The 57,671-nt window shown below is 53.3% G+C and carries 52 protein-coding genes and 1 rRNA gene (1 of these 53 running past the window's edge); 27 read left to right on the top strand and 26 right to left on the bottom strand.

Going from position 1 to position 57,671, the window contains the following annotated elements:
- The 3 genes from malM to malK all read right to left on the bottom strand — a co-directional run.
- On the bottom strand, window positions 1–143 hold the 5' portion of the coding sequence (gene malM, locus KE671_RS00265) for a maltose operon protein MalM (protein WP_206161226.1). 802 nt of this gene lie to the left of the window's left edge; the window shows 143 of its 945 coding nt (coding positions 1–143); it begins with the start codon at window positions 141–143; its stop codon lies beyond the left edge, outside the window.
- 191 nt (window positions 144–334) lie between these two features.
- Window positions 335–1,660 carry a maltoporin gene (locus tag KE671_RS00260; RefSeq protein ID WP_206161225.1) on the bottom strand — a complete coding sequence of 442 codons (1,326 nt, stop codon included), beginning with the start codon at window positions 1,658–1,660 and terminating at the stop codon, window positions 335–337.
- A gap of 73 nt (window positions 1,661–1,733) precedes the next feature.
- Window positions 1,734–2,843, bottom strand: coding sequence for a maltose/maltodextrin ABC transporter ATP-binding protein MalK (gene malK / locus KE671_RS00255; RefSeq protein ID WP_206161224.1), 1,110 nt, complete (start codon window positions 2,841–2,843; stop codon window positions 1,734–1,736).
- Between the two features lie 369 nt (window positions 2,844–3,212).
- Here malK and malE point away from each other — a divergent pair, with 369 nt between their 5' ends.
- The 3 genes from malE (at window position 3,213) to malG (ending at window position 6,985) form a co-directional block, all read left to right on the top strand.
- Window positions 3,213–4,403: a maltose/maltodextrin ABC transporter substrate-binding protein MalE gene (malE, locus tag KE671_RS00250; protein WP_206161223.1), complete on the top strand. Its 1,191-nt coding sequence runs from the start codon at window positions 3,213–3,215 to the stop codon at window positions 4,401–4,403.
- 132 nt (window positions 4,404–4,535) lie between these two features.
- Window positions 4,536–6,080, top strand: a complete 1,545-nt coding sequence (gene malF / locus KE671_RS00245; RefSeq protein WP_206161222.1) for a maltose ABC transporter permease MalF — start codon at window positions 4,536–4,538, stop codon at window positions 6,078–6,080.
- 14 nt (window positions 6,081–6,094) lie between these two features.
- Complete coding sequence (gene malG, locus KE671_RS00240) at window positions 6,095–6,985, top strand: maltose ABC transporter permease MalG (RefSeq protein WP_206161221.1); 891 nt, start codon at window positions 6,095–6,097, stop codon at window positions 6,983–6,985.
- A 216-nt stretch (window positions 6,986–7,201) separates the two neighbouring features.
- On the opposite strand, the gene psiE is transcribed toward malG, so the two are convergent.
- The 6 genes from psiE to pgi all read right to left on the bottom strand — a co-directional run bounded on the left by psiE (window position 7,202) and on the right by pgi (window position 13,656).
- Window positions 7,202–7,612 carry a phosphate-starvation-inducible protein PsiE gene (gene psiE, locus KE671_RS00235; RefSeq protein WP_206161220.1) on the bottom strand — a complete coding sequence of 137 codons (411 nt, stop codon included), beginning with the start codon at window positions 7,610–7,612 and terminating at the stop codon, window positions 7,202–7,204.
- 173 nt (window positions 7,613–7,785) lie between these two features.
- Window positions 7,786–9,882, bottom strand: coding sequence for a YjbH domain-containing protein (locus tag KE671_RS00230; RefSeq protein WP_206161219.1), 2,097 nt, complete (start codon window positions 9,880–9,882; stop codon window positions 7,786–7,788).
- On the bottom strand, window positions 9,882–10,619 hold the full coding sequence (locus KE671_RS00225) for a capsule biosynthesis GfcC family protein (RefSeq protein WP_206161218.1): 738 nt from the start codon (window positions 10,617–10,619) through the stop codon (window positions 9,882–9,884). Before KE671_RS00225 ends, KE671_RS00230 begins: the two co-directional genes overlap by 1 nt.
- Window positions 10,616–11,254, bottom strand: coding sequence for a YjbF family lipoprotein (locus tag KE671_RS00220; RefSeq protein WP_206161217.1), 639 nt, complete (start codon window positions 11,252–11,254; stop codon window positions 10,616–10,618). The genes KE671_RS00225 and KE671_RS00220 overlap by 4 nt, the downstream gene beginning before the upstream one ends.
- Before the next feature lie 63 nt (window positions 11,255–11,317).
- The gene (yjbE, locus tag KE671_RS00215; RefSeq protein WP_042321038.1) at window positions 11,318–11,560 is read right to left on the bottom strand and encodes an exopolysaccharide production protein YjbE; all 243 of its coding nucleotides are present in this window, start codon (window positions 11,558–11,560) and stop codon (window positions 11,318–11,320) included.
- Window positions 11,561–12,009: 449 nt separating this feature from the next.
- Entirely contained in the window at window positions 12,010–13,656 is a 1,647-nt protein-coding gene (gene pgi, locus KE671_RS00210) for a glucose-6-phosphate isomerase (protein WP_206161216.1), read from the bottom strand.
- Between the two features lie 293 nt (window positions 13,657–13,949).
- On the opposite strand from pgi, the gene lysC reads away from it, so the two are divergent.
- On the top strand, window positions 13,950–15,299 hold the full coding sequence (gene lysC / locus KE671_RS00205) for a lysine-sensitive aspartokinase 3 (RefSeq protein ID WP_206161215.1): 1,350 nt from the start codon (window positions 13,950–13,952) through the stop codon (window positions 15,297–15,299).
- 70 nt (window positions 15,300–15,369) lie between these two features.
- Here lysC and KE671_RS00200 read toward each other — a convergent pair whose 3' ends face one another.
- The 3 genes from KE671_RS00200 to KE671_RS00190 are packed head-to-tail and all read right to left on the bottom strand — an operon-like array spanning window position 15,370 to window position 18,521.
- Complete coding sequence (locus tag KE671_RS00200; RefSeq protein WP_206161214.1) at window positions 15,370–16,155, bottom strand: nucleotidyltransferase domain-containing protein; 786 nt, start codon at window positions 16,153–16,155, stop codon at window positions 15,370–15,372.
- Window positions 16,156–16,161: 6 nt separating this feature from the next.
- On the bottom strand, window positions 16,162–17,388 hold the full coding sequence (locus tag KE671_RS00195) for an RtcB family protein (RefSeq protein WP_206161213.1): 1,227 nt from the start codon (window positions 17,386–17,388) through the stop codon (window positions 16,162–16,164).
- 5 nt (window positions 17,389–17,393) lie between these two features.
- Window positions 17,394–18,521: a slipin family protein gene (locus tag KE671_RS00190; protein ID WP_206161212.1), complete on the bottom strand. Its 1,128-nt coding sequence runs from the start codon at window positions 18,519–18,521 to the stop codon at window positions 17,394–17,396.
- Between the two features lie 453 nt (window positions 18,522–18,974).
- Here KE671_RS00190 and rtcR point away from each other — a divergent pair, with 453 nt between their 5' ends.
- Both rtcR and panS read left to right on the top strand, forming a co-directional pair.
- Window positions 18,975–20,555 (top strand): RNA repair transcriptional activator RtcR, encoded by a 1,581-nt coding sequence (rtcR, locus tag KE671_RS00185; protein WP_206161211.1) that lies wholly within the window; start codon window positions 18,975–18,977, stop codon window positions 20,553–20,555.
- 111 nt (window positions 20,556–20,666) lie between these two features.
- The gene (panS, locus tag KE671_RS00180) at window positions 20,667–21,605 is read left to right on the top strand and encodes a ketopantoate/pantoate/pantothenate transporter PanS (RefSeq protein WP_206161210.1); all 939 of its coding nucleotides are present in this window, start codon (window positions 20,667–20,669) and stop codon (window positions 21,603–21,605) included.
- Between the two features lie 32 nt (window positions 21,606–21,637).
- Here the strand turns inward: panS and KE671_RS00175 are convergent, their stop codons facing one another.
- Both KE671_RS00175 and KE671_RS00170 read right to left on the bottom strand, forming a co-directional pair.
- Entirely contained in the window at window positions 21,638–21,976 is a 339-nt protein-coding gene (locus KE671_RS00175; RefSeq protein ID WP_206161209.1) for a helix-turn-helix domain-containing protein, read from the bottom strand.
- On the bottom strand, window positions 21,973–22,329 hold the full coding sequence (locus KE671_RS00170; protein WP_206161208.1) for a type II toxin-antitoxin system RelE/ParE family toxin: 357 nt from the start codon (window positions 22,327–22,329) through the stop codon (window positions 21,973–21,975). Before KE671_RS00170 ends, KE671_RS00175 begins: the two co-directional genes overlap by 4 nt.
- A 372-nt stretch (window positions 22,330–22,701) precedes the next feature.
- Here KE671_RS00170 and KE671_RS00165 point away from each other — a divergent pair, with 372 nt between their 5' ends.
- From KE671_RS00165 to KE671_RS00145, 5 genes are all read left to right on the top strand, one after another.
- Entirely contained in the window at window positions 22,702–24,288 is a 1,587-nt protein-coding gene (locus KE671_RS00165) for a PTS sugar transporter (protein WP_206161207.1), read from the top strand.
- A gap of 27 nt (window positions 24,289–24,315) precedes the next feature.
- Complete coding sequence (locus KE671_RS00160) at window positions 24,316–25,158, top strand: histidine biosynthesis protein (protein ID WP_102603271.1); 843 nt, start codon at window positions 24,316–24,318, stop codon at window positions 25,156–25,158.
- Between the two features lie 15 nt (window positions 25,159–25,173).
- Complete coding sequence (locus tag KE671_RS00155) at window positions 25,174–26,037, top strand: Cof-type HAD-IIB family hydrolase (RefSeq protein WP_206161206.1); 864 nt, start codon at window positions 25,174–25,176, stop codon at window positions 26,035–26,037.
- The gene (locus KE671_RS00150; RefSeq protein WP_206161205.1) at window positions 26,024–26,782 is read left to right on the top strand and encodes a DeoR/GlpR family DNA-binding transcription regulator; all 759 of its coding nucleotides are present in this window, start codon (window positions 26,024–26,026) and stop codon (window positions 26,780–26,782) included. The genes KE671_RS00155 and KE671_RS00150 overlap by 14 nt, the downstream gene beginning before the upstream one ends.
- A 63-nt stretch (window positions 26,783–26,845) precedes the next feature.
- Window positions 26,846–27,118 (top strand): DUF3811 domain-containing protein, encoded by a 273-nt coding sequence (locus KE671_RS00145; protein ID WP_042321003.1) that lies wholly within the window; start codon window positions 26,846–26,848, stop codon window positions 27,116–27,118.
- Here the strand turns inward: KE671_RS00145 and rluF are convergent.
- The gene (gene rluF, locus KE671_RS00140; protein ID WP_206161204.1) at window positions 27,115–27,993 is read right to left on the bottom strand and encodes a 23S rRNA pseudouridine(2604) synthase RluF; all 879 of its coding nucleotides are present in this window, start codon (window positions 27,991–27,993) and stop codon (window positions 27,115–27,117) included. The genes KE671_RS00145 and rluF overlap by 4 nt on opposite strands.
- A 343-nt stretch (window positions 27,994–28,336) precedes the next feature.
- On the opposite strand from rluF, the gene KE671_RS00135 reads away from it, so the two are divergent.
- From KE671_RS00135 to KE671_RS00100, 8 genes are all read left to right on the top strand, one after another.
- Window positions 28,337–29,290, top strand: coding sequence for a sugar-binding transcriptional regulator (locus KE671_RS00135; RefSeq protein ID WP_206161203.1), 954 nt, complete (start codon window positions 28,337–28,339; stop codon window positions 29,288–29,290).
- 70 nt (window positions 29,291–29,360) lie between these two features.
- Entirely contained in the window at window positions 29,361–30,167 is an 807-nt protein-coding gene (locus KE671_RS00130; RefSeq protein ID WP_206161202.1) for an SDR family oxidoreductase, read from the top strand.
- 9 nt (window positions 30,168–30,176) lie between these two features.
- Entirely contained in the window at window positions 30,177–30,584 is a 408-nt protein-coding gene (locus tag KE671_RS00125; protein WP_206161201.1) for a mannose/fructose/sorbose PTS transporter subunit IIA, read from the top strand.
- Window positions 30,584–31,078 (top strand): mannose/fructose/sorbose PTS transporter subunit IIB, encoded by a 495-nt coding sequence (locus KE671_RS00120; RefSeq protein WP_206161200.1) that lies wholly within the window; start codon window positions 30,584–30,586, stop codon window positions 31,076–31,078. Before KE671_RS00125 ends, KE671_RS00120 begins: the two co-directional genes overlap by 1 nt.
- A gap of 169 nt (window positions 31,079–31,247) precedes the next feature.
- On the top strand, window positions 31,248–32,045 hold the full coding sequence (locus tag KE671_RS00115; RefSeq protein ID WP_206161199.1) for a PTS mannose/fructose/sorbose transporter subunit IIC: 798 nt from the start codon (window positions 31,248–31,250) through the stop codon (window positions 32,043–32,045).
- A gap of 11 nt (window positions 32,046–32,056) precedes the next feature.
- On the top strand, window positions 32,057–32,881 hold the full coding sequence (locus tag KE671_RS00110; RefSeq protein ID WP_046493831.1) for a PTS system mannose/fructose/sorbose family transporter subunit IID: 825 nt from the start codon (window positions 32,057–32,059) through the stop codon (window positions 32,879–32,881).
- A 53-nt stretch (window positions 32,882–32,934) separates the two neighbouring features.
- Window positions 32,935–34,155, top strand: coding sequence for a zinc-binding dehydrogenase (sorE, locus tag KE671_RS00105; RefSeq protein ID WP_206161198.1), 1,221 nt, complete (start codon window positions 32,935–32,937; stop codon window positions 34,153–34,155).
- Between the two features lies 1 nt (window position 34,156).
- Window positions 34,157–34,969, top strand: a complete 813-nt coding sequence (locus tag KE671_RS00100) for a shikimate 5-dehydrogenase (protein ID WP_206161197.1) — start codon at window positions 34,157–34,159, stop codon at window positions 34,967–34,969.
- 79 nt (window positions 34,970–35,048) lie between these two features.
- Here KE671_RS00100 and KE671_RS00095 read toward each other — a convergent pair whose 3' ends face one another.
- Window positions 35,049–35,441: a YdeI family stress tolerance OB fold protein gene (locus tag KE671_RS00095; protein WP_206161196.1), complete on the bottom strand. Its 393-nt coding sequence runs from the start codon at window positions 35,439–35,441 to the stop codon at window positions 35,049–35,051.
- 141 nt (window positions 35,442–35,582) lie between these two features.
- Here KE671_RS00095 and KE671_RS00090 point away from each other — a divergent pair, with 141 nt between their 5' ends.
- The 3 genes from KE671_RS00090 to KE671_RS00080 are packed head-to-tail and all read left to right on the top strand — an operon-like array spanning window position 35,583 to window position 37,071.
- Complete coding sequence (locus tag KE671_RS00090; protein ID WP_206161195.1) at window positions 35,583–36,086, top strand: hypothetical protein; 504 nt, start codon at window positions 35,583–35,585, stop codon at window positions 36,084–36,086.
- Between the two features lie 9 nt (window positions 36,087–36,095).
- Window positions 36,096–36,542, top strand: coding sequence for a DUF421 domain-containing protein (locus KE671_RS00085; protein ID WP_206161194.1), 447 nt, complete (start codon window positions 36,096–36,098; stop codon window positions 36,540–36,542).
- Window positions 36,543–36,552: 10 nt separating this feature from the next.
- Complete coding sequence (locus KE671_RS00080; RefSeq protein WP_206161193.1) at window positions 36,553–37,071, top strand: 2-oxo-tetronate isomerase; 519 nt, start codon at window positions 36,553–36,555, stop codon at window positions 37,069–37,071.
- A 181-nt stretch (window positions 37,072–37,252) separates the two neighbouring features.
- Here the strand turns inward: KE671_RS00080 and KE671_RS00075 are convergent, their stop codons facing one another.
- The gene (locus KE671_RS00075; RefSeq protein WP_178825068.1) at window positions 37,253–37,438 is read right to left on the bottom strand and encodes a general stress protein; all 186 of its coding nucleotides are present in this window, start codon (window positions 37,436–37,438) and stop codon (window positions 37,253–37,255) included.
- Between the two features lie 376 nt (window positions 37,439–37,814).
- Here KE671_RS00075 and KE671_RS00070 point away from each other — a divergent pair, with 376 nt between their 5' ends.
- Both KE671_RS00070 and KE671_RS00065 read left to right on the top strand, forming a co-directional pair.
- Window positions 37,815–38,723, top strand: coding sequence for an SDR family oxidoreductase (locus KE671_RS00070; RefSeq protein WP_206161192.1), 909 nt, complete (start codon window positions 37,815–37,817; stop codon window positions 38,721–38,723).
- A gap of 108 nt (window positions 38,724–38,831) precedes the next feature.
- Window positions 38,832–39,101 carry a hypothetical protein gene (locus KE671_RS00065; RefSeq protein ID WP_206161191.1) on the top strand — a complete coding sequence of 90 codons (270 nt, stop codon included), beginning with the start codon at window positions 38,832–38,834 and terminating at the stop codon, window positions 39,099–39,101.
- Window positions 39,102–39,213: 112 nt separating this feature from the next.
- Here KE671_RS00065 and KE671_RS00060 read toward each other — a convergent pair whose 3' ends face one another.
- Window positions 39,214–42,054: an autotransporter outer membrane beta-barrel domain-containing protein gene (locus KE671_RS00060; protein ID WP_206161190.1), complete on the bottom strand. Its 2,841-nt coding sequence runs from the start codon at window positions 42,052–42,054 to the stop codon at window positions 39,214–39,216.
- A gap of 109 nt (window positions 42,055–42,163) precedes the next feature.
- On the bottom strand, window positions 42,164–42,709 hold the full coding sequence (locus tag KE671_RS00055) for a hypothetical protein (RefSeq protein WP_206161189.1): 546 nt from the start codon (window positions 42,707–42,709) through the stop codon (window positions 42,164–42,166).
- 567 nt (window positions 42,710–43,276) lie between these two features.
- Between KE671_RS00055 and pepE the strand changes: the two genes are divergently transcribed.
- Window positions 43,277–43,966, top strand: coding sequence for a dipeptidase PepE (gene pepE, locus KE671_RS00050; RefSeq protein WP_206161188.1), 690 nt, complete (start codon window positions 43,277–43,279; stop codon window positions 43,964–43,966).
- An 82-nt stretch (window positions 43,967–44,048) separates the two neighbouring features.
- Here pepE and KE671_RS00045 read toward each other — a convergent pair whose 3' ends face one another.
- Window positions 44,049–45,677, bottom strand: coding sequence for a Na/Pi cotransporter family protein (locus KE671_RS00045; RefSeq protein WP_206161187.1), 1,629 nt, complete (start codon window positions 45,675–45,677; stop codon window positions 44,049–44,051).
- Between the two features lie 241 nt (window positions 45,678–45,918).
- Window positions 45,919–49,602 (bottom strand): methionine synthase, encoded by a 3,684-nt coding sequence (metH, locus tag KE671_RS00040; protein WP_206161186.1) that lies wholly within the window; start codon window positions 49,600–49,602, stop codon window positions 45,919–45,921.
- A 195-nt stretch (window positions 49,603–49,797) separates the two neighbouring features.
- On the opposite strand from metH, the gene iclR reads away from it, so the two are divergent.
- Window positions 49,798–50,622: a glyoxylate bypass operon transcriptional repressor IclR gene (iclR, locus tag KE671_RS00035; protein WP_206161185.1), complete on the top strand. Its 825-nt coding sequence runs from the start codon at window positions 49,798–49,800 to the stop codon at window positions 50,620–50,622.
- 20 nt (window positions 50,623–50,642) lie between these two features.
- Here the strand turns inward: iclR and aceK are convergent, their stop codons facing one another.
- The 4 genes from aceK to metA form a co-directional block, all read right to left on the bottom strand.
- Window positions 50,643–52,427 (bottom strand): bifunctional isocitrate dehydrogenase kinase/phosphatase, encoded by a 1,785-nt coding sequence (gene aceK / locus KE671_RS00030; RefSeq protein ID WP_206161184.1) that lies wholly within the window; start codon window positions 52,425–52,427, stop codon window positions 50,643–50,645.
- A 102-nt stretch (window positions 52,428–52,529) separates the two neighbouring features.
- Window positions 52,530–53,834 carry an isocitrate lyase gene (gene aceA / locus KE671_RS00025; RefSeq protein WP_206161876.1) on the bottom strand — a complete coding sequence of 435 codons (1,305 nt, stop codon included), beginning with the start codon at window positions 53,832–53,834 and terminating at the stop codon, window positions 52,530–52,532.
- A 157-nt stretch (window positions 53,835–53,991) separates the two neighbouring features.
- Window positions 53,992–55,593, bottom strand: coding sequence for a malate synthase A (aceB, locus tag KE671_RS00020; RefSeq protein ID WP_206161183.1), 1,602 nt, complete (start codon window positions 55,591–55,593; stop codon window positions 53,992–53,994).
- Between the two features lie 268 nt (window positions 55,594–55,861).
- On the bottom strand, window positions 55,862–56,791 hold the full coding sequence (metA, locus tag KE671_RS00015) for a homoserine O-acetyltransferase MetA (RefSeq protein WP_206161182.1): 930 nt from the start codon (window positions 56,789–56,791) through the stop codon (window positions 55,862–55,864).
- 156 nt (window positions 56,792–56,947) lie between these two features.
- Between metA and KE671_RS00010 the strand changes: the two genes are divergently transcribed.
- Window positions 56,948–57,397 carry an acetyltransferase gene (locus KE671_RS00010; RefSeq protein WP_206161181.1) on the top strand — a complete coding sequence of 150 codons (450 nt, stop codon included), beginning with the start codon at window positions 56,948–56,950 and terminating at the stop codon, window positions 57,395–57,397.
- A gap of 132 nt (window positions 57,398–57,529) precedes the next feature.
- Here the strand turns inward: KE671_RS00010 and rrf are convergent.
- Window positions 57,530–57,645: ribosomal RNA gene (rrf, locus tag KE671_RS00005) — 5S ribosomal RNA — on the bottom strand.
- Between the last annotated feature and the right edge of the window lie 26 nt (window positions 57,646–57,671).

Here is a 57,671-nt window from a genome sequence, read left to right as displayed (position 1 = left end):
TGCTGAAGTGCAGCCGTCGGAATCGTCGGCGCAGCGCTGGTATTTTGCGGCACATAGTTAACATCGGCCAGGCTGATGCCCGGCGCACTGGCAAATAACCCTGCGGATAAACAAAGGGCGACGAGACTTTTCTTCATTTTCATTGTTATCACCTCAGAAAGCGTGGGTTCAGCGGTGGCCAGGCAATAGCGCGCTAAACCAGATTATGCCGGATGGCGACGACGTCTTATCCGGCCTACAAACTGGCGCCGTAGGCCCGATAAGCTTGCGCCATCGGGCATTACTGCAGTTTGAGAGGGGCTTTCGCCCCTCTTTACGTCAGGGTAGTGCTGGATTACCACCAGATTTCCATCTGAGCACCGAATGACCACTCATCGTTGTCACCACGGCTGAAGGTATGCGCGCTGGTATCTTTATAGGCGATACCGTTGTCGTAACCCCATTTCTCATCCCACTTCGCGTAGGTTGCGAAGACACGGATAGCCGGACGAGACCAGATGCTGTCGCCTGCCTGCCACTGTTGTGCCAGGGTGATTTTGTACTGATTGTTGGTGTCGTTAGTGCGCTGAGACTTCACGTTGTCGTAACCGACTTCCATCAGGGTGCTCATGATTGGCGTCCATTTGAACATCGGACGCACACCCACGGTCCACCAGCGGGTACCGTTGTCGTCGTCACGGTCGATATCCTGATACATACCGACGTACATCAGATCCCAACGGTCGCCCAGAGAGATTGCACCGTGGTCGAGGATACGCACCAGAGAACCGTTGTTGTTGATTTCGTTGTTAACGACACCAATTTCCGTATCCGGGTTGTAGCTGTTACCCGTGAAGGAACCCTGTGGGATCCCTTTACCCTGGGTGGTCATTGCATCGGTGGCGTACTGAACCACAAACTTGTTGTAGCCTTTCAGCATGCTCTGGGTATGTTCAGCGGTGAACATCCAGCCGTCTTTGGTGGCGCCGTCGGCATAGCTGTAACCGTCAGTTTTGTTCGCACGACCGTAGTCAACACCCAGCTCCAGCACGCCGTCCGGGTTGGTTTCCAGCCCGGCTAAACGCACGTCGAACACGTCGTTCGCCGTGTCTTTGTAACGGTCGTAGATATCATTGCTGCTGAAGATATAAGATCCGCCAGCTTCCTGTGAGCGGGTTGCGGCCAGAGACAATTTGCCGAAGCCCAGATCGATGTTTTCGATACCGGCACCAGGACCTGAGATATCCCAGTAGTAGAAGTCGATCATATGAACGTCATGACGCTGATAGAAGCGCTTACCCGCCCAGATGGTGGAGCCCGGCAGCCAGTCGATCAGGTTTTTACCCTGCACGTTCGCTTCGCGGAATGCCGGGTCGGTGGCTTCCCAGTCATTCTGCTGTGCTACAGAGTAGGCAACGTTGGTGTCAAAATAGAAGCTCTTATCACCCTCTTTCCACACTTCCTGGCCCAGTTTCAGTTCCGCGTAAGTTTCACATTCGTTACCAAGACGGTATTTACTTTGAGCACCTGTTGCCTGGAAACATTGTTGTTCGCCGCCACTACCCGTCCAGCCGATACCGGAACGAGCATAACCATGGAAATCCACTGCCATTGCCTGAACAGACATAATGCCTGCTGCGACGGCAACCGCCAGGGGGAGTTTGCGCAGAGTAATCATCATTCTATCTCCTGAGATCATTGCTTTTCTTTGAACGCTTCACCGTAGGGCTTTGCGCTTTTTTTAATGGGACACCTTAAACGCCTGGCTCTTTATGCAACCGACGACATGCGGTGCCATCTTCACGGAACAGATGACAACGTTCTGGCGGCAGGCCAATAGCGAATGTGGCGCCCTCTTCTACCAACACCACGTCGTTCTGGCGGTACACCAGGTTCTGACGAATGGCGGGGATCTGGATATGAATCTGGGTTTCGTGACCAAGCTGTTCGACGACCTGAACCTCGCCTTCCAGCGTGACATCGGCGATATCACTGGGCAGCAGATGTTCAGGACGAATACCCAGCGACATGTTTACGCCAACCTGTACATCACGGCTTTCGACCGGCAGCCAGACGTGCTGACGGTTCGGCAATTCCACCTGCACCTGGTCGATGGCGGTCGCGGTGACTTTCACCGGCAGGAAGTTCATCTTCGGTGAACCAATAAAGCCCGCGACGAAGCGGTCTGCCGGGTAGTGGTACAGTTCCAGCGGCTTACCCACCTGCGCGACGCGACCCGCATCCAGCACCACAATTTTGTCGGCCAGCGTCATCGCTTCGACCTGGTCGTGGGTGACGTAAATCATCGTGCGCCCAAGGCGCTTATGCAGACGGGAGATTTCGATACGCATCTGCACGCGCAGCGCGGCATCAAGGTTAGAGAGGGGTTCATCGAGCAGGAACACGCGCGGTTCCGCCACCAGCGTACGGCCAATCGCCACGCGCTGACGCTGTCCTCCCGAAAGTGCTTTCGGTTTGCGCTCCAGCAGATGCGCCAGTTGCAGGACTTCTGCAACCTGATTAACACGCTGATTCATCACCTCTTTTTTAGCGCCCGCCAGTTTCAGGCCAAACGACATATTTTCGGCAACGGATAAATGGGGATAGAGCGCGTAGGACTGAAAGACCATACCGACGCCACGTTCCGCGGGGGGGATATCGTTCATGCGGGTTTCCCCAATATAGAGGTCTCCGCTGGTAATCGTTTCAAGTCCGGCAATCATACGGAGCAGGGTCGATTTGCCGCAGCCTGACGGTCCAACAAACACTACGAATTCCCCTTCGTGAATGTCGAGATTGATATCTTTCGATACCACCACGTCACCCCAGGCTTTCGTTACATTTCGCAGCTGTACGCTCGCCATGCCTTCTCCCTTCGTTACAACCTGTCATTGACAGCAACATTCATGATGGCCCGACTATGCGGGATTCACGGCGTGCGTGAATCCTCCACCCCCCGGCTTTTTTATGGGGGAGGAGTCGGGAGGATGAGAGAAGGAAGTCTGCGACCCAGGCCGGGGGACATCGGGGAATTTCGTGATGTTACCCGCAAAAATGAGTCCGTTTTTATGTGCGCCAGTACGCATTACTCACATTTCTGCAACACAGATCACATAAAGAGCGGGTGGGGCGTAGGGGTAAGGAGGATGGAAAGAGGATGTCAAATAAGGAGACTGAGTCACGTTGAACCACTGACGTCTTACCACGAGCACATCACCAAAAGGATGGCAGATATGAAGATCAAGACTGGCGCACGCGTTTTCGCATTGTCCGCCCTCGCAGCAATGATGATTTCCGCACCGGCTCTGGCCAAAATTGAAGAAGGTAAACTGGTTATCTGGATTAACGGCGACAAAGGCTATAACGGCCTGGCCGAAGTGGGTAAAAAATTCGAGAAAGACACCGGTATCAAAGTGACTATCGAGCACCCGGACAAGCTGGAAGAGAAATTCCCGCAGGTCGCAGCAACCGGTGACGGTCCGGACATCATTTTCTGGGCGCACGATCGTTTTGGCGGTTACGCACAGTCTGGCCTGCTGGCTGAAATCACCCCGGAAAAAACGTTCCAGGACAAACTCTACCCGTTCACCTGGGATGCGGTACGTTACAACGGCAAGCTGATCGCCTACCCCATCGCGGTAGAAGCACTGTCGCTGATTTACAACAAAGACCTGGTACCAAACCCGCCGAAGACCTGGGAAGAAATCCCTGCGCTGGATAAAACGCTGAAGGCGAAAGGTAAGAGCGCCCTGATGTTCAACCTGCAAGAACCGTACTTCACCTGGCCGCTGATTGCTGCCGACGGCGGTTACGCATTCAAGTTTGAAAACGGCAAGTACGATGTGAAAGATGTGGGCGTCGACAGCGCGGGTGCGAAAGCGGGTCTGGGCTTCCTGGTTGACCTCATCAAGAACAAACACATGAACGCGGACACCGATTACTCCATCGCCGAAGCGGCCTTTAACAAAGGCGACACCGCGATGACCATCAACGGTCCGTGGGCCTGGACGAACATCGACAAGAGCAAAGTGAACTATGGCGTCACCCTGCTGCCGACCTTCAAAGGCAAACCGTCTAAACCGTTCGTTGGCGTGCTGAGTGCCGGTATTAACGCTGCCAGCCCAAATAAAGAACTGGCGAAAGAGTTCCTTGAAAACTACCTGTTAACCGATCAGGGTCTGGAAGAAGTTAACAAGGACAAACCGCTGGGTGCCGTAGCGCTGAAATCCTATCAGGAACAGTTAGCGAAAGACCCACGCATCGCGGCCACCATGGATAACGCGCAGAAAGGCGAAATCATGCCGAACATCCCGCAGATGTCTGCTTTCTGGTACGCCGTGCGTACGGCGGTCATTAACGCCGCCAGCGGTCGCCAGACGGTTGACGCTGCTCTGAAAGACGCGCAGGGCCGTATCACTAAGTAATGCTGTTGAGTATGTGCCGGATGGCGGCATACATGCCTTATCCGGCCTACAACTTGCTGTAGGCCTGATAAGCGCAGCGCCATCAGGCATATCTCCGGTCGTAAAGTTTTATTGCTGTAGAGGAAGATCCCCATGGATGCCGTTAAAAAGAGTCACTGGTGGCAGAGCGACATGCTGAAGTGGTCCGCGATCGGACTGCTGGGCCTGCTGGTGGGTTACCTTGTCGTTTTAATGTATGCACAAGGGGAATATCTGTTCGCCATCATGACGCTGATTTTAAGCTCTGCTGGCCTGTACATTTTTGCCAACCGTAAGACCTACGCCTGGCGCTACGTTTATCCTGGCATGGCCGGTATGGGACTGTTCGTTCTGTTTCCGCTAATTTGCACCATCGCCATTGCCTTTACCAACTACAGCAGTACCAATCAGCTCACTTTCGAACGCGCCCAACAGGTGCTGATGGACCGCTCTTATCAGGCGGGCAAATCCTACAACTTTGGGCTGTATCCGGCCGGTGAAGAGTGGCAACTGGCCCTCACCGACGGTGAAACGGGTAAGAATTACCTCTCCGACGCCTTTACATTTGGCGGCGAACAAAAGCTGGCGCTGAAAGAAACGAACGCCCTGCCGGAAGGTGAACGCGCGACGCTGCGCATCATCACCCAGAATCGCCAGGCGCTGAACCAGATCACCGCCGTACTGCCCGATGACAGCAAAGTGATCATGAGTTCGCTGCGCCAGTTCTCCGGTACGCAGCCGCTGTACACGCTCGCCGATGACGGTATGCTGACTAACAATCAGAGCGGCGTGAAATACCGTCCCAATAACGGCATCGGCTATTACCAGTCTATCAATGCAGACGGGAAATGGGGTGACGAGAAGCTCAGTCCGGGCTACACCGTCACCATCGGCTGGGATAACTTTACCCGCGTCTTTACCGACGAAGGGATCCAGAAGCCGTTCTTCGCTATCTTCGTCTGGACCGTGGTGTTCTCGGTGCTCACCGTCATCCTGACCGTGGCGGTAGGGATGGTGCTGGCGTGTCTCGTTCAGTGGGAATCGCTGAAAGGGAAAGCGATTTACCGCGTCCTGCTGATCCTGCCCTACGCCGTGCCGTCGTTTATTTCGATTCTGATCTTCAAAGGGCTGTTCAATCAGAGCTTTGGGGAGATCAACATGATGCTAAGCGCGCTGTTTGGCATCAAACCGGCATGGTTCAGCGACCCGACCACCGCACGGTCGATGATTATTATCGTCAACACCTGGCTGGGCTATCCGTACATGATGATCCTGTGCATGGGCCTGCTGAAAGCGATTCCGGACGACCTGTACGAAGCGTCGGCAATGGATGGCGCCGGTCCGTTCCAGAACTTCTTTAAGATTACGCTCCCGCTGCTGATTAAGCCGCTGACGCCGCTGATGATCGCCAGCTTCGCCTTTAACTTCAACAACTTCGTGCTGATTCAACTGTTGACCAACGGCGGTCCGGACCGTCTCGGAACGACCACGCCTGCCGGGTATACCGACCTGTTAGTGAGCTACACCTATCGCATCGCCTTTGAAGGCGGCGGCGGTCAGGACTTCGGTCTGGCGGCGGCAATCGCCACGCTGATCTTCCTGCTGGTCGGTGCGCTGGCCATCGTAAATCTGAAAGCCACACGCATGAAATTTGACTAAGGAGGGCTCGACAAATGGCAATGGTCCAACCGAAATCTCAAAAGTTGCGCCTCTTTATCACGCACCTGCTGCTGCTGATGTTTATCGCGGCGATCATGTTCCCGCTGCTGATGGTTATCGCCATCTCGCTGCGTGAAGGTAACTTTGCTACCGGGAGCCTGATCCCGGAAAAAATCTCCTGGGAGCACTGGCGGCTGGCGCTGGGCTTTAGCGTTGAACACGCTGATGGCCGCGTCACGCCGCCCCCCTTCCCGGTTCTGTTATGGCTGTGGAACTCGGTGAAAATCGCTGGCATTACCGCGATTGGTATCGTGGCGTTGTCGACCACCTGTGCCTACGCCTTTGCCCGTATGCGCTTCCCCGGCAAAGCCACGCTGCTCAAAGGGATGCTGATTTTCCAGATGTTCCCGGCGGTGCTGTCGCTGGTCGCGTTGTACGCGTTGTTCGATCGCCTCGGCCAGTACATTCCGTTTATTGGTCTGAACACCCACGGTGGCGTGATCTTCGCCTATCTTGGCGGTATCGCGCTGCATGTATGGACCATCAAGGGCTATTTCGAAACCATCGACGGCTCGCTGGAAGAGGCGGCGGCGCTGGATGGGGCAACCCCGTGGCAGGCGTTCCGCCTGGTGCTGTTGCCACTGTCGGTACCGATTCTGGCGGTGGTCTTTATTCTGTCGTTCATTGCCGCCATTACCGAAGTACCGGTTGCCTCACTGTTACTGCGTGATGTGGACAGCTACACCCTGGCGGTCGGGATGCAGCAGTACCTCAACCCACAAAACTATCTGTGGGGCGATTTTGCCGCAGCCGCCGTCCTGTCTGCGATTCCAATCACCCTGGTCTTCCTGCTGGCGCAGCGCTGGCTGGTCAACGGCCTGACGGCGGGCGGAGTCAAAGGATAAGTTTCATCGAAGTACCTGTAATGCCACTGCACCCTCAACGTGTTTTTATCCAACTTGTGACTGTAATTTGGCGCTCCACGGAGCGCCTTTTTTTGTCTGCCGGATGGCGGCGTTACCTTATCCGGCCTGCTTACTTTTTATTCGCGCTCCAGCCCATTGTAGGCCTGATAAGCGCAGCGCCATCAGGCAACCACGACACACATTGCCTTATCCGATCTACTCGCGCTTTAAGCGTTTCGAATTACACATCCAGAGCGTGATCACCAGCAACAGGATCGCCGCCGAATAGATCAGCACATCAAGAGGGGATTTATGATCGACAATGATCAGCCGGACAATCGCGGTGATCCCGATATAGATAAAATAGCGCAGCGGAAAGTGAAAGCCTGACTGAAAATACTTCACAATCAGCGCGATAAATTCGAAATAGAGAAAGTAGACAACCAGCCCTTCCACCAGCTCATACTTGCTGGCTTGTTCCGGTGCGAAGAGCACATCAGCCAGATGCAGCGTCTCTTTACCAAGGAATACGACCAGGATCAGGCCCAGACTCAACAGCCCAAGGTTCAACACGGTCTGTAGGATCGTGGAGATAAACTCCACGCGCGGACGAGGTAATGACGTCATAACAGCACCTCTTTCTCAGTGGTGAGGTTCCTGTATAACGCAAAAATGTGACGGAGATCTATATTTTTTGTTTATGTTTTGTGCAAACCAGAAGAATCGCCCGGTGGCGCTTCGCTTACCGGGCCTACGGGAATGTAGGCCGGATAAGCGCAGCGCCATCCGGCAAAACAACCTTAGCGGAAATTCACGCTTTTATCGCTGGTCATGTCATACAACTGGAATTTACGTCCGAGCTGCTGACCCCCATCACGCGTTAGCGGCGTCCAGCCGATGGCCGCACGGCTGCGGGTCGGGCCGGTCGAGAAGAGATCCAGCGGAATCGAGACGTAGACGCCTTTGGTGAAATCCCCTTCGCCGTACTCATCCGGCGAGACGTTGGTAAGCGTGGCGTAACCGCCCACCACCACGCCGCTGTCGAAGCGTTTAGAGATATCCAGCGTGCCGCCTTTATCTCCCGCCAGATATTGACCGACGCTTGCTTTCACCAGCACGTCCTGGGCGAATGACGGCGTCCAGTAGGCCGTCAGGTGTCCCGTCTTCACGCTGTAGTCGGTGAATTTCATCATGTCCTGCGCGCTACGCCAGTCACGTTGTTTCACGTAGTTGGCATCCAGACCAAACGCCCAGTTGCTGTCGACCGGACGGTACAACACTTCTGCACCCGCCCCGCCGTACATGGTTTCAAGGTAACCCCCGTAAGCCTGACCATAGAAACCGTTGCCAAAGTACTGGAAGTAGTTGGCCTGTAGGTTGTTCACGTAAACGTCGTTCTGCACGTATTCACGCACGCGGGTACGTACTCGCGGCAGCTTCGAATCGTTCGGCGGATTGGTATAGTTGAATTTATCGTAGTTATTAGCGAGGTTGCCAAACAGGCTGCCGGTGGTCAGCAAATGATCGGTGACCCACAGATCCGCTGCCGCCATCACACCTAACTGGTACATGTAGAAATTTTCCGGCCCCCCCACGGACTGGTTCAACACCGGATCGAGGTGGAAGTCGAAGCGCGACTTGTCGATATACCAGCCCTGTTCGGTACTTTCCGGCACTATCGGCTCAAGCCGTTGTTGCGCCAGCGGCGTTTCCTGTCCCAGCGGTTCGCCTTCCAGATGGCGTTTCAGGCTGCTGACATCCGTTTCTGTAGTCACCTGCGGCAGGTTGAGACGGTTTTCCGTCACGCGGATCGTGCGGATCCCCTCTGGCAGATCGTTCATCACGATCCGATTCGCCCGTTCAATACCTTCACGCGAGTCGCGGTATTTCACCTGTTCGCCGGTCACGTATAGCGTGTCGCCTTTCACCTGAATCTGCGGATCGGCCAGTCCGGCGTTGTATTTCAACAGCGTCAACTGGTTCGCCACCACCGAGTGTTGAAGGATCGCGTCCTGCGGCTGCGGCTGGTATTTCGGGCGTGCATTATCGTTATACGATGGTCGCAAGTCGTTGAAATTGGTCCGTAGCGTCACCCCAAACATAAAAGTGTTACCACGTTCGTAGCTGAGGTTAACGTCGGCCCAATCGGTGACGCGGTAAATGGCGCCGACGTTAAACTTGCTTTTCTGTTCCAGCTTACCGGCAAAATCCTGCTGGTAGTTGTTGCCCTCATATTCCAGTTTCAACCGCAGCGGCTGCCACGGCGTCTGGTACTCAACACCGCCAAACAGCGACGCCGGACCATGGAACATCTGGCTGCCGTCAATGGAGCCGGCCTGCTTATAGCTGTTATCGCGATAGCAATATTTATCACTGTATGAACAGAGCGGATTACTCACGTTTCCGCTGGTTCCCAGATAGCCCCAGCCGAGGCCGAGTGAGAAATCAAACGGTCCCCAGGCTTTACTCGCAACCAGATATTCCGCATCAAACAGACCGGTCCCGCCGATATCCCGCGCACCGACCGACACCTGCGGCATCCAATAGCTCTCTTCCCACAGGCGTAACTTCAGATCGAACGCTTTATCTTTGTAGGTTTGATCGCCGGAAAACGATTCGACGCTGCTGTATTTTTTCGTCCGCACGTCGGTGTAGCGCAGCGTGGTTTCCAGCCAGGGGAAAAGCTGCACGGAGGCGGAGTAGTAACGATACTGATCGTTATCGCGATAGTTGAGGCTCAACTCCCCTTCACGCGCCATGCGCGCGGTTGGGGTCTGTAATAATCCCACGCCGCCAAAATCTGACTGGGAGGGCCCAATCGGCGCCGGATACGTTTCGGCATGGCAGGCTGCGCTGATGCCCAGCGCCAGTAAGCTGAGCAGATATGTTTTTTTCATTATTGAGGTATCCGCTGCGTCAGGGTGTGAAGAATGTCGACGTTCAGCGCGTCCGGTTCGCTGCTCCAGAGAGAATCGTCCAGCCCGACAAAAATGATGCTGCCCGGCATCGGCTCGACGTGACGTTTATTCCAGTAAGCCACCGGGACTTTCTGCGTACGGCCATCGGGATAAACAATCCATGCATAGCTGCGGTCAGCGCCGCTGAGTCGGTCTTGTCCGTCGAGATAGCTGACGACGTCGCGCCCGGGCATAAACGGCTGCTTTCCGGGACGGCTTATCAGACCAAAGAGCGTAACGTCCGTCGGTTGCCCGCCGACCCACAGCGTATAGTTGCCCTGCAATGGCGGGTTGCCGCGCTCGCTGACCCGCACCATGTCCGGATCGAGATTCACCAGTTGTCGACCGGTCACTTTCAGCGCCTGAACTTGCTGGCGCAGCGCGTTGATCGCGGCGGCATCCTCTCCGCTCGCGTTGGCGCTTAACGCCGCCAGACGCCCCAGCAACGCCTGCTGTTGGCTCTGCGCTTTCACCGTCGCTTTCTCTTCAGCGATCACCGCGCCCGGCCACCAGCTGTTCGCCAGTCTGGGCTGCCCCACCAGATCGATAAGATGCTCTGCGCCGGTAAGCGTTTTCGGCTCTGTGCTCCCGGCGCTAAAAACCTTAATGGTCCCGGCGGCAAAAACAGATGACGCGCTCAGGCTGAGGAGCAGCGCCGCAATAGTCTGTTTCATCATGATTTTGCCGCCTTAATCAGCGTGGTTTTCACCGGGAAAAAGTTCGCGCCCAGATACTGCTCCGACTGGCGGATTTGCCCTTCGCTATCGATCCAGTAACGGTTATGCCAGCGCGCCTGATCGGTTGTGATGGCTTCATCCAGCACGCGAACCGGGGTCTCTTCACTGCCGACGTTTACCGTGTCGTTGCCATCCCATGTAAAGACAGAGCGCGCGGTGGCATAGCGCACCTGCTTGTATTCCGTCCAACCCATCGTGCGGGTCCAGGTAGCGCCGTCGACGATCTGATTCGGTGTGCTCAGCGGGTCATCTGCGAGATTATTCACGTCGATAAGGTTGTCGCCGCCCAGCAGCGTTTTCACCAGACGACCATGCTGGGTTACGAGAGTGGCCTGATCCTGCGTCACCCATTTCTGCTGCCCGTTCTCTGCGAAAGCGAGCACCACAAACAGCTGCGGCCCGCCATTGAGCTGCATGTACTGGCTGGCGTAGGGCATGTTTTGAATATCATCGTCCGTTAGCTGTACGCCGGGCGTGCCAAACAAACTGTCCCACAGCGAATTGCCCAGTTGCTTTGTAGTGGCTGAGCACGCCTGTAACAGCAGGCAAAGTAATATGAGTGCAGGTCGCTTCACGACTCTTCTCCAGAGGGGCAAAATAACCACACCGAAGTGTGGTTAGGATTAAATGTACCGTTCTTACTGGGTACTGGTGGTCGTGGTGGTGGTAGTCCCGGTATTGGAACCGTCACCGCCGCCAGTTGCCGCGAGAGCGACACCCACCGCCGAACTTACGGTGCTCACGCTGGATGCCGAGGAGCTACCCGCCGACACCGACGTTGCTGCCGACCCTGCCGCTTCACCCACCTGAACAGGGGCTGCATAGACAGAACTCGCCGCAAGCGCAGATATGGCAAAAATGCCATACAGAACTTTTTTCATAACAATTTCCCTTCATTGAATGAATGGAGATTTACCCAAAAGCATTTCGGGCGGGATCGAGTATACACAACTAAAGCATGCGAATTACGGCAGGGGGAAATAGCGAGGCAGTTTTAGGATAATTGGACTTTTGCTGGATGATTGGTTTTATCTGAAAATATAATAAATATCTAAATCAATATGTTATGATTTTTATCAGTAATCAACCGATCCGTATTTTCCTAAAATAACACAGGGTTATTTTAAGGTTATTTATTATTTTAGGAATAAGCTCAATATAAGATTAAGGGAAACCACACGGACAACCGGAATTATCTCATAAAAAGAGCCGATAATAATATCGGCTCTTTTCATTATTAATGCGCCTGTTGACACTTCGCTAATCAGGCCTACGGCAGAGACCAGGCCGGATAAGACGCATTAGTGTCGCCATCCGGCACGGCGCCAGATTAACGCCAGGATTTATAACGATTAATCAGTCCGTTAGTTGAGCTATCGTGGCTCTCGATCGCTTTATCATCTTTCAGCTCCGGCAGAATACGGTTTGCCAGCTGTTTACCCAGCTCCACGCCCCACTGGTCGAAGGTAAAGATGTTCAGGATGATGCCCTGAGTAAAGATTTTGTGCTCATACAGCGCGATCAGCGCCCCCAGGCTAAACGGGGTAATTTCACGCAGCAGGATAGAGTTAGTTGGGCGGTTGCCTTCAAACACTTTGAACGGCACAACGTGGTCAAGCTGAGCCGGATCTTTACCCTGATCGCGGTATTCCTGTTCAACCACTTCGCGGGATTTCCCGAACGCCAGCGCTTCGGTCTGCGCGAAGAAGTTAGACAGCAGCTTCGGATGGTGATCGGACAGCGGGTTATGGGTAATCGCCGGTGCGATAAAGTCACACGGAACCATTTTGGTTCCCTGATGAATCAGCTGATAGAACGCGTGCTGACCGTTGGTGCCCGGTTCACCCCAGATGATCGGGCCCGTCTGGTAATCCACCGGGTTGCCGTTACGGTCAACGTATTTCCCGTTGGATTCCATGTTGCCCTGCTGAAAATAGGCCGCGAAACGGTGCATATACTGGTCGTACGGCAGGATAGCTTCGGTTTCGGCACCAAAGAAATTGTTGTACCAGATACCAATCAGCGCCAGCAGCACCGGCAGGTTGTTCTCCAGCGGCGTGGTCGAGAAGTGCTTATCCATCGCATGCGCACCGGACAGCAGTTGCACAAAGTTGTCGTAACCGACAGACAGGATAATCGACAGACCAATCGCTGACCACAGCGAGTAACGTCCCCCCACCCAGTCCCAGAACTCGAACATGTTGGCGGTATCGATACCGAACTCACCGACTGCTTTCGCATTGGTAGACAGCGCAGCGAAGTGTTTCGCAACATGTTTTTCATCACCGGCGGATTTCAGGAACCAGTCACGCGCGCTGTGAGCGTTAGTCATGGTCTCCTGCGTGGTGAAAGTCTTGGACGCCACGAGGAACAGGGTGGTTTCCGGATTCACTTTCTTCAACACTTCGGCGATATGGGTACCGTCAACGTTAGAAACAAAGTGCATATTCAGGTGGTTTTTGTACGGACGCAGCGCTTCGGTCACCATGAACGGGCCGAGATCGGAGCCGCCGATACCGATGTTGACCACGTCAGTGATCGCTTTACCGGTATAACCTTTCCACTGACCCGAAATAATGGCTTCAGAGAAGGATTTCATCTTCTCCAGCACCGCGTTGACTTCCGGCATGACATCTTTGCCGTCCACGATAATTGGGGTATTGCTACGGTTACGCAGCGCCACATGCAGCACAGCACGATCTTCAGTACGGTTGATCTTCTCGCCGGAGAACATGGACTTGATAGCGCCCGCCAGATCGGTCTCTTTCGCCAGATCCTGCAGTTTCGCCAGCGTCTCTTCGGTGATGCGGTTTTTGGAATAATCCACCAGCATCAGATCGTCAAACGTTGCGGAGAATTTATTGAAGCGATCGCTGTCTTTCGCGAACAGATCCGCGAGGGTAACGTCCTTCATGTCGTCAAAGTGTTTTTGTAGTGCCTGCCAGGCAGAGGTCTGCGTTGGATTGATGTTTTTCATTAGCAATACTCTTCTGATTTGAGAATTGTGACTGGGATCGATTGTAACGCCAGTCACAGAAAAGTGTGATTGTTTTAGTGCCGTTGCCCTGGTCCCGGTCAAATACAGTGAAAAAACAGCGTTGTTATAAGTACGGTTACTCAGCCACTTGCCAGCATGAAAAATCCGCATAATCCCGGCGTTGACAGTGTCGTCTGCACATTTTATTTATAAATACGGTATTTGCGCCTGCACCGGTTTCTGTTCTGCCTTTGTGCCCAGGTCGCTTTCTCACTCCCTGACACGAGGTTGTTATGACAGAAATCGTTGTTTCCAAATTTGGCGGTACCAGCGTCGCCGATTTTGATGCCATGAACCGCAGCGCCGACGTGGTGCTTTCCGATGCAAACGTGCGTTTAGTCGTGCTTTCCGCTTCCGCAGGCATCACCAACCTGCTGGTTGCGCTGGCAGAAGGACTCGAACCCCAGGCCCGCTTTGAGAAGCTCGATGCCATCCGCCAAATTCAGTTCGATATCCTGGAGCGTCTGCGCTATCCGAACGTGATTCGTGAAGAGATCGAACGTCTGCTGGAAAATATCACTACCCTGGCGGAAGCAGCCTCATTAGCCACCTCTACCGCGCTGACGGATGAACTGGTCAGCCACGGCGAGCTGATGTCCACCCTGCTGTTTGTTGAAATTCTGCGCGAGCGTAACGTTCAGGCGCAGTGGTTCGATGTGCGTAAAGTGATGCGTACCAACGATCGCTTTGGCCGTGCCGAACCGGACGTCGCCGCGCTGGCTGAACTGGCAACGCTGCAACTGATGCCACGTTTGAGCGAAGGACTGGTGATCACTCAGGGGTTTATTGGCAGCGAAAGTAAAGGGCGTACAACGACGCTCGGACGTGGCGGCAGCGACTACACGGCAGCCCTGCTGGCCGAAGCGCTCCATGCGGCGCGTGTCGATATCTGGACGGACGTTCCTGGCATTTATACCACCGACCCGCGTGTGGTGCCTGCGGCGCAACGCATTGATGAAATCGCCTTTGAAGAGGCTGCGGAAATGGCTACCTTTGGTGCGAAAGTCTTGCACCCGGCGACGTTACTGCCTGCTGTGCGCAGCGATATTCCGGTCTTCGTCGGCTCCAGTAAAGACCCGAAAGCGGGGGGCACGCTGGTCTGCAACAAAACCGAGAATCCACCGCTGTTTCGGGCACTGGCGCTGCGTCGTAAGCAGACGCTGCTGACCCTGCACAGCCTGAATATGCTGCACTCGCGCGGTTTCCTGGCTGAAGTGTTCGGCATTCTGGCACGCCATAATATCTCCGTAGATTTGATTACCACCTCGGAAGTGAGCGTAGCGCTGACGTTGGACACTACCGGTTCCACCTCCACCGGCGACACGCTGCTGACACAATCCCTGCTTATGGAGCTGTCGGCTTTGTGTCGGGTGGAAGTGGAAGAGGGTCTTGCGCTGGTCGCGCTGATTGGTAACGATTTGTCGAAAGCCTGCGGCGTCGGCAAAGAGGTGTTCGGCGTGCTGGAGCCGTTCAATATCCGCATGATTTGCTACGGTGCCTCCAGCCATAACCTCTGTTTCCTGGTGCCTGGCACCGAGGCAGAACAGGTGGTGCAGAAGCTGCACCAGAATTTGTTTGAGTGAGACCGGCCTGAATGCCGGACGTTGTAGGCCCGATAAGCGTGAGCGTCATCGGGCACATCGGGCAACACGGTCACGACATCACCGTCTCATACAACAGTCGATCCAGTGCCTTCACATCGCCTTCCCGGCTATCTGGCAGCGTGGGCGGGATTTCGCCTCGCGCCAGTTCAGTATGGATAAACGCATGTAGCAGCGGGCGACGCGGGCCATATTCCGCCTCTCCCGCACGCTGTTTGCGCGCCAGCAGTTCATCTATTTCCTGACGTAACGGCGCATCCAAATCGCTTCCCGCCAGCAGTTCGGCAAAACGCATGGGCGGAACGCCTTTCCCCGCTTCGACCCAACGCACCGCCAACAGCGGACGCAGGACGTAGAAGTATTTTTTCAGGCGCACCGCTTCCCCCTGTAAATAGCCGCGAAAGTTTTTTCGCGCCATCGAGTAGTAGTGCCAGCGAGCGCGAAGCGGAGAAAACCATTGCGGTATCATCGCTTTAAGCGCGCCGATCGTGGCATCATCCTGCTGATAAATCACCGGAGAATCCAGCCACTCGATTAGCGTCGGGTTAGCACCCTTCAGCAGACCCAGCGCTTTACGCCACTCCCAGCCACACACGTCCAGTTCGTCGTCAATCGGCAGTTCGATCACGTCCCGCGGTGCCTCGACCCGCAGATACCACTGTGGCGGATGAACATACAAAAACCGCACATCGTAATCGCTATCCGGCGAGGCAAATCCCCAGCCGCGGCTCCCCGATTCACAGGCATACAGCACCCTGACGCCGTAGCGGGTTTCTATCTCTTTGAGTTGCCGCGTGACCCGTTCGCGCATTGCGGCACTCACTGCATTTTTCGTCATCTTATTTCATCCTTTTACACACACCACCTGCCGTAGCGTATGCACGATCTCCACCAGCGAAGACTGTGCCGCCATTACGGCATCGATGTCTTTGTAGGCCATCGGAATTTCATCGATCACCTCGCTGTCCTTTCGGCATTCAACGTGGGCCGTCGCCCGGATCTGATCCGCGACGGTAAAACGTTTTTTAGCCGCCGTTCGGCTCATGGTTCTTCCCGCCCCATGGCTGCAGGAGCAGAAGCTCTCTTCATTCCCCAATCCACGCACGATGAAGCTTTTCGCCCCCATCGACCCCGGGATAATCCCCATCTGACCCTTCTGTGCGGAAACAGCGCCTTTACGGGTTACCAGCACCTCTTCACCAAAGTGGCGCTCTTTTTGCACGTAGTTATGGTGGCAATTCACCGCTTCCTGCTGGGTGAGAAACGGTTTACTCACGCTACGCGACAGCGCGGCCAGCACACGAGACATCATCACCTCCCGGTTTTGTCGGGCAAAATCCTGCGCCCATTCCACCGCGTCGATGTAGTCGTTATAGTGCCGACTCCCTTCCTGAAAATAGGCCAGGTTTCGGTCCGGGAGATTCGCGATATGCTGCTGCATATCCTGCTGTGCCAGCGTGATAAACACGTTGCCGATGGCATTCCCTACGCCACGCGAACCGCTGTGCAACATCACCCAGACACGCTGCTGCTCATCCAGACAAACCTCAATGAAGTGATTACCGGTTCCCAACGTTCCCAGATGCTGATGGTTATTGGTTTTCAACAGCGAGGGATACTTGTCAGTCAGGCGCTTAAAGCGCGGTGCCAGTGTCCCCCAGTGAGTACTCACCTCCTCTGGCGGCGTGTCCCACGCCCCTTTATCGCGACGGGAGCGCGTATTGGTACGTCCGTGTGGAACGGCCTGCTCAATTGCGCTCCGCAACCCGCTGAGGTTATCCGGCAGATCGCCTGCCAGCAGCGAGGTACGCACCGCAATCATCCCGCAGCCGATGTCCACCCCCACCGCCGCCGGAATAATCGCCCCTTTGGTCGGGATCACGCTGCCAATCGTTGACCCTTTCCCCAGATGCACATCCGGCATCACCGCCAGATGCTTAAAAATGAACGGCATCTTCGCCGTGTTCAGCAATTGCTGTTGCGCCTCAGGTTCCACCGGGACGCCGTGCGTCCACATTTTCACTGGCGCCGCGTTCTGCGACGTCAGCAGCGCATAGTCATTATGTGCCATGTTTCTTATCCTTTAATGTTCACTAAGCCGTGCAGAACCTGGTCCAGGCCAACGAATACCGAGATTTTATCGATACGCTCCGCCACTCTTTCAAGCGTTTCCAGCTCTTTTAAGCGCAGTGCCACCGGGTTGTTTTCCATCACTTTTGCCGTATTTAACAACGAGCGCGTCGCAGCCGTTTCTTCACGACGGCGGATCACGTTGGCCTGCGCCGATTTTTCCGCTTCAACCAGACGGGACAGTATCGTCTTCATATCCCCCGGCAACACGATGTCCTTCACGCCCAGCGAGGCCACGTCGATGCCATAGGGCGCCATGCGGTCTTTCACCTGTGCGCTGACTACGTCATCAATCACCTGCTTATCTTCCAGCAGTTCATCGAGCGTGCGCGTCCCGACGGCCTCACGTAGCGCAAACTGCAGTTCACGGTACAGATGGTCGAGCGGTTTAGTGAGCTGCGCAAAGGCCTGCAACACATCGCTGTAACGCCAGTTCGCCGCCAGGTTCAGGCGCAGGTTGACCTTATCTTTGGTCAAAATTTCCTGACCGCTCACTTCCAGTACCTGCAAACGGGTATCTACCACTTCAGCGTCAACCAGATGATTTACTTTCCAGTACGCCGTCAGACCCGGCGGCAGCAATGCCTGCGTCTCGCCGTCAATTTTCAATACCCCCGCATGCCAGGCCGGAGCCTGTACGGTAAGCATTGCTTCCCGACCTTTTACCGTACCGCTACGTCGCGGTTGCAGAACCGCATTCATGACCTCTGCAGGCACCTGAACCTGACGCGTATCCATCCGTACCAGTTTCAAGGCGTCGTCGGCCTGCCAGTACAAACGGCGCGTTGACGGCGGCAGGATCTCCTGCAACACCTCGTTCATGTATAACGCCCCCGCTTCGCTGTCGTTAAGATCAACGGCCAGGGTATAATGCGTTACCCAGTCTGGCTGAAAGCGGCGTAAATAATTCGCCAGCGCTTCCGGCACTTCGCTGCCGTCCAGATTAACTACCAGCACCTCTGGCGTATTGAACCACGGCAGACGGTGTTCACCTGCCTTCAGAACCTGATAGTAGTCGCCGTTTTTTGCTAACAGGCCTAATTGTCCTTTGCGGATAGTGATTTTCTTCGTCATTTTTCTCTTTTCCTTATCAAAGTCAGGTGCGGGTGTGGAGGCGAGGCTGCAGGGGAATTCCCTTTTGCCTGCGGCGCGGCATCGTGACCGGCAACCTGTTTTTGGGCCTGCTGACTGCGCAGTACCCGTTTTTATTTCTATGATTAACAACCAGTTTCATTGGGAAAATGAATCGGGAATCGAACCCATTGTTCAGGTGTCATCGGTTGACGGAACACCTCCGGAAAACAGCCGCTGCCGTTCCTGACGTGCCGGCGGGGTTTAACCCCCTGCGCTTTCAACGTGTTGACGAGAGTGTTATTGCCAGAAGCGTGCCAGAACGAAAAAAAGACAAAATTAATTTTTAATTATCTGATTAATAATGGATTAATTTTTATCGCCAATAATGGTGATTGCAGATACCTTCCGTATTTTTTATCTTTCAATATCGATATTTATCTTTTGGGATAAACCATGAAAAAGCGGCGGGTGGTGATTGGCGTGCTGGGCACGGTGCTGGATAAACGCGGCAAGCGGGCAAACCGGCTCAAGAAATGGCGACCCACGGTCGGACTGTGTCAACAGCCGGATTTCCCGGTCGATCGGCTGGAGCTTATCCACCAGCCACGCGACGCCGGAATGTGTAAGCAACTGGAGGAGGATATCAACCTGCTCTCCCCGCATACTCAGGTTCGCCCACATGCTATCCCCATTAGCGATCCGTGGGATTTTGAAGAGGTCTACGCCGCGTTTCTCGACTTTGCCACTCACTACTCCTTCGATACCGAGAATGAAGAGTATCTGGTACACATCACCACCGGCACCCATGTGGCGCAAATTTGCTGGTTCCTGCTGACGGAAGCCCGCTATCTGCCGGCCAGCCTGCTGCAAACCGGACCTGCGCCGAAGGGAGCGCCGCAAGAGGATGTTGCCGCTGGCACCTGTTCGGTGATCGATCTTGATTTAAGCCGTTATGCCACGCTCACCAGTCGCTTTCAGCGTGAGCAGCAGCAGTCCGTTTCCTTTCTCAAAGCCGGTATCGATACGCGCAATGCCACGTTCAACAAACTGATTGACCGTATTGAGCGCGTAGCCTTGCGCTCTGGCGATCCTATCCTGCTCACCGGCCCCACCGGCGCGGGGAAATCCTTCCTCGCCAAACGGATTTTCCAGCTTCGCCAGTCGCGCCATCTGGTAGGCGGAAAACTGGTGGCAGTGAACTGCGCGACGTTGCGCGGCGATAACGCCATGTCGACACTGTTTGGTCATGTAAAAGGCGCGTTTACGGGCGCTCTGTCGTCGCGAACCGGGCTGTTACGCGAAGCCGACGGCGGGGTGTTGTTTCTGGATGAGATCGCGGAACTGGGGCTGGATGAACAGGCCATGCTGTTGAAAGCGATCGAGGAAAAAACCTTCTTCCCGTTTGGCTCAGATAAAGAGGTACACAGTGACTTCCAGTTGATAGCCGGGACCCATCGCGATATGCCGCAGTGGGTCGCCGAAGGGCGTTTTCGCGAAGATCTCTACGCACGGATAAACATGTGGCGCTTTGCTCTGCCCGGCCTTGCACAGCGGCGTGAAGACATCGCCCCTAACGTGGAGTATGAGCTGCAACGCTTCTCTCGCAGCCGACAGAATCAGATTCGTTTTGATAAAGAGGCGCGAGAACGCTATCTGGCATTTGCCTGCTCACCCCAGGCGCAGTGGCGTGGCAATTTCCGCGAGCTGAGCTCCTCCGTCGCACGAATGGCAACGCTGGCCGAGCAAGGGCGTATCACGCTGGCCCTCGTCGACGAAGAGATTGCGCTTTTGCAGGAGAGTTGGGGAGAGGCAACGTTGCAACCGGAGCTGGAGAGGGAGCTTGACCTCTTTGACCGCCGCCAACTGGAAACCGTGCTTGAGGTCTGTCGCCGCAGCGCATCGTTGTCCGAAGCCGGACGTGAACTCTTCGCCATCTCCCGACAAAAGAAAGCCAATCCCAACGATGCCGACCGACTGCGTAAGTACCTGACACGGTTTGGCCTGAGCTGGGAAAATCTCAAAGTCAGAACATGAGCATAATTTGTTTGAATAATATCCCTTCACACGATAAAAAATAACTATGGTCAGGCACGATCCTGACCTGTTTATAACAAGCAAACACAACATTTGTGCAAGGAAAACAACATGCTCGCCACTCTCACCAGGCTGTTCCCGTTATGGGCGCTGCTGCTCTCCGTTATTGCCTATTACACGCCATCCACCTTTACGCCTGTCGGTCCGTGGGTGACCACATTGTTGATGCTGATTATGTTCGGTATGGGCGTCCACCTGAAAGTGGATGATTTTAAACGCGTGCTTTCGCGTCCTGCGCCAGTTGCCGCAGGGATCTTTCTGCATTATCTGGTGATGCCACTGGCGGCCTGGATACTGGCGATGGCATTTAATATGCCACCGGAACTCTCAGCCGGTATGGTGTTGGTTGGCAGCGTTGCCAGCGGCACAGCATCTAACGTCATGATCTATCTGGCGAAAGGCGATGTTGCGCTCTCGGTGACAATCTCATCGGTTTCCACGCTGGTGGGCGTGGTCGCTACGCCGCTGCTAACACGTTTGTATGTCGATGCGCATATTCAGGTGGATGTGATGGGCATGCTACTCAGTATTTTACAGATTGTAGTGATCCCAATTGCCATGGGCCTGGTGATCCACCACCTGTTCCCGCGCGTAGTGAAGGTAGTTGAACCTTACCTGCCCGCGTTTTCGATGGTTTGCATTCTGGCGATTATCAGTGCGGTGGTTGCGGGTTCCGCTGCGCATATCGCGTCCGTCGGCTTCGTGGTGATTATCGCGGTGATCCTGCACAACACCATCGGTCTGCTCGGCGGCTACTGGGGCGGCCGTCTGTTTGGTTTTGACGAGTCAACCTGCCGCACGCTGGCGATCGAGGTTGGGATGCAAAACTCGGGTCTCGCTGCGGCACTGGGTAAAATCTACTTTGGCCCGCTCGCCGCATTGCCTGGCGCACTGTTCTCTGTCTGGCACAACCTTTCCGGCTCCCTGCTGGCTGGCTACTGGTCCGGTAAGCCGATTGATGAGCAACGGAATACGGTGAAAGAGAGTTAAAGGCACAGGCCCGGTATCGCAACAAACCGGGCCTAACCCACCTGCACAGTCACCGGTTTCCCTAACTTCGCCAGCATCATGACCAGGGCATCCAGGGTGAATTTATTCGTTTTCTGGTTAACAACATCGGAAACCCGTGGTCGCGAGATATTTAACCTCACCGCAGCCTCTGACTGTTTCATGTGCTTTTCGTCAATCCAGACAGCGATCTCCTGCATAAGCTGTTGCTTGAGTTGGATGAGTTGCTCCACTTCACGTTCTGCATCTTGCTGAAGTTGTTTTGCTTCAGCGTCATCAAAGCCTAATTCAGAGAAAATATTGGCTTGTGCAGAAGTGACATGACGAATTTTAGTATCCACTACGTGACTCATTGACGACTCCTGTGTTCCTGCCAGACCGCCTGAAAGCGAACCTGCGCAATGTGTTTATCCAGCCTGGAAGTCCGCTGCGTTTTCTTACTAAAACAGTGCAGCACATAGACAGCATCTTCAACGCGGGCAAGATAGATAATCCGATACGCTCCAGATTCATGTCGCAAGCGGATCTCTTCAACGCCATGTCCAATTTCCGGCATCGGTTTCCAGTCAGCAGCTTCTAATCCCATCTGGACGCGATGTAGTTGATACCCTGCATTTTTACGTACCTCAGGCGGGAAAGCGCGCAAGTCTTCGAAAGAATTCCCGATCCAGGTGACAGAGTTACGTACCCGCTTATTGAGTAGCATACCACATCCTTGTATAAAATTTTATACGCGCCTGATGAGTAAAAACATAAGCGCATCATCTCTGCGCGGGTAAACTAATTCAGACAAGACGTGTCGTCACATAAGGAAAACGTAATCTGCGAGGCGCTTTCCGTGTTATTCCTTCTCCCTGTGCCTCACTCCCAGTGGCAGTATTTGAACCTCATCACAAAACAACAAACAACAACACAAAACAAAAATAATAAAAATCACTTTACTTTCATGTGATTATATAAATTTCTTCATTGCATCATTCTTTAATCTCCATTTTTTCATGTTGCTTTATTTTGTTTTGATTGGGAATATGATTCTACTACAACACAGATAACCCTTTACCCTACCTTTGAGGCCGCTATGAAAAAAATTGCGATTATTGGAAGCAGTGGAGGCAACCTCTACAACCTGGGTGGCGCTGAGCCAGAGAAGTTACTCCAGGAGATTTATCAGCAGTGCGACGCCGCGGGTGTCACTGTCGCTGCGGTACAGTTCATTGCAGCCGAGGCGTCAATGGATGTCGCCAAACCTGACACCCCCGCAGCCGTCTATGCCTTAACCACAGAAAACAACACAAAACCACAGCGCATCTTTCAGGGAAAACTCTCTGAGGTGAATGCCTCCGTCGTTGAGAGCGATCGTCAGATAGCCGGGATGATCCGCAGCGGCGAGATCGACGGGATCGTGGTGATGAGCGCCGATCCGGCAAAAGCCAACCAGGCCGTTTTTGATGCCGCCGTGGAGATGAAAACCCCTATCGTTGGCACCGGCGGCACCTCGATGGCACTGGTCGCCGCAAAGGGCGCCAATGTCGTCGCAACCTCAGGCACTACCGGCACTACCAGCCGTACCCGCGCGGTCTCCTTCGTCGCCTCGCTGTGTAAATACTGGGGCATTAAGTACAAGCCTCAATTGGGCAGCGCATCACCTGCACAAGGCGGTTCCGGAAAGAGTCTGCTTAAGCGTTTTAACATCCGCAGCATCATGATCCCTGCACTGCCGGGCTTTATCGCGATGGCGATCGTTCTCGCCCTGAGCCACATTCCGGGACTGGAAAAACTCAACGATATCTTTGAAATCCTGCTGAAAGGCCTGCCGGTGCTGGTTGCTGTGCTGGCGGCAAAACAAATTTCCGAACTCGATGAAGTCTCTATTGTGGCCGGGGTCGTCGCCGGGGTGCTTTCCGTTGAAGGTGGCCTGATCGGAGGGATCATCGGCGGTCTGATGGCCGGGATTTTTGTGCGTTGGTTGTTTGAACTGTGCCTGAACTGGCGCTTCCCGATGACCACCGTCAACATCGTCGCTGGCGGGATTTCGGGTCTGGCTGCCGGTTTGATCATGCACTACCTACTAAGCCCGCTGGCGCTCTCCGCAGGTAACTACATCAAACTGGCTATCGAAAGCACGCTGGCATTCAGTCCCATTCTTGCCGGGCTGCTGGCCGGTCTGGTGATCTGGCCTGCTATTCTGGGCGGCGTCTATCACGCGGTCATCCTGCCGCTGGTTCTACTGGAGATGGAAAAATCCGGCGTCAGCTTCCTCGGTGCCGTGGACATGGTTGGTCTGGTGATGGTCGCTGCCGGCATCAACCTGGCTAACGTCATCGCGCCACGTGAAAAAAGTGAAGCGGCCGTTGCTACTCCGGGTCTGCTTATCAACCTGGGCTTCGGGACCTTCGTGGAATCCGCCTACCCCTTCATGTTCGCCAACAAAATCGTCTTTGGTTCCGCCATTTTCTGGGCGGGAATGGGCGGCATGATGCTCGGCTTTTTTAACGTCAAAGGAGTGGCTTACGTTCCGGCGTTCGCCTCACCATTCTTATCCAGCAATGCGCTACAGATGGCGATCGTGATGGCCACTGTGATGATCATGACCTGTATCACCACCATCGTAGCGAACCGTTTTAAGGCTGTCGTTCAGAGTGAATCGGTAACGTCTGTCCGTTAATAAATGCACCAACACCAGAGGTACACCATGTTTAAAGGCGATATGAATAAAAAACGCGCCAAAGCGTTACAGAAAGTGAAAGATGCCATCGCGCTGCACGGCGGGCAAACCATCCTCAGCACGGGGATCACCGGCGACGATGCGCGCCTGGCAAAAGCGGTCTGCGAGGCTGGCGTGAAACTACTGGAGCCGAACCATCCTGCGCTGGCGCTGGCGCGCGGTCACAAAGGGGTGAGCAACATGCACGCGGCGGAGCAAATCCGTCACGAAATCACCAACGGTCAGATGGCTGAAGCGGTACACGGCGTACGTAATGTGGTGCCGGACGACATCTTCATCACCGTAGGCATTGCGGGCGGATTTACCGAAACGCTGCCCGTCCCGCTCACTGAAACGGAGATTCTGGAAATTGCCCGCGCCGGGGCCGACGGTTTGCATACCCATAAATCTGACTGGGACGACCTACAGGACATCGTCAACCTCGCCCATCAGTATGGGCTAACCGTCGATGCCTACATTGGTCACCCGGATGACCTGCATACCTTCGGCATTCCGGCACGCACCCCGGAAGAGGTCGCCAGCGTAGCGAAGCGCATGCAGGAGATTGGCGTCGATATGATCGGCTTGATGACCGGCATGAGCTATGAAGGCGTGGCGGCAGGCGATATCCCGCAGATGATTAAAGACCGTCTTCGGGCGCTGGTTGGCGCGGTGGATGTCCCGACACTGGCGGAGGGAGGCATTAACCTCGCCAATGCCAAAGCGTTTAAGGACACCGGGGTCAATATTCTGGTCGTCGGCACAGCAATCGACAATATGGTTTGCAACGCCGCCAAAGAGGCCGTAACGCCATTTATCGCCCATGCCTGACGACAGAGAACAATAATGCTACTGGTTACCGATCTGGATGGAACATTGCTGACGTCGCATAAGACAATCACGCCACGCACACGTCAGGCGCTGGCTGAATTTCGCCAGCGCGGCGGTCTGCTGGCCGCCTGTTCCGCCAGACCGGTCTCCTCAATGGCGCGCCTGTTACAGCAGCAGCAGGTAGAGACGTTGTTTGACTGGTGCGCGGGCTTCAACGGAGGACAGATCCTTGAACTGACGTCGCAACGCATTTTGCATTCTGCGGCCCTTACCCGGATGGATCTCAGAGAGATTGACCGACATATTTCGCTGTCCCGTTATCCTCACCATTTTTTTACTGCGCAAGCGATTTATCATCGCTACGATCGTCTTATCGTCCCGTGGACCACCTACGAAGCCAGTTTATTTGAGTTACCACTTATTAGTGCCGCACCAGGGAATATCGTTGAGCGTCACGATATATTTAAAATTACGCTGGTTGCAGAACACGCCCGGATCGAAAATCTCTGTCGGGAAATAAATCGCCAGTTACCCAATGACTATAAGGCGACAATCACTGGTGGGAATTATATCGATATTCAACGTGGCGAAATAAATAAAGGCTACGCGCTCGCTGAAATCGCCCGACAATTAAACACGTCCCCGGCAGAGATTGCCGCCATTGGCGATCAGCAGAATGATATCAGCATGCTTACCGTTGCCGGGTTCGGCATCGCGATGGGCAACGCGCCAGAGAGTGTAAAACGTCAGGCCCGGTATGTGACGACCACGAATGATGATGAGGGTATCGTCTGTGCGCTGGAGTGGTTGCGTTGCTTTGAGCATCCAGTTACCATGCGGCAAAGTTCGACCCTGGCGGAAAATAATGAACCCGATTAAAAGAAGAAAACATATTCTTGATGAATTAAACAAATTCGGTGAAGTGACCGTTATTAAATTATCCGAAACGCTGAATGTGACCTCGGAAACCATTCGCCGCGATCTTTCTTTACTGGAGTCTGAAGGTCAACTCACCAAAATTCACGGTGGCGCGGTCAAAAAACAGGTTGTTCAGGAAGATGCATTTGGCGCAAGAATCGATGCACATCGCGAAGAAAAAATGGCGATTGCCAAAGTGGCCGCGGGAATGGTCAGCGAGCGCGATACGCTATTTATCGATTCATGTACCACGAATCTTATTCTTGCCGAACACTTACCCCCTCTCGCCTTTTCCGTTATTACCAATTCCGCCTTAATTGCCGATAAAATAAAAGAGCATAATCTCCAGGCGCGAGTTTATGTCTTAGGTGGCGAATACGATTACCATTTCCGCGCCAATCTGGGCGTCTCGGTGTGCCAGCAGATTAATGCGATTCACGCCGATATTTGCTTTATCGGTGCGGGCGGCATTTCGTCACAGCATGGGGTACTTGTGAAGAGCTTTGACGAGGCCTACGTTGCCAAAGCGATGATTGCGATGAGTAAAAAATCGGTGATCCTCGCCGACCATACTAAATTTGGTCAGGACGGTGTGATGTGTATCGCCACGCTCAAAGAGATTGATTACATCATCACGGATAAAGGCTTTAAAACAACGGGTTATACACAACAGGATTTCGCAGGAAAACTGCGTATTGCTGACTGAGCGCTATCCGCCCGCGGCGTATTGCCGTACACTGAAATCACCAGGCAGACAGAGGGCACCCGTATGGCACTCCCCCGCATTACCCAAAAAGAGATGACCGAACGCGAACAGCGCGAACTGAAAACGTTGCTGGATCGCGCCCGTATCGCGCATGGTCGTCAGTTGACCAATGCAGAAACCAACAGCGTGAAGAAAGAGTACATTGATAAGCTGATGGTCTTGCGCGAAGCCGAGGCCAAAAAAGCCCGCCAGTTGAAGAAAAAGCAGGCTTATAAACCGGATGCGGAAGCCTCTTTTTCCTGGTCCGCGAATACGCCAACGCGCGGCAGACGTTAACGACCTTTCTTCTTGCGCCCCGGCGAGGTAAAGCGTTTACCGTTTGCCGCCGGGCGTGATTTCTCTTTCTCCGCCGTCTTTTCGATTTTCACCACCGGGCGCTTGATTCCCGCCGTTTTCGGCTTCGCTTTCGTCTTTGGTTTCGCTTCTGAAGACGAGTTTTCGATAAGCTTGAACAGCGTAATCAGCTCATCATCCGTCAGATCACGCCATTCACCCAGCGGCAAGCCGGAGAGACCCACGTTCATGATGCGTGTACGTTCAAGCTTCGTCACTTCATAACCGAAATGTTCGCACATGCGGCGAATCTGCCGGTTCAGCCCCTGAATCAGGGTAATTCGGAAAACAAACGGCGCTTCTTTCTTCACCTTGCATTTTTTGGTAACGGTGCCGAGAATCGGTACGCCCGCCCCCATTCCACGAATAAATTCATCCGTGACCGGTTTGTCGACCGTCACCAGATACTCTTTTTCGTGATCGTTACCGGCACGCAGGATCTTATTCACCAGATCGCCGTGGTTGGTCAGGAAGATCAGCCCCTGGGAGTCTTTATCCAGACGGCCAATCGGGAATACACGTTTGCTGTGGTTAACGAAATCAACGATGTTGTCGCGTTCGCTGTCTTCAGTGGTGCTCACGATCCCCACCGGTTTGTTCAGCGCGATAAAGACCAGATCTTCCGCTTCGCGCGGCTCAATCAACCGACCATTCACCTTCACGATGTCGCCAGGCATCACCTGGTCACCAATGGTGGCGCGTTTGCCATTGATGAAGACGTTCCCTTGCTCGATGAAGCGATCCGCTTCGCGACGCGAGCAGATACCGCTTTCACTGATGTATTTGTTGAGTCGAATGGATGATGAGTCGGGCAGCATAATTTCTCCTTTGAATGCGGAATATACCCTACCTTGCTGGCGATAAAAAATAATCGTGCAGAATGACCACTGCGCTATTTGTGATCTGTCACACCTTTTGACACAAAAGTGTCGCCGATCTTTACGTGCAATTTTGTTGAACGAAAATCAGCAGAATCAAGCTATTAGGATTGTATGCACATCTGTGCCAACAACGATCACCCGCCACATCATATGTGCAACATTAATCGCCAGTTCTGGACGAGGAAAGAAGAGAAAATCGCTTTGAACTCCTGCTCTTATCAGGTTATATCGGATCAAGAAGGTTGGTTGGTGATTTGCACAAATGTGCAGGAGTCTACAGATGATGACGGAAAACAGTGATGATATCCGCCTGATCGTAAAAATAGCGCAGCTCTATTATGAACAGGATATGACACAAGCGCAGATCGCCCGTGAACTGGGGATTTATCGCACGACTATCAGCCGTCTGCTGAAACGTGGTCGCGAACAGGGCATCGTCACTATTGCCATCAACTACGACTACAACGAAAACCTGTGGCTGGAACAGCAGCTCAAACAACGATTCGGCCTCAAAGAGGCGGTGGTGATCACCTGCGACAACGAGCAGGAAGAGGAACAACTTGCAATGATGGGCGTGCATGGCGCGCAGTTGCTGGAACGTTTACTGGAGCCCGGCGATATCATTGGTTTTTCCTGGGGACGTGCGGTGCGTGCGCTGGTCGAAGGGTTGTCGCCTGCCAGCCAGTCACGCCAGCTGATCTGCGTGCCAATCATCGGCGGACCGTCCGGGAAGCTCGAGAGCCGTTATCATGTCAATACGCTCACCTACGGCGCAGCGGCAAAGCTGAAAGGCGAATCACACTTGGCTGATTTTCCGGCACTGCTGGAAAACCCATTGATTCGCAACGGTATTATGCAGTCCCAGCACTTTAAGTCGATTTCTGCCTACTGGGAGAATCTCGATGTTGCACTGGTGGGGATCGGTTCTCCGGCCATTCGCGACGGCGCAAACTGGCATGCCTTTTATGGCAGCGAAGAGAGTGACGACCTGCATGCCCGTCAGGTTGCCGGAGACATTTGCTCGCGCTTTTACGATATCAACGGCGTGACGGTGGAGACCACTATGAGTGAAAAAACGCTCTCCATCGAAACCAACAAATTAAAGCAGGCGCGTTATTCCATCGGTATCGCCATGGGTGAAGAAAAGCTCAGCGGTATTCTCGGCGCATTACGCGGGAAATATATTAATGGTTTAGTCACTAACAGCCATACCGCTGAATTGTTGTTGAAGTAAATATATTCAACTTGATCCTGACGTAATTTATTTTATGCAGGATCCCCTTCTCTGAAATTGGGAGTTAATTATGCAAACGTGGTTAAATCTACAGGACAAAGTCATTATTGTAACCGGCGGCGCATCCGGAATTGGCTTAGCCATTGTCGAAGAATTATTAGCACAAGGCGCGAATGTACAGATGGCGGATATTCACGGCGGCGATGCAAAACAGGAAGGCAATAACAGCTATCACTTCTGGCCAACAGATATTTCCAGCGCCAAAGAAGTCAATCACACTGTGGATGAAATCATCCAGCGCTTTGGTCGTATTGACGGTCTGGTCAATAACGCTGGCGTTAACTTTCCCCGCCTGTTGGTTGATGAAAAAGCGCCAGCAGGAAAGTATGAATTAAACGAAGCCGCGTTTGAAAAAATGGTCAATATCAACCAGAAAGGCGTGTTTTTAATGTCTCAGGCAGTGGCGCGCCAGATGATGAAACAGCGTAACGGCGTTATCGTCAACGTCTCTTCTGAAAGCGGGCTGGAAGGATCAGAAGGCCAGAGCTGCTATGCCGCAACGAAGGCGGCGCTGAATAGCTTCACCCGTTCCTGGTCAAAAGAGCTGGGCAAACACGGCATTCGCGTGGTCGGCATTGCTCCCGGGATCCTGGAAAAAACCGGACTGCGCACGCCGGAATATGAAGAGGCGCTGGCCTGGACCCGCAATATCACCGTTGATCAACTGCGCGAAGGCTACAGCAAGAACGCGATTCCGATTGGTCGCTCGGGACGTTTGACCGAAGTTGCTGATTTCGTTTGTTATCTTCTGTCTGAACGTGCCAGCTATATTACCGGAGTAACCACTAACATCGCGGGCGGAAAAACGCGAGGCTGAGGAGGCGTTATGGTAAATGCAATCTTCTGTGCTCACGGCAATCTGGCCTGCGCCATGCTGGAATCGGTGCAGATGGTCTACGGTGACGCCAACGTTGAGGCGGTAGCCTTTATCCCCGGAGAGAACGCCAGCGACATCGCCGCAAAGTTAGAAAAGTTAGTGAGCACTCACACCAATAGTGAATGGCTGATTGCCGTCGATTTACAGTGCGGCAGTCCGTGGAACGCCGCAGCAACGCTTGCGATGCGTAACCCGGCCATCCGGGTGATCAGCGGGCTTTCCCTGCCGCTGGCGCTGGAACTGGTTGATAACCAGAGCAGTATGAATGTGGATGAACTGTGCGAACACCTGACGACCATTGCACAACAAACCTGCGTGGTCTGGCAGCATCTGGAAACGACCGAAGAGGATTTCTGATGAATATTACCCTTGCCCGTATTGATGACCGCCTGATCCACGGTCAGGTCACCACCGTCTGGTCGAAGGTGGCAAATGCCCAGCGGATTATTATCTGTAATGACGAGGTTTATGATGATGAAGTACGCCGGACATTATTACGCCAGGCCGCCCCGCCGGGGATGAAGGTCAACGTGGTGAATATCGAAAAAGCCGTCGCGGTTTATCATAACCCACAATATCAGGACGAAACCGTATTTTATTTATTTACTCGTCCACAAGACGCGCTGGCGATGGTCAAGCAGGGAGTGAAAATTGCCACCTTAAATATAGGCGGCATGGCCTGGCGACCAGGTAAAAAACAATTAACCAAAGCCGTATCCTTAGATGATGATGATATTAATGCGTTTCGTGAGCTGGATAAATTCGGCGTAACTCTGGATTTACGCGTGGTCGCCTCCGATCCCTCCATTAATATTCTTGAAAAAATAAAAGAACTGTCGTTCGCTGAATAAATAAAACGCCTGGTTTTATTACACATAGTCATTCTGGTTGCGAAGCGACGGTCCGTAAGGGCAAGTCTCATGGATGAGACGAGTAATTCTGCCAACAAAGAGGCAGCCGGAAGGACGGCGTGTAAATGCTTTAACAGGCAGGGATATTTACACTTCAAGGTAACCCATTATGGAAATCAGTACTCTACAAATTATCGCCATATTTATATTTTCCTGTATTGCCGGAATGGGCAGCGTGCTGGATGAATTTCAGACTCACCGCCCGCTCATTGCCTGTACGGTTATCGGTCTGATCCTCGGTGATTTAAAAACCGGGGTGATGCTCGGAGGGACGCTTGAGCTGATCGCGCTTGGCTGGATGAACGTCGGTGCCGCGCAGTCTCCGGACTCCGCCCTCGCCAGTATTATCTCCGCCATTCTGGTGATCGTCGGCCAGCAGAGCATCGCCACCGGTATCGCTATCGCACTGCCGGTGGCGGCAGCAGGCCAGGTTCTGACGGTCTTTGCCCGTACCATCACCGTGGTGTTCCAGCATGCGGCGGATAAGGCCGCAGAAGACGCGCGTTTTCGTACCATCGACATCCTCCACGTTTCGGCGCTGGGCGTCCAGGCGCTGCGCGTCGCCATCCCGGCGTTAATTGTCTCGCTGTTTGTCAGTGCCGATATGGTCAGCAATATGCTGAATGCCATCCCGGAATTCGTTACTCGCGGCCTGCAGATTGCCGGTGGCTTTATCGTGGTGGTCGGTTACGCCATGGTGCTACGCATGATGGGCGTGAAATACCTGATGCCCTTCTTCTTCCTCGGTTTTATCGCCGGTGGTTACCTCGACCTGAGCCTGCTGGCCTTTGGCGGCGTCGGTGCGATTATTGCGCTGGTCTACATCCAGTTGAACCCGCAGTGGCGTAAAGCCGAACCGCAGTCTCAAACCCTCTCCACCACCGCTCTTGACCAGCTTGATGACTAACGGAGCCCATCATGGAACAGAAAAAACTGACCAAATCTGACCTGTTTAGCATGTTTGTTCGCTCCAACCTGCAGCAGGCGTCTTTCAACTTTGAACGTATTCATGGACTGGGCTTTTGCTACGACATGATCCCCGCCATCAAGCGCCTGTATCCACTGAAAGAAGATCAGGTAGCGGCACTCAAACGTCATCTGGTGTTCTTCAATACCACCCCCGCGGTGTGCGGGCCGGTGATTGGCGTGACCGCCGCCATGGAAGAGGCGCGTGCGAACGGGGCGGAGATTGACGATGGCGCCATCAACGGCATTAAAGTCGGTCTGATGGGGCCGCTGGCGGGCGTCGGCGATCCGCTGGTCTGGGGCACGCTGCGGCCGATCACCGCCGCGCTCGGCGCGTCGCTGGCGTTGTCCGGCAATGTTCTCGGCCCGCTGCTGTTCTTCTTTATTTTCAACGCGGTCCGTCTGGCGATGAAGTGGTACGGCCTGCAAATTGGCTTCAATAAAGGAGTCAACATCGTCAGCGATATGGGCGGCAATCTGCTGCAAAAACTGACCGAAGGCGCATCGATTCTCGGCCTGTTTGTGATGGGAGTGCTGGTTACTAAGTGGACCAGCATCAACGTGCCACTGGTGGTATCGCAAACGCCTGGCGCGGACGGCGGTACCGTCACGATGACCGTGCAGAACATCCTCGACCAGCTCTGTCCCGGCCTGCTGGCGCTGGGTCTGACGATGCTGATGGTACGTCTGCTCAACAAGAAAATTAACCCGGTCTGGCTGATCTTTGCCCTGTTTGGTTTGGGGATTATCGGCAACGCACTGGGCTTCCTGTCCTGATTTTTTCGCCCCGGCGGTAAGCCGGGGCTATCGCTCAACATGAGGTGGAATATATGTTAACGACAGCTCTGCGCCTTTATGGCAAACGCGATCTGCGCCTGGAAACGTTCGAACTTCCCCAGATGCAGGACGATGAAATTCTGGCAACCGTGGTCACCGACAGCCTGTGCCTCTCCTCCTGGAAAGAGGCCAACCTGGGTGAGGATCATAAAAAGGTACCAGACGATGTGGCAACCCACCCGATCATCATCGGACATGAGTTCTGCGGCGATATTATTGCCGTGGGGAAAAAGTGGCAGCACAAGTTTCAACCCGGTCAGCGCTACGTGATTCAGGCGAATCTGCAATTGGCAGATCGCCCGGATTGCCCCGGTTACTCCTTCCCATGGGTGGGCGGTGAAGCCACACACGTCGTGATCCCCAATGTGGTGATGGAACAGGACTGTCTGCTGGCTTATGAAGGCGAAACGTACTTTGAAGGATCGCTGGTTGAACCGCTCTCCTGCGTGATCGGCGCGTTCAACGCCAACTATCACCTGCAGGAAGGTACCTATAACCACAACATGGGGATCCGCCCGCAGGGCCGCACACTGATCCTCGGCGGGACGGGACCGATGGGGCTGCTGGCGATCGACTACGCGCTGCACGGCCCAGTCAATCCGGCGCTACTGGTGGTGACCGATACTAATCACGATAAGCTAAGCTATGCCCGTCAACACTATCCTTCTGAACCGCAGACGCTTATCCACTACCTGCACGCACAGGATGCCGCGTACGACACGCTGATGGCGCTGACCGGCGGCCACGGCTTTGATGATATTTTTGTTTTCGTACCGAACGAACAACTGGTTACCCTGGCCTCTTCCCTCCTTGCCCCGGACGGCTGCATGAATTTCTTTGCCGGCCCGCAGGACAAGCAGTTCAGCGCCCCGATCAACTTCTACGACGTGCATTACGCCTTCACGCACTATGTGGGTACCTCGGGCGGGAATACCGACGATATGCGCGCGGCGGTCAAACTGATAGAAGAGAAGAAAGTGCAGGCCGCTAAAGTGGTCACACACATTCTTGGGCTGAATGCCGCAGGTGAAACCACGCTGGAGTTGCCGAAAGTGGGCGGCGGTAAAAAGCTGGTCTATACCGGGAAAGCGTTACCGTTAACCGCCCTCAGCCAGATTGACGATCCCGCGCTGTGCGCTATTCTGGAACGCCATCACGGGATTTGGTCTAAGGAAGCCGAACAGTATTTACTGTCGCACGCCGAGGAGATTTAACATGATTAATCGCGACACCCAGTTATGCATGTCGCTTGCCGGTCGGCCCGGTAACTTTGGTACCCGCTTTCATAACTATCTGTATGAAAAGCTGGGTTTAAATTTCATCTACAAAGCGTTCACCACCCAGGATATTGAAGCGGCGGTGAAAGGGGTTCGCGCATTAGGCATTCGTGGCTGCGCGGTCTCGATGCCGTTTAAAGAGAGCTGTATGCCGTTTCTCGACGCTGTCGATCCGTCGGCGAAAGTTATTGATTCCGTCAATACCATCGTCAATGACGACGGCAGGCTGACGGGCTACAACACCGACTACATTGCGGTAAAAAGCCTGATTGCCAGCCACCAGCTCGATACCGCTGCGCGGGTGATGATTCGCGGCAGCGGCGGGATGGGGAAAGCGGTGATTGCCGCCTTTCGCGACGCCGGTTTTCGCGATGTAATCGTCGCTGCTCGTAACCGGGACAGCGGCCCGGCGCTGTCGAAACAGTATGGTTTTCAGTGGCAACCGCTACCGGAAGGCATTGCCTGTGACATTCTGGTTAACGTCACGCCCGTTGGCATGGCCGGCGGTAAAGAGAGCGATGAACTGGCGTACAGCGAAGCCATGGTTGCCAGCGCCAGCGTGGTTTTCGATGTCGTCGCCCTGCCGCCGGAAACACCGGTGATTACGCTGGCGCACAAGCTGGGGAAAAAAACCATCAGCGGCGCGGAAGTGATAGCGTTGCAGGCCGTCGAGCAGTTCGCGATGTACACCGGCGTTCGCCCGGATGACGCGCTGATTGTTGAAGCCGCTGCATTCGCCCGGGGCGGATAAGAAGGTAGAAAAAGAGCGCCGAGGGGCGCTCTGATTTGTCTCAACATTTACGTAATCCGCTGTACAAGGGTGAGTGAAACTACTTCTGAATTCGGTCAACGCGTACCACAGGCGGTTGTGTTTTCGTGTCCAGACTGCCGTTGATGCTGATCATTTGATCGGGTTTTACCGTGCGCCCATCGAAGACAGAAAGCGGAATAAGGGTATGGATACTGCCGGTTTTGTCCCGGAAAACAAATTTATCTCCACCCCGATCGTCAATAAGGTTGCCGCGCAATGAGATGGTAGCACCGTCATGCATGGTTTTGGCTTGTTGGACCGTCATGATGCGGGCATCTTCGGTACCCCGGTACCCATCATCCAGCGCATGTGGCGGTGGCGGTGCCGTATCTTTTTTTAACCCACCATTATCGTCCGCAAAAACCGCAGGAATTACAAAACACCATAAAAGGGGTGCGACGGATAATTTCATATTGCCCTCATTTCATCGTCAACTTGACTTATTAAGTCTGGTTGCTATTCCTTAATCTGGCAAACGGGAAGTGTCTTAAAAGACAATATCCTTAAGAATCATTTGGCTGGCAAAATACAAGCGAAACGGCGAGGTTAAGCAATGGCCAGAGAAAACACCAAAATACCCGGAATTGAAGAGAGTCGGCGTTTCCTGAGGCTCGAATTCGTTTTTAATAAGGTTGGATTGGCTGTTTTACTCTGTATTATCGTCATGGCGCTGGCTGGCGTTTTTTCTGGCGGTTATCTTAGTGAGAACCTGATAAAAAATAAAACAGGTAATGTGATATTGCATTTTGAGCGTTTTAATCGATTGCAAACACCGTTTACCTTAAAAATTTCATCCACTTCTCACCATTCGGGGAAAAGTGTTTTCCGACTTGGCGGAGATTTCACTACCTTTTATGAAACAGATAATATCTGGCCGCAACCTGATAGCATGTATAGCGAAGGAGATAACCTCTATCTGGTTTATCACACAGAAGAAAGTCAGCATAACCCATCTATTTGGTTACAGATTACGCCAGTAAAACCCGGGAGCGCACAGAGTGTACTTCAGTTAAACAGTGAGCCTGAAATACAATTCAGACAGTTTATCTATCCGTAGGAGGTCAGTATGGAAATGGTGCTCAGGGCGTTAGCCATTTATCTTATTTTACTGGTCGTCTTTAAAATTGTGGGGCGTCGGGCATTGTTACAAATGACCAGTTTCGACCTGATTTTATTGCTGATTATCAGCGAAGCGACTCAGCAGGCATTACTGGGTAATGATTTTTCCGTAACCGGCTCCATGATTACCATTGTCACGTTGGTTGTGGTCGATATGGTGTTCGGCATGATGAAAAAAAAGATAAATGGCGCTGAATCTGCACTTGACGGTTCACCCGTTATTCTCCTTGAAAAAGGAGTACCTTTACTAGAGAAAATGAAAATGGTTGATATTTCTCTCGACGATATTTTGGTGGCTGCGCGGCAAAATCAGGGGATTACAGAAGCAGGTCAAATTAAATATGCTATTCTGGAGCGTAATGGCCATATTTCTGTTATCCCTGATAATGATTAAGGGGAATGTAATGAACCATCCAGCGTACAACGAAACCAAAACCATTGGTGAGTTAACAAAACAAATCGCCAATATCTTTATCGACCGCGGTTTATCCTTAACAACGGCGGAATCCTGCACGGGTGGTAACCTCGCTGCCGCGCTCTGCGCCGAGTCGGATACGGCTGCATTTTATGATATTGGCATCGTGACTTTCAGTGACAGCGCAAAACAGAAAATGCTGGGTGTACAAGCCACCACGCTGGAAAAATATACCGCCGTGAGTGAGCAGACGGTCAGGGAAATGGCAGAAGGCGCACGACTGCGTGCCGGAACAGATATCAGTATTGCCATTAGCGGATATGCGGGACCGGACGGTGGAGAAGATGGCACACCAGCCGGTACGGTCTGGTTCGCATGGAGTTTCCGTGGGCAAACGTTGACCAGGCGGGAACTTTTTTCTGGTGGGTGTCAGGATGTCATTGAAAAAGCGGTCTGTTATAGTCTGGCGGTTTTAGTGGAAAAGGTTTCTGCCTGGCAAAGCCACTGACCTTAGTTTTTGGTGAGTTAAATGATGATCCCTTACGATATAAGATTAAGAATCGACGTATAAAAATATCGCCAATGTTTTATACTCAAACGTCTCGATTGTGAGAGAGAGTAATATCTGCGAGTCCTGAACAGACCCGCAGGGCACCCTTTTAACTAAAAGATGAATCTGACGTTAACCATCAGGAATTATCAGATTTGCGACCGCCACTGTGGCTGTTCTGGCCACCTTTCTTACCTGCTTCAGACGCACGTTGCGGATCGTTTTTAAAGTTTCCACCGCTATGCTGACCACCTTTGCGGCCCGCTTCAGATGCTTTATCTCGGTCTTCAGCGAAATTACCGGAACCACCACGATGCTCTGCCATATATCACCTCATATATCGGTTGTGTCAGTCAGATACGAATTTCATTTCGTATCCATCGTTGTTCAGTGCTTAACGTTAGTGGTTATCTGCGTTTAGTCAAATTGAATACCCGTTTGCTGTCTTAGCAGGTTGCTTTAATTTTCAACAAATTAAGAAAAATACCGCCTCGTTTATTTTTCACCTTATTTTGCAAAGAGAAAGACTAACGTACTGACATAATAAAGAATTAAAAACACCACAATTAAACCAGGATAAATCTCATTACTCAGGCGATCGTGCAAAGTAAATTTAGCCCCTGCAGAGTAATTAAGACACAGGTCGTCAATTTTGTTCTACGCTTAATAGCTCTGATGAGAAAATAATGAGAGGTGACTGAATGGCTGACAAATATAATGGGAAATCGGAAACAAATAAAACGAATTCAGCACGTTTTCCCGCTCCGCCTTTTCCACACCAAAAACAACCTTTTCCGGGACTTGCCGGGAAAATGCAACCACGCCCTGACCATGGTGAAGAAAGCTACCAGGGCAGCGGTCGGCTTAACGGCAAAAGAGTGTTAATTACCGGAGGAGACTCGGGGATTGGCCGGGCGGTGGCAATTGCTTACGCCCGCGAAGGGGCGGATGTGGCAATCAATTATCTTCCCGCTGAAGAAGAAGATGCTCGCGAGGTCGTCGCACTGATTAAAAAAGCCGGAAGAAAAGCCGTAGCGCTTCCCGGGGATATTCGTGATGAATCGTTTTGCCAGCAACTGGTCAGTCAGGCCGCAGAGTCTTTAGGCGGTCTGGATATCCTGGTTAACAACGCCGGGCGCCAGCAATTCTGTGAGTCGATTGAAGAGCTCACCACCGAGGCCTTTGATGCTACATTCAAGACCAATGTCTATGCCATGTTCTGGATTACGAAAGCGGCAATTCCCCACCTTCAGGCGGGTAGCGTGATTATCAATACCTCCTCGGTGCAGGCCTATGAGCCCAGCGAGATCCTGCTTGACTATGCGCAGACGAAAGCAGCGATCGTAGCTTTTACGAAATCGCTGGCAAAACAACTGGCATCGAAAGGGATCCGGGTAAATGCCGTTGCCCCAGGTCCTTACTGGACGGTTTTGCAGTGTTGTGGCGGTCAGCCACAGGAGAAAATCGAGCAATTTGGAGCCAATGCGCCGCTCGGTCGTCCTGGTCAGCCCGTTGAGATTGCCCCATTGTATGTCACCCTGGCGGCTCCGGAGAATAGCTATACCTCCGGGCAGGTCTGGTGTTCTGACGGCGGAACCGGGACGTTATAGCCAGTGATGTGCCGCCACCTCTTACAGGAGAACGTTGACGCAGGCATTGGCCGCTAAGGCAAAAGGCTCCCCTTAAGTGCAGTATTTTACCGACAATCAGGAGTGCAAATGACTGATTTAAATGAACGCATTGAAATCCTTGAGAAAGCCATTGATGAGCTGACCTTTGACCTGCGTGCCTCTCAGGTGGCGATCAATGTGTTATCCACGGTGATAAACAGCATGAGTAGTGAACCCGGCTTGCTTGAAAACGCTTATGAGCAAACCAGAAGCTCTGCTCCCCTCGTCAGGTTCAACCACCCGACTCAGGCGGGCGACGAGGAAGAACTGACCCGGAGAATTTTAGGTTTGCTCTCCGTGTCAGCTCCTGGCGCTTAGCCTGTTCAGGGCGCGATCCTCTCTTAAGGAGATACGTCTACGGACAGGTTCTTTTGCAATAATTAAGCCCGCGCAGGATGCACGGGCTTTCATTAACGCTTAAACAGAACGGTCAGAAACTGTAGCGGAAGCCCAGTTGGCCACTATAAGGCGTCTCGATATGTTGACCTTTTTCGTAGCTTACCTCTCCCCAGGCGGACCATCTGTCGTTCAGTTTTGCTGTCATCCCCAGGCCGTATTTCCCGCTGGTGCCAGACAGATCGTTGGTAAACTTCTCGGTGTGGTTAATAACGACATCGTTATTCTTCATAAACTCATGACGAACGGCCAGTCTCGCATAAGGCTGTAACATTGTCCCGTCTGCCAGCGTCACATTTTTACCGAAGGTTAACCCCGTTTCCCCTTTCAGGGAGCGGGTCGCATCCGCATTAACCGACATACCGCTGTCGAGTTTGTAATGGGTTTTGTCCCCCATAAACCACGAGGCCTGAATGTACGGTTCAACAAACCAGCTCTCCAGCGCGATATGCTTCCCGGCCTCGACGGACAAACCACCACCAACGGTGTTATCTTTTGCATGGGTGCGCCCACCGTTGAAGTAAGGGTTATTCTCAGTACGGAAATAGTTGGCTTTTAATACACCATCAAGGTAATAACCGCTGTCGTGTAACCAGGTCGTATACAGCCCGATCCCATAACTGTCGGCTTTGCCGTTGGTGCTGGATGCGTCGAGATCCGCACGCGTATAAGAAGCCATACTCCCCACAATCAACGCGCTGTCTTCCAGCTCAAAACGTGTATCACCGCCAAACATCACACCATTTACATCCTGACGATAACCTACGTGCTCTGTAGACACCCGGTACCGGCTACTAATGTATTTACCCCATGCGCCATTTTCATGGTCACGCATCTGACGAATTTCACCCAGACGTGTCCGCAGCGTTGTCAGCTCAGCGTCCCATAAGGTAGGGGTCACATTCGCCATGGCAATTACTGCTTTAGCGCTTTCTGATAAATCCGGTTTTACCTCCGGTTCCGGATTCGGAGAAGGCCCCGGGCCTGGCTCAGGATCGGGACCTGGCTCTGGCGTATTCGCCTGCGGCGACAGATACCAGTTGTCTTTGTCGCTGTCAGCGCCATGCACCAGATAGTATTTATATGCACCAAGATCGACACTGCCGTTTGTCATCGCAAAGGTATCTGCCGCACTCCCGTTTGCATAAATCAGATGGTAAGGCGCAGCAGTACGGCTACGTAACTCACTTCCAGAATCCCGAACCGTGACGTTAAATTGCCCGCTGACAGATTCAGAAACGTTCAGAAAATCGCCCATTCCACCAGATAAATTGGTGTTCATGACGAAAGTACCGTTCCCTTCAAGCGTCGTGAGTTCCAGACGGTTAAACTGCCCCGCAACGTGTCCCTCTGGCGCGCTAAAACTGACGACACCATTGTTCGTTAAAGCTTTAATCGTCGCGACGGACTCAGCGGTGTCCGCATTGTGTTTCAGATAGAGAACCGAAGAGGGGCTTTGTAAGTCCACGGCGGCAGCCCAGGCGCCCTTACCCAGATTTCCTGTCCAGTCGTGAACGCTTCCTCCTTCCATCGTCAGCGTCCCGTCTTCTACTGTCAGCGCGTCAGTTGAATAACCGCCATAGGCAATCAGGCTGCTCCCGCCATTGCGAAGCGTTGTGTTTGAAATATGTCCCCGCGCGAGCACCTCCTGGCGTCCACCATCCACGATTGTGTTACTGGCTTCGCCGTACCAGGCTAGCTGCTGGAGGCCACCAGCGTGCACGGTTGTGTTGGTCGCGTTGGCGCGATCACCGCCCGTCCAGCCATCCTGCTCAACCCAGTTTCCGCCAGACCAACCGCCTTTCTGACCATTAACCAGTTGCGTGCCGTAGACCTGCGTCCCGTCCGCATTACCGGTTTGAATACGTTGCAAACCACCGGCATGAATAGTGGCATTCTTCGCCTGCTGTCCGTTGACGCGCACTTTTGAATTGCTGTCGGAAATCCAGTCTCCACCGTTCCATTGACCGTCTACGCCACTGATCACCTGCGTACCATAAACCTGCGCATTTTCTGAAATGCCGGTGGTAATCGTTTGTCGTGCGCCCGCATAGACAGTGGTATCCCGGTCAGCGACATATTCTGCGCCTTTTCCGCTATAAACCTGCTGGAATGCGCCGTTATACAGGAACGTGTCCAGAGCCAGACCGCTGGCCAACTGATAACTGCCCGCGCCAATATGAGAGTTTTTCGCCGTGCCGTTATAAATGATCTGCTGACCACCATTTTGCACAATCGTATCTTCAACCAGCGCGGTGCTGGTGACAGAAAGCTCCTGTGTACCGCCATCAATGAGATTCGCTTGGGCATACCCACGCCCCCCCACAGTCTGTCTTCCGCCTGTTGTTACCACTGTGTCATAGGCTTCGGAATCGCCATTCAGCGTGAGGGCACCGTTATTTTCAACCCGCGTATGGAAGGCTTTGCCACCACTATTCAGCTGTAAGACACCGGTTTCGATATTCCCTTTGCTATTGGTGTATTCCCCTTTCACCGTGGTATTCACCGCTTCAGAACCGGCCGCATTGTACAATCCGTCACCGATATTGAGCTGGACGGAATTTAAAGTATTATTATAACTGTAAGACTCATTTAATAACGTCACGACCTGCTTAGAAAAAGCAGGGTTCAGAAGTACGATTTCCTGGTTAGCAATATACTTTTTATCTTTTATCGAAAAACTGGGATAGCCTTTTTCCCACGTTTCTTTCACCCAATCCCAGTGATTGGTATAGTCCGGATTCAACAGCAAGTTGTCCGGCATCGTGGTAGTTTGTACCGGTGGATAAGGCGTCGGCAGCGTTTCTGCTGCCGCAAGCGGGGACGCCGTCAAGCATAATGCAGGGAAAAAAGCATGGTAAAAGACGCGTTTCATATCGAAATCCATAATTAATATAATCCATATTTAACGAGCACTCCTGTCCAGCGTGTGACTATTTCACACACTGTCAGAAGATAAGAAAACGTATTTTTAAGTGTGTTATTCAGTTCAGAATAAGGAGATGTTCAAGTTTTCTTACTTTAAATTTCCGCGCCACAGTGGTTTTCCATCCTTGCAGGGTAGAATAGGCGCGACCGTGTTTCTCTTGTAAGTAACTCATACTGCCGCCTTCAAGGTAGTGTCGCAGAAGCAGAACGTCCCTCGAAGAGAGTCGGCAGGCAGGGCCAGGGAATGACCATACGATTTGACGCCCCATCGCCACCGTGTCCAGACCGCGAATAACATCACTCACCGAACAACGCGATTCAAAAATAGCGCTGACCGCCTGGCATTTCAGGTGCCAGAAAAAGGCCAGGGGCATGAGGCGCTGGCTGGAAATAATAATTAACTGATAACCGCTCTTACTTAATTGAGAGAACGATTGAAAGAAATTCTTTAACGTGTAGTTATTAAGATGAATAAACAGATAGCCTGAGTCGGAATGAGAATTAATTAATCTCCTGGCCAGAACAGAAATTCCTCTGGAAAAATAAAAATCATTTTCAGGCCAACTGGCAATACGGCACTTTTTTACATATTCCATTGTCATACAGATTATCCTCCCTATATCCTGGACAGCCTTATATATTTATTCTCATGAGGGAAGTCCGCTTTCCGGCGAGATTATTATGCTGACATTGTCCAGCGCCCCTACACTGTTATTGTCGATATAATATTGATTCAACCCGAATAGTACATGAGCAAAATTGATTGTCAAACCTGATCGATAGACAATAATTAATAGATTATTGCTATCACTAACGAGATATCGATCGTTGCAATCGATCTTTTTTTCGGAATTTACCTTGTGGATTATAGGGAAAACAAAAAGATACACAAAATCAATACTTTGGTAAAAATCCTATATTTCAGTGGGTTACGTAAATCAATGTCTTTTATTTGACATATTTAGTTACAAAAATATGAAAATTGAGAATAAATCGTATCTAAGAATAGTTCTCCTTTAAAACATAAAATGTAGCTGAAATTAAGCTAGCCGTTAGGTTATAAATTGCTGTTTCCCCCTTTCAACATAGTGAGCCATGTCAGTAAGTCGCTATTCCGACAGTGGTAGCATTATCGCGTTTTGTAATTTTCTGATTTCATGGAGTAAAAGATGGAACTGCTTTTATTGAGTAACTCGACGCTGCCAGGTAAAGGCTGGATGGAACATGCGCTGCCGCTGATTGCGGAACAATTGAATGGTCGCCGTACGGCGGTATTTATTCCGTTCGCAGGCGTGACGCAAACCTGGGATGAATACACGGAAAAAACAGCCGCAATATTCGCCCCCATGGGCGTCAAGGTGGTGGGCATTCATAGCGTCGCCGATCCGCTGGCGGCAATTGAAAATGCAGAAGTGGTCATTGTTGGCGGCGGCAATACTTTTCAGTTGCTGAAAGAGAGTCGTGAACGCGGGTTGCTGGCACCGATTGTTGACGTGGTTAAACGCGGTGCGTTGTACATCGGCTGGAGTGCAGGAGCGAACCTCGCCTGCCAGACCATTCGCACTACCAACGACATGCCGATTGTCGATCCAAAAGGTTTCGACGCGCTGGGCCTGTTCCCGCTGCAGATTAACCCGCATTTCACCAACGCACTGCCGGAAGGCCATAAAGGCGAAACGCGCGAACAGCGTATTCGCGAACTGCTGGTTGTCGCGCCAGAGCTGACGGTGATCGGTCTGCCGGAAGGGAACTGGATTAACGTGAGCAAAGGTCAGGCAGTGCTTGGCGGCCCGAACACCACGTATGTGTTCCAGGCCGGTAAAGACGCAGTGTCGCTGGAAGCGGGACACTGCTTTTAGTTGATTTGTTGTCTGATGCCGGATGGCGGCTTCGCCTTATCCGACCTACTTCCCCGTAGGCCGGATCCGGCATTCATTATCATCAGTACTCCCGTTCATCGTCCTCATCCGGCTGTTCCAGCACGCTGTAAGCCACGGAACAAAACAACGAGTTCAGCCGCTGCATATCGCCCAATAACCCCAGATGCAGAGAACTGGTTTCGATGCTTTGTACGTTCTGCTGATGAAGACGATCAACGTGCGCATGCGAGTAACGACGATTCAGGATCCGGAAACGATGTTTGCTGCGACGCAATCGCCGGGCGCTGGCCACGTCGCCGGAGAAGAATACCGACATCGCCAGTTGCAGATTACTGAGCAGTTGGTCGTAGAGCGCATCCAGTTCTTTTAATCCTTCAATCGAAAATGCCCGCCGTGCCGCCAGCGACTTGTCAGCAATTTCGCTGCCCATGCGCTCCACAATGTCCGATGCCTGTTCAAGATTGAGCGACATCTCGATGATCTCCGCCCAGCGGCGCGACTCCTCTTCCGCCAGTTCCTCTTTCGGCATTCGCGCCAGATAGAGCTTGATGGCGGTGTAGAGTACGTTGATGTCATCCGCTATTTTGCGCAGCTCTTTCTCTTCACGGGGCTCGCCGTGCATGACCTTCTTCAGCCCTTCCATCATCTGTTCCATCGCATCACCGATGCGCAGCGCCTCGCGGGCGGCATTGGCCAGCGCAAGGGTCGGCGTATCCAGCGCACTCACGTCCAGGTGTTTTGGCTTGAGATGCGCATCCAGCTCCGGCTCGTCACGGATGATGCGCTTACAGAAACGCGCCATCGGCTCGGCAAAGGGAATCATGGCCAGGCAGCGCACCAGGTTGTAGAAGACATGGAAATAGATAACCAGCTCCGATTTCGCCAGCGGCAGTTCATCCATCAGATTCGCCAGTGGATGGACAAACGGCAGAATAATCAGGCTGCCCACCAGCTTGAACAGCAGACTGCCAAGCGCTACGCGACGGGCAGCGGCATTGGCTGCGCTGTTGTTGAGCATTGCCAGCAGGCCAGAACCGAGGTTGGCGCCAATCACCAGACACAGCGCCACCGGGAAGGAGATGATTCCCGCCGCCGTCAGGGTGGCCGTTAACAGCACCGCCGCGAGGCTGGAGTAACTGATGATCGCGAACATCGCGCCAATTAACGCATCCAGCATGATATCGCCGGTCAGCGAGGCAAAAATCACCTGCACGCCGTTGGCCTGTGTTATAGGCGTGACAGCCTGGACAATCAGCTCCAGCGCCAGCAGGATCAGTCCCAGACCTATCCCCACGCGCCCCAGCTGTCCGGCGCGTGACTGTTTACGGCCGAGGAAGAAGATCACGCCGATAAAAATCAGCAGCGGCGACAGCCACGATAAATCGAAGGTGAGAATACGCGCCATCAGCGCGGTCCCCACATCAGCACCGAGCACAATCACCAGCGCAGGCGTCAGCGCGACAAGATCCTGGGCAACAAACGAGGTCACCAGCATGGTAGTGGCGTTACTGCTCTGCACCAGCGCAGTGACGCCAATCCCCGCGCAGAAGGCGAGTGGTTTTTTTTCAACGCTACGGCTAAGCACGGTACGCAGGCGAGCACCGAAGACGCGCATCACGCCAGTACGTACAATGTGGGTTCCCCAGACCAACAGGGCGACAGCAGAAAGCAGGTGGAGCAGAGTTAGCACGGAATCAGGTACTCCTTATTGTTATAGGTTCCCGAGACTCATCGCGTCGGTATCATGCCTGATGACGCTGCGCTCATCAGGCCTACAAAGAATCCCGGCAGGCGGATTAAGACGTTTACGCCGCCAACCGGCAAGCCACGCTCATGAGCCTTCTTCCAGTATAAGGGTTTAAACGCAAGAAAGAGACAGGGTGCCCGGTAAGCACCCTGTTAGTTGTAAGGAAAGATGACAATTTTATGAATTAATCAGCATCATAACCCAGATTTGGGGCCAGCCAGCGTTCAACTTCAGAAACGCTCATCCCTTTACGGAACGCGTAGTCTTCTACCTGATCGCGCTGAATCTGCGCCACTGCGTAGTACTTACTGTCCGGATGGCTGAAATACCAGCCGGAGACCGATGCGCCAGGCCACATGGCGTAAGACTCTGTGAGCTTCATACCGGTATGTTTTTCCACTTCCAGCAACTGCCAGATGGTGCCTTTCTCGGTGTGCTCCGGGCAGGCCGGATACCCTGGCGCCGGGCGAATGCCCTGGTAGTTTTCGCGGATCAGTTCCTCATTACTGAGATTCTCGTTTGGAGCGTAACCCCAGTATACTTTACGCACACGCTCATGCAGGTATTCCGCGAAGGCTTCCGCCAGACGGTCGGCTAGCGCTTTCACCATGATTTTATTGTAATCATCGTGCTGCGCTTCAAACGCATCCGCCAGCGCGTCTTCCTCCAGACCGCCGGTCACCGCAAAAGCTCCGATGTAGTCCGCTTTACCGGAGAGCTTCGGCGCGACAAAGTCAGACAGGCAGTAGTTAGCAAAGCCCACTTTTTCAGTCTGCTGTCGCAGATGATGACTGACCGTCAACACATGCGTTCGCGTTTCGTCACGATAGATTTCTATATCATCGCCCACGCGATTTGCCGGGAACAGCCCCACCACGCCGCGCGGATTCAGCGCCTTCTCCGCGCTCAGTTTATCCAGCATGTCGTTGGCATCGTTGAACAGACGCTGCGCCTCAACGCCGACCACCTCATCTTCCAGAATGCGCGGATATTTCCCGGCCAGCGACCAGGTCATAAAGAACGGCGTCCAGTCAATGTAATTACGCAGCGTTTCGATGCTGGCTTCAACCTCCTGCACCCCCAGACGATGCGCCACTGGCGGGGTATAGCTTTCCCAGTCGAATGCCAGATCGTTTTCACGTGCGGCGGCAAGCGTCACCGGCGGCGTGCGCGGTTTCTTACGCCCATGCTGGATGCGCACGGTTTCATACTCTTTACGGGTACGGGCGACGAAATCATCGCGCTGAGTATCAGAAAGCAACGCGGCAACCACACCGACGGTGCGCGAAGCGTTCTGCACGTATACCGTCGGACCGCTGTAGTTCTGTTCGATTTTCACCGCCGTATGCGCTTTCGACGTCGTTGCACCGCCAATCAGCAACGGAATGGTGAAGCCCTGACGTTCCATCTCTTTCGCCACGTTGACCATTTCGTCCAGCGACGGGGTAATCAGCCCAGAAAGGCCTATCAGATCCGCATTCACCTCTTTCGCGGTTCGGAGGATTTTCTCCGCAGGCACCATCACGCCCAGATCGACGATTTCGTAGTTGTTACATTGCAGGACCACGCCAACGATGTTCTTGCCGATATCGTGGACATCGCCCTTCACGGTGGCGATCACCATTTTGCCATTGCTGGAGCCTTTCTCTTTGCTGGCTTCAATAAACGGCTCCAGATACGCCACCGCCTGTTTCATTACGCGGGCGGATTTCACCACCTGCGGCAGGAACATTTTTCCTTCGCCAAACAGGTCGCCGACTACGTTCATGCCGTCCATCAGTGGCCCTTCGATAACCTCGATCGGTCGGGTGGCCTGCTGGCGCGCTTCTTCGGTGTCCTGCTCGATAAACTCGGTGATACCTTTGACCAGAGAATATTCGAGGCGTTTATTGACCTCCCAGGTGCGCCACTCCGCCAGTTGAGCGTTAGCCGTCTCATCGGTCTTGCTGCCGCGATATCTCTCCGCCAGCTCCAGCAGTCGCTCGGTGCCATCATCACGCCGGTTGAGGATCACATCCTCTACCGCATCCCGCAGCTCTGCGGGAAGATCGTCGTATATCGCCAGTTGACCGGCGTTAACAATCCCCATGTCCATGCCGTTGCGGATGGCGTAGTAAAGGAAAACCGCATGAATCGCTTCACGCACCGGATCGTTTCCACGAAACGAGAACGAAACGTTGGACACGCCGCCGGAGATCAGCGCATGCGGCAGTTCGCGTTTGATGTCTTCACAGGCGCCGATAAAGTCCTGCGCGTAGTTGTTGTGCTCGTCGATCCCGGTTGCTACTGCGAAAATATTCGGGTCGAAAATGATGTCTTCTGGTGGGAAACCCACCTCTTCAGTGAGGATCTTGTACGCCCGACGGCAAATCTCGATTTTACGCGCGCGGGTATCCGCCTGGCCCTGTTCATCAAAGGCCATCACCACCACTGCCGCACCATAGCGACGCAGCAGCTTCGCATGATGGGTGAAGATCTCAACGCCCTCTTTCATCGAGATGGAGTTAACAATGCCTTTCCCCTGGATGCACTTTAGCCCTTTTTCGATGACTTCCCATTTTGAGGAGTCGATCATGATCGGTACGCGGGCAATGTCCGGCTCACCAGCGATCAGGTTGAGGAAACGCACCATCGCCGCTTCGGCGTCGAGCATCCCTTCATCCATGTTGATATCAATAATCTGCGCGCCACTTTCGACCTGCTGACGGGCAACATCCAGCGCTTCGCTGTATTTTTCTTCTTTGATCAGGCGCTTAAATTTGGCGGAGCCGGTGACGTTGGTCCGTTCGCCGACGTTCACAAACAGGCTGTCATCACCGATATTGAGCGGCTCAAGGCCAGACAGACGGCAGGCGACCGGGATTTCCGGCAACTGGCGCGGAGGCAATCCTTCCACCGCGCGGCTCATCGCCGCAATGTGTGCAGGCGTGGTGCCACAGCAGCCGCCGACGATATTCAGAAACCCCGCTTCGGCCCATTCACGGATCTGACCCGCCATCGTATCGGCATCCAGATCGTATTCACCAAAGGCGTTGGGCAATCCGGCATTCGGGTGCGCAGTCACATAGCATTCAGCAATGCGGGACAGTTCCTGCACATACTGGCGCAGTTCATCCGGCCCCAGCGCACAGTTGAGACCAAAGGTGAGGGGTTCGGCATGGCGCAGGGAGTTATAAAACGCCTCTGTCGTCTGCCCGGAAAGCGTACGGCCTGAAGCATCAGTGATGGTACCGGAAATCATAATCGGCAGGTCGACGCCCAGCGCTTCCAGCTCTTCTTTAACCGCGAAAATCGCCGCTTTCGCGTTCAGCGTATCAAAGACCGTTTCAATTAAAATCAGGTCACTGCCGCCTTCCACCAGCGCTTTGGTGGATTCGCGGTAAGCGGCCACCAGCTGATCAAAGGTAATATTACGGAATGCCGGGTCATTCACATCCGGCGAGATCGATGCGGTCCGGTTGGTTGGGCCAAGAACGCCCGCAACATAGCGCGGTTTTTCCGGGGTACGTGCGGTCCACTCATCGGCACAGGCGCGTGCCAGTTTCGCGGCGGCAAAGTTGATCTCTGCCGACAGGGATTCCATCTGGTAATCCGCCATCGCAATAGGGGTGGAGTTGAAGGTGTTGGTTTCAATGATGTCCGCGCCCGCGTCAAAGTACGCGTTGTGAATGGCGGCGATCACCTCTGGCTTACTCAGCACCAGCAGGTCATTGTTGCCTTTCAGATCGCAGGGCCAGTCGGCAAAGCGTTCACCACGGAAATCCTCTTCACTCAGACGGTAGCTCTGGATCATCGTGCCCATGCCGCCGTCCAGCACCAGAATACGTTCATTTAACTGCGCACGCAGTTGTTCAACTTTGCTGCTCACACTTGCTCCCGCCAACGCTCAACCAGACCGAATAAAACTCAACAGGTCATACTGGCATAAACCTGAGAGGCGGAAAAGAGAACAACGGGCAACATGAGACATGTTCAGCTTCACTCATCCGATCAGTACAAGACTACTTGCATTATAATTGAATAAAACGAAAATGATTTCCACGATACAGAAAAGGAGTCCGCTATGGTTGCACCCGTTCCCGCCAAACGCGGCAGAAAACCCGCCACGACAACCGCCCCCGCCGCCGGACAGGTTCAGTCGTTAACCCGTGGATTGAAACTGCTGGAATGGATAGCAGAATCCAACGGCAGCGTGGCGTTGACCGAACTGGCACAGCAGGCAGGCCTGCCAAATTCCACTACCCACCGTTTACTAACTACCATGCAACAGCAGGGCTTTGTGCGGCAGGTGGGCGATCTTGGGCACTGGGCGATAGGCGCGCACGCATTCATCGTTGGTAGCAGCTTTTTACAGAGCCGTAATTTGCTGGCGATCGTCCACCCTATCCTGCGCAAACTAATGGAAGATTCCGGTGAAACGGTGAATCTGGCGGTGTTGGATCAGAGTGACCATCAGGCAATTATCATTGACCAGGTACAGTGTACCCAACTGATGCGCATGTCGGCCCCGATTGGCGGTAAGCTGCCAATGCACGCCTCCGGCGCGGGCAAAGCGTTTTTATCGCAGTTGAGTGAAGAACAGGTGACGCAATTGCTGCACCGCAAAGGGTTATATGCTTACACCCACGCGACGCTGGTCTCCCCGCTTCATCTGAAGGACGATCTCGCCCAGACCCGCAAACGCGGTTATTCCTTTGATGATGAGGAACACGCGCTCGGTCTGCGCTGCGTGGCGTCATGCATTTATGATGAACACCGCGAGCCGTTCGCGGCAATCTCTATTTCTGGCCCGATTTCGCGTATCACCGACGACCGCGTGACGGAGTTTGGCGCGATGGTGATCAAGGCGGCGAAAGAAGTCACGCTGGCATACGGCGGGATTCGGTAGGCCTGATAAGCGTAGCGCCATCAGGCAGATCGGCGCACATTGCCGGATGGCGGCGCAAGCGCCTTATCCGGCCTACGGTCGGTTTCATAACGCACACTGAAGCGCTGACGACGGCGATAGGCGTAAACGTCTTCCACATGCCCTTCCCGAATACGCGTCTGTAGGCCGCGCCAATAGTCTGCGCTGAAGAGGTCGGCGTGCATCTCCTCAAACAGCGGCCCGATTCGCGGGTCGGCGCACAGCCAGTGGCGAAACTCCTCAGGAAACACATCGCCCGGCGACACGCTGTACCATGGTTCACCCGATAGTTCATCTTCCGGGTAGCGCGGCGGCGGAATATGGCGGAAATTCACTTCTGTCATGTAGCAGATTTCATCGTAATCGTAGAACACCACGCGACCATGGCGAGTGACGCCAAAGTTTTTGAACAGCATGTCGCCGGGGAAAATATTGGCGGCGGCAAGCTGGCGGATCGCGTTGCCATACTCTTCAATCGCATCCCGTAGTTGCTGGCCTTCCACCTGTTCAAGCCAGATATTCAGTGGCACCATCCGCCGTTCAATATAGAGATGGCTGATGACAATCTGCTCGCCAAGATCGGTAATTTTTTCCGGCACTTCCTCAAGCAACAGCGTCATCAGCGCCGGATCGATCTGACGTTTATCGAGCACGAAATTTTCGAACTCCTGAGTATCCGCCATGCGTCCCACGCGATCGTGTTCTTTTACCAGTTGATAACAGGCGCGCACGTGCGCCTCAGACATCTCTTTTTGTGGCGCGAACTTATCTTTAATAATTTTAAAAACCCGGTCGAAGCCCGGCAGCGTAAAGACCAGCATCACCATGCCGCGTATGCCCGGCGCTTCAATGAATGGCTCATCGCAACTGCGCAGATACAACAGATATTCGCGATAGCTCTCGGTCTTCGCATGTTTCTGACAGCCAATCGCCATATACAACTCGGCGGTGGTTTTTCCGGGCAGGATCTCGCGCAGCCATTCCACCAGCGCAGCGGGCAGCGGCGCGTACACCATGAAATAGGAGCGAGCGAAACCGAACACGATACTGGCTTCTGCCGTGGTGGTCAGGCAGGTATCGACAAACAGCTCGCCGTCATCGGTGCGATGGATAGGCAGTAAAAAAGGCAGCGTCGCCGTCGGCGTGATGAGTTTTCCGACCAGCCAGGCGGCTTTATTGCGATAAAACAGTTCGTTAGCCACCTGTAGATGGCAGTGTTGCAACATCTCCTCGCCAAAGGTTTCACACAGATGTGCAATGATGTAGCGAATATCGCGCCCTTTGTTCTGCCACGGCAGGCGTAGCGGTAGATCGCTGAGCATGCGGGTAAGCAGCGGCTCCCAGCCGTGATCGGGGAAGAAATCTTTTGCCAGCGGACGTGGGATCGTCCGAAAACGGCGTTCCGGCTGGGAGCTAAAAATAAAGAGCCGCTCGGGAGTGAGCGAGCGGTGGTCAAATAACCGACAGTAGACGGAGTTAAAAAAGCTCTCCGCAATCTCGAAGCGCGGGTAATCCGGCAGGAGCCCGGTGTAATGCTCTTTTACACGCAGCAAGAATGCCGCGTCGGTACTTTTGCCGCCAGTGATGCAGCGCAGTTGTTCCACCACCAGACCCACGTGGTGATCGTAGAGGTGAATACGGCTTTTCATCGCCTGCTGTACGGCATGCCAGTCGGCCAGTTCAAAGCGCTGTTGCGCACCGGAGGTCACTTCCAGAAATCGACCATACTGGGCGTCGAAACCTTGCAAAATCGTCTGAGCAATCAGTAACTCCAGGCCACGCGTCATCGCATCTCCCCATCCAGCACAACGTCATGCCGGATTGCGCATTCGCGTATCCGACCTACATCCTTTCGTAGGCCCGGTAAGCGCAGCGCCACCGGGCATTAATCAAAACTGCGATTCTTCAGTCGAGCCGGTCAGCGCGGTCACCGAGGAAGTGCCGCCCTGAATGATGGTGGTGACTTTATCGAAGTAGCCTGTCCCCACTTCCTGCTGATGGGATACGAAGGTGTAACCGTCTTTAGCCGCCGCAAATTCTGGCTGCTGAACCTTCTCAACGTAGTGGCGCATGCCTTCACCCTGCGCATAGGAGTGCGCGAGGTCGAACATGTTGAACCACATGCTGTGGATCCCCGCGAGGGTGATGAACTGGTACTTGTAGCCCATATCCGACAACTGCTGCTGGAAGCTGGCGATGGTCTTATCGTCCAGATTTTTCTGCCAGTTGAACGACGGTGAACAGTTGTAAGCCAGCAGTTTGCCCGGATACTTCGCGTGAATAGCATCGGCAAAACGCTTCGCCAGCTCCAGATCCGGCGTGGAGGTTTCACACCAGACCAGGTCGGCATACGGAGCGTAAGCCAGACCACGGCTGATCGCCTGCTCAATGCCGGCATGCGTACGAAAGAACCCTTCACTGGTGCGCTCGCCGGTAATAAATTCGCTGTCGTACGGGTCACAGTCGGAGGTGATCAGATCCGCTGCATCCGCATCGGTACGGGCGATCACCAGCGTCGGTACCCCCATGACGTCTGCCGCCAGACGCGCCGCCACCAGTTTCTGAATTGCTTCCTGAGTTGGCACCAGCACTTTGCCGCCCATATGACCACATTTCTTCACCGAGGCCAGCTGATCTTCGAAGTGAACAGCCGCTGCACCGGCCTCAATCATCGATTTCATCAGCTCAAACGCATTCAGTACGCCACCAAATCCAGCCTCAGCATCAGCCACGATCGGCAGGAAGTAATCCACATAGCGCGGATCGTTGGGTTCGATACCGCTGGACCACTGGATCTGATCCGCACGGCGGAAGGTATTGTTGATCCGATCCACCACTGCCGGAACAGAGTTCGCCGGGTAGAGCGATTGATCCGGATACATGCTGGACGCCAGGTTCGCATCGGCCGCGACCTGCCAGCCCGAGAGATAAACGGCTTCGATACCCGCTTTCGCCTGCTGTAACGCCTGACCGCCAGTTAACGCGCCGAGGCTGTTGACGTAGCCTTTTTTCGATTCGCCGTGCAGCAGACGCCACATTTTGGCCGCGCCCAGCTGCGCCAGCGTGCATTCCGGGTTAACCGAGCCGCGTAATTTCACCACGTCCTCCGCGCTGTACGGGCGACGGATGCCTTCCCAGCGCGGTTGTGTCCACTCTTTCTGTAATTCTTCGATTTGTTGGGTACGGGTTTTCATGTGCAGATGCTCCATATTATTCTCCTGGCTTCCCAGGCGTTATTGGTGAAGGCAGTTTGGTCACGGGAAGCCGCGCAAAATCCGGAGCGTACTTATAGTACGTGAGGATTTTGAGCCCTGCCCGGGGCCAAAATGGCGAACAAAATAGCCTGGGCATTTACGCCAGCAGGCGGTAGCCTGGCAATGTCAGGAAATCGATTAAGTCGTCAGAGGTGGTGATTTGTTCCATCAGGCGCGCGGCATCGTCAAAACGGCCGCTGCTGTAGCGGTGTTCACCCAGTTCGTCCTGGATGACGCGCATCTCTTCAGCCAACATCTGGCGGAACAGCGCCTTAGTGACCGGTTTACCGTTGCTCAGGGTTTTCTCATGATGGATCCACTGCCAGATTGACGTACGGGAAATTTCCGCCGTCGCCGCATCTTCCATCAGACCGTAAATTGGCACACAGCCGTTACCGGAGATCCACGCCTCGATGTACTGCACCGCAACGCGAATATTGGCGCGCATCCCCTCTTCCGTACGCTCGCCTTCACACGGTGCCAGTAGTTGTTCCGCTGTAATCGGCGCATCGTCATCACGGGTCACAAACAGCTGGTTTTTGTTCTCGCCGAGTACCTCGTTGAAGACTGCCATCGCGGTATCCGCCAGCCCCGGATGCGCAATCCACGTGCCGTCGTGGCCGTTATTGGCTTCCAGCGCTTTATCCGCTTTCACCTTGCTGAGTACCTGATTATTGCGTTCAGCGTCTTTGCTCGGGATGAATGCCGCCATCCCCCCCATCGCGAAGGCGCCGCGTTTGTGACAGGTTTTAATCAGCAGACGCGAATAGGCGCTAAGGAAGGGCTTATCCATCGTCACCACCTGGCGGTCCGGCAGAACGCGATCCGGATGATTCTTCAGCGTTTTGATATAGCTGAAAATGTAATCCCAGCGGCCGCAGTTCAGACCGACAATATGGTCACGCAGCGCGTGCAGGATTTCGTCCATCTGGAATACGGCCGGCAGGGTTTCAATCAGCAGCGTGGCTTTAATCGTGCCGCGCGACAGATTGAAACGATCTTCGGTATAGCTGAAGACTTCACTCCACCAGGCCGCTTCCTGCCACGCCTGCGTTTTTGGCAGGTAGAAATAGGGACCACTGCCTTTGGCAAGCAACGCTTTGTAGTTATGGAAAAAATAGAGGGCAAAGTCGAACAGGCTGCCGGGGATCGCTTCACCGCACCAGGTGACATGTTTTTCCGGCAAATGCAGACCACGCACACGGCAAATCAGTAATGCCGGATCGGGCTTCAGCTGATAAATTTTTCCAGCTTCATTGGTGTAGCTGATGGTACCGTTAACCGCGTCACGCAGGTTGATATGCCCGTCGATCACTTTGCTCCATTCCGGTGCCAGCGAATCTTCGAAATCGGCCATAAAAACCTTCACATTTGCGTTCAACGCATTGATGACCATCTTGCGCTCAACCGGCCCGGTGATTTCGACCCGACGATCCTGTAAATCCTCCGGGATACCGCGAATCTTCCACTCACCATTTCGAATGGAAGCTGTTTCCGAAATAAAATCAGGCAATATACCGTTGTCGATATCCTGCTGCTGCTGAATACGAGCCGCGAGCAGCTTATTACGCTTCGCCGTAAAGCGCGCCACCAGTTCAGTGAGAAATTCAACCGCCTCATCGGTCAGAATCTGCTCTTCCGGCTCACCATAGGGCCTGGTAAAGATCAATTCATCGGTAGTCGTTGCCTGTTGATTCATTCTGTAACTCCTCGTCATTGATAACAAAGCCTTCCCAATGCGAACGAAGGATCGTTGTGCGCTTTTCGTTCAGCACAACTAAGACTACTCATTTAAAAACCAAAATCAAAAACAATTTCCATTTTTAATTTAATTATCAATTAACTTATTGATAACAATAAAAATAAAGTTTAATCACAAGTTGAAGTGTATTTCGGAAATAAAAAAGGCACCCGAAGGTGCCTGATTCACTATGCTGAAACGCTTTAGGATCGTCAGCGATAGACGATTAATCCAGCGTAGGATTCATGTGACGCAGATCATATGGCGTGATCTGGTAAACGTAATAGTTGAGCCAGTTGGTGAATAGCAAATTGCCGTGACTTCGCCAGGTGGCACGAGGTTTGTTTTGAGGATCGTTTTTCGGGAAATAATTGTACGGGACGTCGGGGTTTAATCCCGCTTCCACATCGCGGAAATATTCGCTGCCTAACGTGTTAGCGTCATATTCCGGATGGCCCGTAACAAACGCAATGCGTTTATCTTTACTGGCAAACAGATAGGCATCACCATTCTCAGTCTCTGCGAGGATCTCAAGATCGGTGTAATCACGAATCAGCGCAGCCGGAAAGTCAGCATAGCGTGAATGCGGGGCCAGGAACGAATCATCAAAACCCCGCGTCAACAGCGCATGAGGGTGAAGAATATGATGCTCATAAACGCCAGAGAGTTTATCAGTGCGGGTCTGCTTCGGAATACCGTAAAGAATATTGAGTGCGGCCTGAACCGCCCAACAGACAAACAGCGTTGAGGTGACATGATCTTTCGCCCATTCCAGCACCTGTTTGATCTGTGGCCAATAGGCAACGTCATTAAACTCTACCAGACCCAACGGCGCACCGGTGACGATCAGGCCATCGAAGTTCTGATCGCAGATATCCTCAAAGTTACAGTAAAAGTTGTTCAGATGCTCGGCTGGTGTATTACGCGATTCACGAGCATCAATGCGCAGAAGTTGAATATCCACCTGTAGTGGAGAGTTCGACAGCAGGCGTAGAAACTGATTTTCCGTTTCGATTTTCTTCGGCATCAGATTGAGGATAAGTACCTTTAGCGGACGAATTTCCTGACCTGAAGCGCGGGAAGTCGTCATGACAAAGACGTTTTCCTCACGTAAGAAATTGACGGCGGGCAGCTCGTCCAGCACGCGAATCGGCATAACCTGATAACCTCACTACATACGTTTAAACGTTTAGACATCCAGATAGCTGAAGATACCCAGAAATCACGGCAATGTCGAGCCTGCATGTTAAAGGTGAGAAAGTTTCACGACGACGGATACGTTAGAATATAAGCATAACGAAAAGGAGAGAATATGGTTATTAACATACGCCGATCCCGGCATGATGAAGGAGAAAAACTGATTGCGATCTGGTGTCGTTCGGTCGACGCTACGCATGATTTTCTGTCTAAAGAGTACCGCATCAAGCTGGAGGAACTGGTCCGCTCATTTTTACCCGAAGCCCCTTTATGGGTTGCAGCTAATGAGCAGGATGAGCCCGTCGCGTTTATGTTGCTCACTGGAGATCATATGGATGCGCTGTTTGTTGATCCCTATATTCGGGGCTGTGGCGTGGGTAAGTTATTGATTGAGCATGCGCTTTCGCTAGCGCCCGCGTTGACGACTAACGTGAACGAGCAGAATGAACAAGCCGTTGGTTTCTATAAGAAGATGGGATTCAGGGTGACGGGGCGCGCAGAGGTCGACGATCCTGGGCAGCCGTATCCGTTATTGCATTTACGTTATCAGGGTGCCTCGTTCTGACTGTAGGCCGGATAAGGCGAAGCCGCCATCCGGCGTTCTGCATGATGGCGCTGCGCTTATCCGCACCTGTCACAGGCTTACTACAGACGCAAAAAAGCCCATCCGTCAGGATGGGCTTTTTCACTGTTTGATGCCTGGCAGTTCCCTACTCTCRCATGGGGAGACCCCACACTACCATCGGCGCTACGGCGTTTCACTTCTGAGTTCGGCATGGGGTCAGGTGGGACCACCGCGCTACGGCCGCCAGGCAAATTCTGTTATCAGACCGCACTCG

Origin of the sequence: Citrobacter amalonaticus (assembly GCF_018252635.1) — a bacterium.
Classification (GTDB): Bacteria; Pseudomonadota; Gammaproteobacteria; order Enterobacterales; family Enterobacteriaceae; genus Citrobacter_A; species Citrobacter_A amalonaticus_E.
The sequence above is the reverse complement of the archived record's forward strand: the minus strand, read 5'-3'. Positions and strand labels throughout refer to the sequence as shown.

Bases quoted from the DNA above. Each gene is read 5' to 3' on its own strand.
- KE671_RS00260 (WP_206161225.1), bottom strand. From the start codon at position 1,660: ATGATGATTACTCTGCGCAAACTCCCCCTGGCGGTTGCCGTCGCAGCA.
- malK (WP_206161224.1), bottom strand. From the start codon at position 2,843: ATGGCGAGCGTACAGCTGCGAAATGTAACGAAAGCCTGGGGTGACGTG.
- malE (WP_206161223.1), top strand. From the start codon at position 3,213: ATGAAGATCAAGACTGGCGCACGCGTTTTCGCATTGTCCGCCCTCGCA.
- malF (WP_206161222.1), top strand. From the start codon at position 4,536: ATGGATGCCGTTAAAAAGAGTCACTGGTGGCAGAGCGACATGCTGAAG.
- malG (WP_206161221.1), top strand. From the start codon at position 6,095: ATGGCAATGGTCCAACCGAAATCTCAAAAGTTGCGCCTCTTTATCACG.
- psiE (WP_206161220.1), bottom strand. From the start codon at position 7,612: ATGACGTCATTACCTCGTCCGCGCGTGGAGTTTATCTCCACGATCCTA.
- KE671_RS00230 (WP_206161219.1), bottom strand. From the start codon at position 9,882: ATGAAAAAAACATATCTGCTCAGCTTACTGGCGCTGGGCATCAGCGCA.
- KE671_RS00225 (WP_206161218.1), bottom strand. From the start codon at position 10,619: ATGATGAAACAGACTATTGCGGCGCTGCTCCTCAGCCTGAGCGCGTCA.
- yjbE (WP_042321038.1), bottom strand. From the start codon at position 11,560: ATGAAAAAAGTTCTGTATGGCATTTTTGCCATATCTGCGCTTGCGGCG.
- pgi (WP_206161216.1), bottom strand. From the start codon at position 13,656: ATGAAAAACATCAATCCAACGCAGACCTCTGCCTGGCAGGCACTACAA.
- lysC (WP_206161215.1), top strand. From the start codon at position 13,950: ATGACAGAAATCGTTGTTTCCAAATTTGGCGGTACCAGCGTCGCCGAT.
- KE671_RS00200 (WP_206161214.1), bottom strand. From the start codon at position 16,155: ATGACGAAAAATGCAGTGAGTGCCGCAATGCGCGAACGGGTCACGCGG.
- KE671_RS00195 (WP_206161213.1), bottom strand. From the start codon at position 17,388: ATGGCACATAATGACTATGCGCTGCTGACGTCGCAGAACGCGGCGCCA.
- KE671_RS00190 (WP_206161212.1), bottom strand. From the start codon at position 18,521: ATGACGAAGAAAATCACTATCCGCAAAGGACAATTAGGCCTGTTAGCA.
- rtcR (WP_206161211.1), top strand. From the start codon at position 18,975: ATGAAAAAGCGGCGGGTGGTGATTGGCGTGCTGGGCACGGTGCTGGAT.
- panS (WP_206161210.1), top strand. From the start codon at position 20,667: ATGCTCGCCACTCTCACCAGGCTGTTCCCGTTATGGGCGCTGCTGCTC.
- KE671_RS00175 (WP_206161209.1), bottom strand. From the start codon at position 21,976: ATGAGTCACGTAGTGGATACTAAAATTCGTCATGTCACTTCTGCACAA.
- KE671_RS00170 (WP_206161208.1), bottom strand. From the start codon at position 22,329: ATGCTACTCAATAAGCGGGTACGTAACTCTGTCACCTGGATCGGGAAT.
- KE671_RS00165 (WP_206161207.1), top strand. From the start codon at position 22,702: ATGAAAAAAATTGCGATTATTGGAAGCAGTGGAGGCAACCTCTACAAC.
- KE671_RS00160 (WP_102603271.1), top strand. From the start codon at position 24,316: ATGTTTAAAGGCGATATGAATAAAAAACGCGCCAAAGCGTTACAGAAA.
- KE671_RS00155 (WP_206161206.1), top strand. From the start codon at position 25,174: ATGCTACTGGTTACCGATCTGGATGGAACATTGCTGACGTCGCATAAG.
- KE671_RS00150 (WP_206161205.1), top strand. From the start codon at position 26,024: ATGAACCCGATTAAAAGAAGAAAACATATTCTTGATGAATTAAACAAA.
- KE671_RS00145 (WP_042321003.1), top strand. From the start codon at position 26,846: ATGGCACTCCCCCGCATTACCCAAAAAGAGATGACCGAACGCGAACAG.
- rluF (WP_206161204.1), bottom strand. From the start codon at position 27,993: ATGCTGCCCGACTCATCATCCATTCGACTCAACAAATACATCAGTGAA.
- KE671_RS00135 (WP_206161203.1), top strand. From the start codon at position 28,337: ATGATGACGGAAAACAGTGATGATATCCGCCTGATCGTAAAAATAGCG.
- KE671_RS00130 (WP_206161202.1), top strand. From the start codon at position 29,361: ATGCAAACGTGGTTAAATCTACAGGACAAAGTCATTATTGTAACCGGC.
- KE671_RS00125 (WP_206161201.1), top strand. From the start codon at position 30,177: ATGGTAAATGCAATCTTCTGTGCTCACGGCAATCTGGCCTGCGCCATG.
- KE671_RS00120 (WP_206161200.1), top strand. From the start codon at position 30,584: ATGAATATTACCCTTGCCCGTATTGATGACCGCCTGATCCACGGTCAG.
- KE671_RS00115 (WP_206161199.1), top strand. From the start codon at position 31,248: ATGGAAATCAGTACTCTACAAATTATCGCCATATTTATATTTTCCTGT.
- KE671_RS00110 (WP_046493831.1), top strand. From the start codon at position 32,057: ATGGAACAGAAAAAACTGACCAAATCTGACCTGTTTAGCATGTTTGTT.
- sorE (WP_206161198.1), top strand. From the start codon at position 32,935: ATGTTAACGACAGCTCTGCGCCTTTATGGCAAACGCGATCTGCGCCTG.
- KE671_RS00100 (WP_206161197.1), top strand. From the start codon at position 34,157: ATGATTAATCGCGACACCCAGTTATGCATGTCGCTTGCCGGTCGGCCC.
- KE671_RS00095 (WP_206161196.1), bottom strand. From the start codon at position 35,441: ATGAAATTATCCGTCGCACCCCTTTTATGGTGTTTTGTAATTCCTGCG.
- KE671_RS00090 (WP_206161195.1), top strand. From the start codon at position 35,583: ATGGCCAGAGAAAACACCAAAATACCCGGAATTGAAGAGAGTCGGCGT.
- KE671_RS00085 (WP_206161194.1), top strand. From the start codon at position 36,096: ATGGAAATGGTGCTCAGGGCGTTAGCCATTTATCTTATTTTACTGGTC.
- KE671_RS00080 (WP_206161193.1), top strand. From the start codon at position 36,553: ATGAACCATCCAGCGTACAACGAAACCAAAACCATTGGTGAGTTAACA.
- KE671_RS00075 (WP_178825068.1), bottom strand. From the start codon at position 37,438: ATGGCAGAGCATCGTGGTGGTTCCGGTAATTTCGCTGAAGACCGAGAT.
- KE671_RS00070 (WP_206161192.1), top strand. From the start codon at position 37,815: ATGGCTGACAAATATAATGGGAAATCGGAAACAAATAAAACGAATTCA.
- KE671_RS00065 (WP_206161191.1), top strand. From the start codon at position 38,832: ATGACTGATTTAAATGAACGCATTGAAATCCTTGAGAAAGCCATTGAT.
- KE671_RS00060 (WP_206161190.1), bottom strand. From the start codon at position 42,054: ATGAAACGCGTCTTTTACCATGCTTTTTTCCCTGCATTATGCTTGACG.
- KE671_RS00055 (WP_206161189.1), bottom strand. From the start codon at position 42,709: ATGACAATGGAATATGTAAAAAAGTGCCGTATTGCCAGTTGGCCTGAA.
- pepE (WP_206161188.1), top strand. From the start codon at position 43,277: ATGGAACTGCTTTTATTGAGTAACTCGACGCTGCCAGGTAAAGGCTGG.
- iclR (WP_206161185.1), top strand. From the start codon at position 49,798: ATGGTTGCACCCGTTCCCGCCAAACGCGGCAGAAAACCCGCCACGACA.
- aceK (WP_206161184.1), bottom strand. From the start codon at position 52,427: ATGACGCGTGGCCTGGAGTTACTGATTGCTCAGACGATTTTGCAAGGT.
- aceA (WP_206161876.1), bottom strand. From the start codon at position 53,834: ATGAAAACCCGTACCCAACAAATCGAAGAATTACAGAAAGAGTGGACA.
- aceB (WP_206161183.1), bottom strand. From the start codon at position 55,593: ATGAATCAACAGGCAACGACTACCGATGAATTGATCTTTACCAGGCCC.
- metA (WP_206161182.1), bottom strand. From the start codon at position 56,791: ATGCCGATTCGCGTGCTGGACGAGCTGCCCGCCGTCAATTTCTTACGT.
- KE671_RS00010 (WP_206161181.1), top strand. From the start codon at position 56,948: ATGGTTATTAACATACGCCGATCCCGGCATGATGAAGGAGAAAAACTG.